Here is a 57,671-nt window from a genome sequence, read left to right on the forward strand (position 1 = left end):
CTCTTCACATAATTAAAGTTGTTCCAAGAAAATTAAGAAATCATCTGATCTTTTCACAAAACCACTATCCATGATATAAGTGGCTACCGATAAAACAATAATACCCAAAGCGACACCTTTGTAGTAAGGAGTTTGACTAAGTACTAAACCAATAATAGATAGAAGCATCAATCCTGGATACACATATATTATTAGCGTTTTCCCTGCTTTATTATCGTTGGTATGTTTGGTAATTTCTGCTTTAATACCTTCTTGATTAGATTCATTATACAATTGAACACTTTTCTCTACATGAGCAGGCCTACTATAAATAATATACCCACCATAACCTATTAAAATGGTGATCAATAACCCCAGTGGAATACTACTCCCTTTCAACAATTGATTGTCGCTTTTCAAGATCATCACGAGTGCGGCAAAAATGAGAAAGCCAATACCAATCATGACTTTCCCTTGTGTTACTTCAGCTTTTGCCCAATTATTTGCATATGTAATAAAATCCATAGATCATTTTATTTAAACTGACTCATTATCATTTTATCATAGATATTGTCTCCAAACCATTTTCTAATGGCAATAGCTGGTTTAGCCATATATCCTTTTACATATCTAGTTTTTGGTTTTTCAATCGTCGCAGCTTTTGCGATAACACCACCAAGTACATCTACATGCGTTAGACTATCGTTTGTGTAGGTTTCTTTCATTCCATCTGCTACTTTATTGGCAAATTGAGCATAAGCACCTTTTCCTGAAGTCTTTTTCAGGTTATCTGCAGCAATTGTACCCCATGATGTTTTGATTCCTCCTGGTTCGACTACCACTACATCAATTCCAAAAGGTTTTACCTCCAATCGTAAACAATCGCTCCATCCTTCAACCGCATGTTTAGTTGCATGATACCATGCTCCAAGTGGAGTATATATTTTACCTCCCATAGAAGATATATTTACAATCCTTCCATGATGATTTTCTCTCATATGCGGTAATACCAGTTGAGTAATACGAGCCAATCCAAACATATTCACTTCAAATTGTCTTTTTGCTTCTTCAATGGGTACATCTTCTACCGCACCATAAGATCCATAGCCTGCATTATTGATCAAGATATCAATCCTACCTTCTTTTTCGATGATTGCATTTACACAATCAACAATAGAAGCATCATTGGTTAAATCCAAAGAAATAATTGACATTCCTGCATCTTCTAGATCTTTCATCTGATCCAATCTTCTGGCTGCACCATAAACAATATACCCTTGTGATTTCAAGATGTTGGCGGTCGATTTACCCATACCTGATGATGCTCCCGTAATTAATGCTACTCTACTCATGATATTATAAAACTTTGATTGTCTTTTATTTATATCACAAATTTATTCACACTACCAAAAACAATTGTATTCAAATTTCGGATAATTGTATACTTTTTACTTGGGAGTGACGGAGAGTAGGATTATATAGTGAAAGTCTATAATTAAATAGGCACTTGATAAATTTCTAATTTTTATCCTTAATATACTGTTCAAAAAACTCTTTGATGGTCAAATTATGTGGAGTAAATTTATCTTGTAATGCAATTATTGATTGGATATAATCGATTCTGAAAACCCGAAAATCATTTCTTAATCGACAATACGCTACAAGTAAGAAGTTTCCGTTAGTACTATATATTGCAAATGGTTCAATCGTTCTTTTAGTTACTTGATTTTGAGATGAAAGGTAGCTAATCTCTAGCAATTGAAAATGGATAATTGCTGATTGTAATTCCATTAAATTATCACTCGTTTTTTCCTCTTTGTTATTGCCACCAAAATATACTCTTTCTGATAGTAAGTCGGCGTTACCCTTTTGAGAGTACTTGAGAATCGATTTAATCTTATCTATTGCACTAGATACATTCTTTACCAATGATTCATCTTTATTTTTAAGTACTAATTGCTCGATAGTAATCAATGCATTGGCTTCTTCTTCAGAGAATAAAACTGGAGGTAGATGATAGCCTTCCATAATAGAATATCCTTTACCTTCTTCAGTAATAATGGGAATACCTGATTGTTCCAACGTCCTTATATCTCTATAAATCGTTCGGGTACTAACACCATGTTTTTCTGCTAAATAATTGGCTGTTACAATCTTCTTTGATTGTAATTGTGTGATAATAGCCGTTAGTCTTGCAAGCCTTGGTTTTTCTTCCATCGATTAAAGATAAGTTCCTTGTATATCCTCTCCCCAATTGATGTAAAAAAACATTTTCTATTGTCCGAAGAGTTTCATTTTCACTCCTAAGTTAATACTCATTTGTGAATTGATATCTACAAAATACGTCATCTTACCTTTTTTATAACCAATATGAGACCCAGCAACCCATTTAGAGGAATATCCCATATATGGACTTAAGTAGATATCTTCAATAAAAAAATCATACCCTAAGGTCAGCAACATATAATCGTTAATGATAATGTCTCGACCTGAGATATCATGTTCTTTTTTAGCAAATGACTTACTAAAAGTAACGGTCAAACGGTTGATTGTCACTATAGCTCCAATATTGTAGGTGACATCTGAGCCAGTATAGGCAAAATCGCCATATTGATCATAATAATTAATACTATACGGTGACACTCCAGCAATCAAACCAAAATCTACAGTCAGCTTTTTTTCATTTTTCTGAAACTGTTTATAAGGGTTAGGACATTGCTGTGCAAAAAGGGTAAAACCGCTAAATAAGAATAGTAATAAAAGTAATCTGATCCTCATGAATGTATCCGATTAAAAAAATCTTTTCATGTTTTTATGAGTACTAAAAATTGGAATACTCGATACCATGAAAAGTGCTAACAACAAGGTTAACTAAAAAAATAGATCTACCTTATATTAACTTCCTTCCACAATTTTTAGTTTGCTCATTGATAGTAATATATGTGAATAATAATGAAGAAGATAATACCTTGAATTCTTCGCCTATTTATAGAAATAGGAAATCATGTTTTACTGTTTTCATTAATGTTAGGAAATATACTTTTCTATCAGTTGATAGAATTTAGAAATCTAATTGTATTATTGCATCGCGGTATTATGGTAGATAGCTTCACGCTTATCTGTCCATCGAAACCATTGAGTAAATAATCATAAAAATAAGGTAATACAGGCTTTCATTTATAGCTTGTTTACTTGATCAGATAAGGAAATGCAGCAACAGCAATATTTATATATTATCAATTTCAATTCTAATGAAAGTGAGTTAAGTAAATTGGAATCGAGACAACTTTTTAATGAAGATGTTGCAGGAAAAATGCATTTCTCAGATATCGAAATCGTCCCGTCTAGCAGTCCATTTATTAAAAAAAGAATGGATATTTTATATTCTTCCAATAACTACCAAGATCTTATTGATAAGGTTGAAAAGATGGAAATTAAGGTGGAAGGTTTCAAGGCAGAATATATTATGCTCGAAGGTGACACCATAGGTTATAAAGAACGTTTGGGACAATTAAGAGACATAGGATACCGCATCGAAGGAGAACCTGATTATTACAACCCCACCGTCACTTATGGATTGTGCTTCTTTGAAGACTATTGGTATTTTGGAACTGTAATCAGAGATGATGCTGAATGGCAGAAACACAATCAAAAACCTTGTTCGTTTAGTAATTCTCTAAGTATTAATACCGCTAAAGCACTTGTGAATATTGCTTCTAAGGGAGATAAATCAAAAGCAATTATCGATGCTTGTTGTGGTGTGGGCACTGTTTTGTTGGAAGGCTGTTTTTCAGGTTTTAATATAGAAGGTTGTGATATCAATTGGAAAGCGAGTAATCATACCCAGAAAAACCTTGAGCATTATCAGTACACTACAAATGTATACAACTGTGATATCAAAGATTTAGACAAGACATATGATGCCGCCATTATAGATCTTCCCTATAATCTTTATTCTGCATCTTCAGACGAAATTGCATTTAATATCATAGAAGCCACTGCATTAAAAGCACCTAGAGTAGTTATCATATCCATCACTAACATTGATGAATTCATTCAGAAAGCAGGGTTAAAAACAATTGATAAATGTACTATTGATAAAATAGGTAAGGTAAAATTTACTCGCTATCTACATGTATGTGAAAGAGCAGAATAACTCAGTTCATCACTAATTCTCTTGTGAAAAATTCATAGGCATAAACTGTTTTCAAAAGTGAAAAGGAAGTATTAACCTCAAGTTTATGCATAATGTTATTCTTGTGATTTTTGATAGTATGAGCACTCAAAAATAATAATTCTGCAATTTCCTTATTGGATAAACCTTGGCTTATATATGAAGCTATTTCTTTCTCTCTTCTACTCAATGTATTGTATTTTTGTTTTTGTGATACATAAATAGAATACATCTCATAGTACAATTTAAAGAGTTTCATCTCTTGATGATCATGAGCAGGGAAAGCTATAATATTTATCTCGTTTCTCACTCGATCCTTTACCCAAAAAGTATAGAATATGATATCGTCTTTGAACGTTTTAATTTTAAATGATATAGGTAATGATGTTTGTTGTTTGTTATTGTCATTAATAAACTCATTTACCCTAATGGTATTATACTTCAGGTCAATTTTAAGATGTTCAGTATCCATATCGATCAGGGATACATTTACTAATCTTTCAAAAAGAAAATGCTTGTAAGTTTCAATCGTGAAACTTTCTAGAGTAGCATTAAATTCCAAGATAGATGGAATAGGTCTCAACTTAATGTTAGACTTCATTACTTTTTATTCCTTTATATATGTTTGTCGATTAAGTCACCATAAACAGTACTTAATGACATAGATTACGACAGCAGAATGAAGAATGTTTTACCTATTTTGTAAAAAATCCTCAAAAATCACAATTCAAATGTAACATTGTTTCTAGTGAGTTTATTAATATATAGAACAAACAAATATTAAGTAACATGATAAGTAAACGTCACTTTTTTAAGTGAAAGAAAAAGGCTCAATAATAGGTAATTATTGAGCCCTTGATTTATGGTTAACGCTTTATTAAAGCGATCAATTATTTTACAATTTTATAAGTCCAGTTTCCTTTTTCAAGTCTGATAGTGAACTGCTCACCCTCATTGACGTGAAGCTTCTCGCCACCTTGTACTAGATAGTTCGTAGCAGATGAAACACCTAAGATAATATCATCTTCTTCACCTTCTAACTTAACTCTAAATTCAAGGTCTTTACCCATATCAGCAGCAGTAGTCGTATACTCAAGAATATTACCTTCACCTTCCATCAATACAGAAGTATTTTCATCTGTAAAGATTTTAACTTTTTTCAATGGAGCAAGTTCTACCGTATAAGACTTTGCCTTTTCGTTCATGATTAATCTAGCACCATAAGGCATGTAGAATTGACCTTCACCATTTTCTGATGCTCCAAAAGTACCATTTAAAGAGAAATCAGAAGATGGGTTGATTGGTGCTTGTAGGGTGTTATTACCGTTATCAAATACAACAACTTGTGCATTTGTTAACTCTGTACCATCCCAGTACCAGTCGTACTTATATTTCTTCATGTCTACTGCAGGAGCTGTAGTTCCAGCATACTTAACAGTAAGGTTCATAGGGATAATCACTTGATTATTTGTTTCGTTATCGAAACCTTGCTCTACGCTTGAAGATAAATTAAGATCTGTTCCTGTTGGGTTACCTTGTAACTCGAAAGAATACTTATTATTTAATTTTGCATTAAATACAATTGGAATATTGTTTTCAAAAGCTCTTACATTCATAGATACATCGATGTCAGCATCGTCCATATATACATATGAGTAGTAATAAGTATCTTCGTCTGTAGTACCTACTTTGTTTAAAGTGGATGTACCAAACTCAGTTTTGATAGCTACCTCTTTAATGTAAGCCACTTTACCCCATACTTCAACATATGCCCAGCTTAAGTTAGACATTGTGATATCCGCTGAAGTTTCGCCTGCAGGAATTACTTTTTTACCACCTAAAGTATAAGCAGTGTGATATCCTGTAAATTCTTCTCCGTCTTTAACAAATTTAGAATGTCTAACATCGATAGTTACTTCTCCGATCATTCCTTGGATTAGAATATTATCATCTAGGTTGATGCCATCTAAAAAGAACTCGTTTCCTTTTGAATCTACAGCAACTAACTCATAATTATCTTTCTCATAATTTACTCCTGGATCAGTCATTCTTTGTCCACTGAATGATGAAATCTCAGAGCTAATAATGTTGGATACAATAATGTCTCTTGGTGAATCTCCTTCTATTTGAACTTCCTCTTGTGAACAAGAAAAGATGAAGAATAAAATGGGTAAAAGGAATAATTTTCTCATAGTAATATCTTTATAAAAAATTAATTACATCAGGTGTAATTAGGTATTAAAAAAATTGAGCATTTAATTTCGAGCTCAAAGGGTTATACTTAGTGCTTGCTTAAAAAGATTTAAATATTATAGGTTATTAACTTTATTGACTTTCAATGTTGTAATGATTATGTTTCACTGTTTCATTAATGTATAATTAAAAACTGTCAATTTAAAATAGAGATTAAATTGACAGTTTTAAGGAGGCTCTTACTTAGAAAGAATAACCTATTCTGAGATGAACTCTAAACGCAAAATCGATAGGATTAGCATTACTTATAGAAGAATCATAAAAGGTATAAATATACCCTAAACCACCACCTAATTCGTAATTAAAATCTTTGACTAAATTTCTTCTAATACCCCAAGACAAAAACATAGAAACATCACTAATGTTTCGTAGCCCAGGTACATTAGAAATAACAAACCAATCAGGAGAATAGTTGCCTTCCAAAGCAACAAAACTAGCACTGTTATTCTCTACTCTTTTCAGTTTTTTGGCTCTTTTTTTTATGTTATAATACCATCTTGGAGACAAACTAAAAGTAGGTAACATATATATGACATCTTGCTGGTACTCAGATCCCGTTTGGAAACCTGCATTCATTCCAGCCTCAGTACGTAAAGCTATGGTATTGGATAATCGTGTTTCGTTATTATACCAAACCCCTAGAAATCCTGTTTGAATAGAGTTAATTGAATGTTCTACTGATACAGTTTGTGCTTGAGAGATATAACAAAATGCAGAGAGAAAAATGGTTATTATTAATTTTTTCATTTAAAGGAGAGTATGAAGTTTTATGATTTAGAATAGTTGCGGTTTAATGACAAATAGTGATAAAGGGTTGACAACATAAAAAGAAAAAACCCACATTAAAGTTGGTAGTTTAATGTGGGCCTTGATGTTATATTAGAATCGACTTTTAAAAATATGCAATACGTTATTCCTTTTGAAGTGCTAGCTATGACTTTTCCCTAACATCTTTTCAATAACTTTCACTACCAACAATGCGATCGCACCCACTACAATTCCCACTGCTAGCTCTCCAAGTACAGAAGGAAAACTATGTACTAGGTCATGTACTTGATGTATATTATGAACAAAAATTCCACCTGCCACTAATAACATCGCCACTGTTCCAATAAAAGCCAAGCTCTTAATGACCCATGGTAATGCGTTAACTAGTAACATTCCGATGCTTTTTAATATTCCTTTACCGTTTGAGGCTTCTACTAATTTTAAACCCAAATCATCCATTCTTACAATTAAAGCAACCAATCCGTATACGCCTATTGTTGCAATCAAAGCAGCTAATGAAACTGATAATATTTGTACTGTCATTTCTTCTTCAACCACAGAACTTAATGCAACGATGACGATCTCAACAGATAAGATAAAGTCGACAACAATGGCAGATTTCACCTTTTTCTTTTCTTCAATTTTGAGTTCCTCTTCAGACATTTCAGCTTTGGCTGTAGCTGTTTTCGTATGCCCTCCATCAAATAGATAATGGTAGACTTTCTCTGCTCCTTCAAAAGCTAGATAGATACCTCCTATTACTAAAATGGGTACAATAGACCATGGAACAAAAGCACTCAGTAAAAACGCCAATGGAAGAATAATCAATTTATTGATAAATGAGCCCTTACAGATAGCCCATAATACTGGAATTTCTCTTGAGGCTCTAAAACCCGATGCTTTTTCTGCCGTTACGGCAAGGTCGTCTCCTAAAATCCCTCCAGCTTTCTGTGTAGCTACTTTTGTAGTTACTGCAACATCATCCATGATGACGGCAATATCATCTAGCAATGCGAAAAATCCTGATGCCATTTATTAGTTTTTAAAGTAATAGTTTGTTTAAAAGTGGATGAATTTAACTTGTAAATCGTTAATAAGCAAAGTACCTCAAGAGAATCGTCTCATTGAGGTACTTTCGTATTTTTATAAAGTAATGACAAACTCTTTGATCGCTTTACCTATTTCTTCAGGATGATCTTCTTGTATAAAATGAATCCCATCTCCTACATTTACTGATTTTAGATTGGGAATATTTTCGATGATCCAATTCTTTACCGGCTCAGGCATAAATGCCCCAGGTTCTGCATAACAGAATAATTTAGGAATGGTCGATTTCGATAATTTAGTCCTATAATTCTCCACTACTGAGGCCATTAGTTCAGGTTTACCATTTAAAGGCACTTGTGATACCCATTTCCATATAGGCTTTCTACTTTCCACAATTTTAAAGGGTGAAGTATATCCTTCCACTTCTTCCTCAGTCAATCCTCTGGAAACCCAAGTAGGCAACACATTTTGTAAGAAGATATTGTCTTCGCAAATCATTTTCCAACCATTTTCTCCTCTTAATTGATGGAAGAAATCAATAGTTGCTGAGTCAAAGAAAGTTCCAATATCTTGGATTATTCCTTCCATAAATGCAATGGCTTTTACATTGCTTTCATGCATTGCAAAATAATGGAATCCAAGACCCGATCCCCAATCATGAAGAACAAGAATAACATCTCTAAGATTTAAAGTATCGATTAATTTTTCAACATACATATACTGTTCAGCGAAAGTATAATCTATAGCCGGTTTATCTGATTTACCCATTCCAATTAAGTCGGATACATAAATAGGATGATCTGTTGAAGCGACTATTGGAGCAATATTTCTCCAGATAAAAGCATTGGATGGATTGCCATGAAGGAATAAAATGGGTGATTTTGAACTCTCTTCGTTGGCCGTAAGTACATGCATATTGGAGCCATGTACGCTAATGTTTTTTGATTGCATTAAGTAGGTTATTATTTAATTTTCAATAGTTTCTTTAATGTAGTAAAGGTATTGTATTTCAAATCGAATACATACTTAAAAGGTTCAATAGAAAGAAAATACAATTTTTTGTAACTTTAATTAGCAATTAAAACAAACTATCCTATGAACTCTAGCTCTAAAATACAGATTGAAAAAAGTGACAGTCACTTAAAAATTACTTTTAAATGGTATCAACCTCATGCATTTTTTCTTGATTTCTTTTGTATAGCATGGAATAGCTTTTTGACCAATTGGTACTCTTCTGATGGAGATTTAAATTCCTATCTCCATCCATCAAAATAATATATATGTCAAAAGGACTTCATTGAATGAAGCAGTATTGAGTCCTTTTATTTTCTTAATTTTGAGGTAGTATATATTTTATTTTAGGTGTATGTATTACATTTGTTATAAATAAAACAGTAGTTTAAATTTTTTATCAATACAATTTTTCAATTTTTTAGAATAATTTTTTTACTCCTTTTTCAACTTGTTTTCATTAAATCGTAGTAAGGCAAAGAATAAATTCACTCCTTTTTTTCAGGTATATATTGATATATGTATGCATAAGTACACTTATTAGACATCTAGATACAAATGGTATTTATAGGGCCAAATAAGTATTAATGAACACATTAGACAAAATAAAACACTGAAAATCTGCCTTATATGTAAATTTTACATTTTATGGAATCAAGGATACATCGAATAAATCATTAGGCACAGTGAAGCATAGGGCCTCGACCTACCTTTAGAATGTGATTTTTTCAGGCCGAGTTTATCACACACACATTTTTACAAAAACTCCTATTGCTAATTGGCTTAGTGAAATGAATGATGAAACAAATGAAAAGAATTTTTACAGTTTTTAACCTGCCAAAACTAAACTATCGTCTTTTCTATCTAATGAGTATTCTTCTATTTATAAATGTAGATACGATTGCTCAATCTAGACAGATATCGGGTAGGATTACTAGTGCAGAAGACAAATTACCATTACCAGGTGTAAACGTTCGTATTAAAGGAACGACACAAGGAACAGTATCCAATTTTGATGGAGATTATTCTCTTCTTGTAGAAGAAGGGGAAACAGTCGAATTCAGTTTTATTGGTATGGTTCCACAAGAGATTGTAGTGACTACCCAGAGCAAGATTAATGTTTCTTTAGAAGTAGATGTTCAAGTACTTGATGAAGTAGTGAAAATCGGTTATGGCGAACAAAAGAAAAAAGAAGTATCAGGAGCTGTGGCTCATGTGAAAAGTGATGCTTTCGAAGCTTATGTTTCAGGAGATGCTTCTCAAGCATTACAAGGACAAATTGCTGGTGTAAATGTGACTACTTCGGGTTCTCCAGGTGCAGATGCCGTTGTACAAATTAGAGGAGTGAGTACTGTCTCTGATGTTGCTGGAGCAACAGAACCTTTATATGTTGTTGATGGAATTCCTCAAAATGAAAATCCTCGATTGGCACCTTCAGAGATTGAGTCGATGGATATCCTAAAAGACCTTGCATCTTGTGCTATCTATGGTACAAGGGGTGCAAATGGTGTAATATTGATTACAACTAAGAAAGGTAGTGCCGGAAAGTTGAATGTATCATTAGATGCATCTTATGGTGTAAAAAACATCACATCGGGTATTGAGTTGATGAATACGCCTGAGCAACTCTATTTTGATATGGTAAAAGAAAGAAATAGAGGATCTAATGATTTTGATAACTCTACGAACTTACCTATTCCAAGAAACCCTGCATTCTTCCAAAACAACACCAACCTTTCTGATGTAGTTATTGTAGATAACCAACCTACTCAAAATTACAATATTGGTGTAAATGGTGGATCTAAAGGTTTAACATATAACCTTACAGGTGGATTCTATGATGATAGAGGACCGTTGATCAACTCTGGCTTCTCAAGATATAATGGTAGAGCGGGTGTTAGATATGATAGAGGAAAGTGGGATATCAACTCGTCTGTAGCTATTGGATCTGAGAAAATTGAAAGAACCAGTTCAGGGTTACTGACTCAAACAATTAAGTATGCTCCATATAAGCCTGTTTTAGACCCGAACAGTGATGCTGCATTTGTTGATGTGGGTAATGCTTCTACAACCAATAGTGTACTAGAAACAATGAAAATGGAAGATGTTGCTTTTAGAGATCGAATGCAAGGTAATATTAGTGCAGCTTATGAAATCATCGATGGACTAAAATTAAATTCGAACTTAGGAGTAAGCAATGTCAATGAGTTCAGATATAAATTTAAGCCTTTTATCGAGAACTATGATGAGGACGGTATTCTTCAATCTGATCCAGCTAACTCATATGTGATCAATGAATCAGCAAGAAGAACTTCAATGTCTGCTGATGTTCGTTTGTCTTACTTAAAGAAATTTGGTAATCACAAGATTACTGGTGTAGTGGGTTCATCTTTTGAAACTCATACTCGAGACAGTTTTACAGCTCAGAAAAATGGAGTTGTAGATAATTCGATCCGTGTATTAGATGGTGCTGTTTTGGCTGCATCAGCAACAAACGGCTACAATTATAAATACAATATCATTGGTACATTAGGTCGTATTACTTACGATTATAAAAGTAAGTATATGGTCTCGTTTAGTGGCAACTATAATGGTAACTCAAAGTTTGCTTCTGATAAAAAATGGAAGTTCTTCCCTTCTGCTTCTGCAGCATGGAATGTATCTGAAGAAGGTTTCTGGGACAATATGAGACATGTGGCTAACAACCTAAAAATCCGTGGTTCTCATGGTCAAGTAGGTGGACAAAGTTTTTTACCGTACTCAGATCAGGCAACAATTCAAAATGGGTATGATTATCCATTTGGTTCAGGAGGGTTCCCTACTTTATACTATGGATCGGCTCAACAAAATTATGCTAATGGAAATGTTCAATGGGAAACATCAATCCAAAATAACGTAGGTATCGATCTAGGTTTCTTTGATAATAGATTGACGATTACTTCGGATGTGTATCATACACAAAAATCAGATATGTTATTCCCTGTTCAGTTACCTCCTTCTTCTGGTGTGACTGGTCCTGATTCGAAACTGACCATGAATATCGGTAATATGGTCAACAAAGGTTTTGAATTAGCTGCTACAGTAAAAGGCAGAAAGAAATCGCTCAACTGGAGTATCACAGGTACATTTACTAAAAATGAAAATGAAATTACCAGTTTAAATGCAGATAACTTTATATACACTACCGACCCTGGTTTAATCTCTGGAGCTGGAGCTTCTTCTAAAGTAACTGTTTTTGCAGAAGGTTATGAAGCAGGTGCATTCTTCTTATATCAAACGGATGGTGTTATCCAGACTGAAGAACAATTAAGAGCTTACCAAGAAATTAAACCCGATGCGAGAATGGGTGACTTAGTGTATGTGGATACTAATAATGACGGTAATATCACAGACGAAGATAGAGTGTATATGGGCTCAGGATTCTCTGATTGGGAAAGTGGTCTTATCTTCAATATTTCATGGAAGGGATTTGATTTTATGATGCATTGGTATGCAGCAATTGGTCATGAAGTAATGAACGGATCTAAAGCAATGGCTTACTCAGAAGGTAGACATAAAGATCAAGTAAATACATGGAATAGAGCAAATCCTACTGCCGATATTCCAGCTTGGAGAGGCACAACAAAAGAACATGATAACTTCAGAGCATATACTGATTTATGGTTAGAGGATGGTTCTTATATAAGACTTAAAAACATCCAAATCGGATATACTCTACCTAACAATATTATTAAGCGTTTAGGAATGACCAACTGTAGATTTTTTGTATCTGCACAGAACCCACTCACTTTTACAAAATATGAGGGGTATGACCCTGAAGCTGCAGGTAATGGAGTTTCTTCAAGAGGCCTAGATAAAGGAAATTATCCAATCTCGGCATTGTACCTAACAGGTTTTAAGTTGAACTTCTAAACCAATTAAAATGATGAAATTGAATATTAAAGAAATAGTAAAATTCGGTTGTTATGTAGTTCTAATGGCTGCATGCATTGGCTGTAATGATTTCTTGACAGAAGATAATCCAAATGCCAAACCAAAGAAAGACTACTTTACTTCTTTATCAGAATCTGATAAAGTATTAACGGCTACTTACTCTGCCCTTTTAAATCACTATAATCTAAATATCCTCGAAGAATCTTGGCGTTCTGATTTAGGTTATCCATCGGTTTCAAGTGGTAGACCTGCCTTAAGTAGTGCTGGAGAATCTTGGTATTTTAAAACATACACAAATTCCCAAAAGGAAATCAACAAAAAATGGGAAGCTTTATACATAGGTATCTTTAGAGCCAATCAATTAATTGAAGGCTTAGAAGGTCCATTGGGAGACCAAAGAGAAAATGAATTCTGGATACTACAAATGGCAGAAGCTAGATTATTAAGAGGTATCTTTCATTTCTGGGCCTACCAAACTTTTAATAACGGTAGAGTGATTATCAGAGATAATGTTCCTGTGGAATTAGAGGAATTCAATATCCCTGTTTCATCAAAAGAAGAAGTAAGGGCATTTATCCTTGAGGATTTTGAATATGCCTATGAAAACCTTCCTGCTACTTGGGGTTCTGATGCACAAGATGAACTTTCTGCAGGTAGAATGAATAAGGCTATTGCTACCATGTTTCTTGCCAATTTCTATTTCTTAGAAGCCCCTGCCACTGTTGATGGAGATGGTATTGAACCAGATTATGAAAAAGCTTTGATGTATTATCAAGAGATTGTAAACAACTATAACTTCCAACTAGTAGGCGACCCTGAATTGATGTTTACTAGAGCTGGCGAGTTTAACAATGAAGCTATCTTTGAAATTATCTATGACGATAACTTAAGACCTGAATTGGATCGTTTTGATGAGCAATCGCCAAGTAACCGTATGGCTAGATATTCTGCTCCGGGTACTATGGGTGGTCAGAGAGTGATGACTCCTACCGCTTGGTTAGCTTATAAATATAAAACAGAGAATATTGATCCTCTTGATAGTAGAAATACAGTAACGATTATTGATTTAGATTCAAAAGAAGAAATTGAAACACTGAGAACTATTTCTCTTCGATCTTCGGCAAGTGTGGCATTGGTCAACGACTTATATACCACTTACTATCGTTCTGGTATCACTCCAGCAGTTGTGCCATTTGGTAAGTATGAGTTTGCATATTTCAAGAAGTATACAAATCATGATATTGTAACAACTGAAAATAACCTTCCAAAAGGTTCTTGGTATTCGGGTAAAAATATCACTATCCATAGGTTATCAGAAGTATACTTAAATATCGCTGAATGTTACCTCCAAAAAGGGGATGTGACATCAGCATTGAAGTATATCAATGATGTAAGAGCAAAATGGGGTTTAGTACTCCTAGGTTCTTCTGTTCAGGGAGAGTATGCTGATAGAACTTACGATGAATTAGTGTATTCAGTTGATCAATTAATGGATCATTTAATGTTCACAGAAAAGCCTCTTGAACTTTCGGTTGAAGGACATTCAATTCGTTGGATAGATCTTAGAAGATGGGGGAAAATTAGTGAGGCATTTAAAAGAGCTTCGGAGCAGGTTTTCTATGGTGCTAGGTTCCAGTTTATTGATCCAGCAACAGGTAATAAAGTGAACCGTAATAAGTCGGAATTATTCGAAGGTTCAGACCCGAAAGGTACTAGTATTGACTTGATTGATTGTGTAGATGCTGCCAACAATTACATTCCAGAGGTACATGATTATTATCCACTTCCTCTTGAAGAAATTATTTCAAACCCTAACCTAGGTCAATAATTACAATGAGAAAATTAAATTATATATATATCAGTATTCTTGCTTTGTTGGCCTTAGGTTGTAACAAAGACAACGAAGAAGAAATCCCTGCCTTTTCAGATGTTTCTTGGTATACAGAAGCAGGAGGTTGGGCACATGTTAACCTTGCGAGAGAGGTTGGACAATCGCTTTCTTTTATGGACTTATCGCAAGGTGTTTATTCACATGAATGGGTACTTGATAGTGGAAACTATTATATCGAAGGTGACTTTGTAAAAGGTGATGACCTCACCAATTTTATCATTCCTGATATGGGACTTTCGTCTGATGCGTACAACATCAATGTGTTGTTTATGGAAGAAGGTTTACAGGGCGTTAGATTGCATAATAAATTTTATCATCCTGTTCAATATATTGGTTACAATGGTAGTCAGGAATATGCCGATACACTTACTTCATTTATGGATGAAGAAGGAATGTGGGTGATCGATACTACTTTTTATGTGGATGTTTATGGTGTGATTGAGCCTGAAATTTCTATTGAAATGGAAGGGGAAGTTTTAGCTTATATCTATGCAGACTCAATGGTTTACCTTGAAAATGGAGAGCAGAAAGTCGTAACAGATATGGAAAATAAGGAAGCATGGCCAACATTTAATATCGAAATGGGTAGTGAATTAACCTATAAGGATAACACTACTAAAGGCCGTACAGATACAAGAACTTGGACATTCCCTACTAATGCCACAGTAAACGGTTATGACAATGAAGGGAACAGTAATCTTGATCCTGAGAATGCCATCTCTGTCGAACTTGTTTTCAATGAGTTTAGTAATAGTGCAGGTGGTAGCGTTGAAGTAGAACGATCACTTGAGGTGGTAGCAAGTAAATCGAAAGTATCGCTTCCTTTTTATATTACTATCGTACCTCCAGAATTAAAAGCAACCTTTAAGGTATACCATAGAGGAGTCGAAATTTTGCATATCGATGAAGATGATATGCCGAATGAGGACAACACTACTTGGCCTACAATTGATATTGCTTTGGATGATGAATTAGTCTTCGAAGATTTAACTAATGACGCTGTAGAACTTACAAGAGCTTGGAACTTTGTTAGCGGAGCAAAAGCAGGTGAAACAGGTACAGAACAAACTGAAACGAACACTTATAATACATTAGTTTCAGGAGTTCAGATTGGTAGTTTTACTGTTTCAAGAACCATCAATAAAGAAGAACAAACTTCAACGAAAGTGATTCCATTAAATATTAATGTAGCTTTAATACAAGATGGTGATACCGAAGTATTGGGTGATGTGACAACATCAGATGAAATCAGCAATACAATTTCTTTCTTTAGTAATGAAGTTTTACAGGACATCCCTTCAGAATCGATCAATGATTTTGCCATCTCAGGAAATGATTATAATGAGGTAGCCTTAAGTTTATCGATCACTTCAGTCGCTTTAAATCCTGATAATAAAAAAGAAGTGATCGTTACATTAAACGATAATGTCTATAACTCAGATCAATTACAATTGAGTTATAATGGAACAAAAATTATGTCGAGAGCTGAGGTTCCTCTAAATAGTTTTGATAAGACAGTAGTTCCAGTAAATAATAGTGCTCAAATCATCAATGAGACTTTTAAAAGCTTTGAAGAATACAAAGGGAAAGATACTGGTGGTAATGCAAAAGGTTGGATTTCATCTCATGATGGTGCTCCAAAAGATAGTCGTTATTTCTATTTCCAACGTACAGATGAAAAAGCATCAGACGGAGAATATAGTATGAAGTTCTTCGCTGATTATGATTTAGCTGACATCAGTAAAGATAAAAAAGTGGAAACTTCAGTAAATGAAGGGCATGAATTATCTGTTCCTGAAGGGGTTTACGAAGTAACAGTAGATATCTTTGTTGTAGATGGTACGATCACCTCCCCAGCTGATGAAAATCTTGAAATCAAATTAGTTGGAGATGCCACTTTAGCCTATAAGGTAGATTACAACGCTTTACCAAGAGGCGAATGGACTACGATTACTCTTAAGAAACCATTTGGTCCTAGTAATAGCACTTCAAAATTAGTAATTCAGTTTGCTAGTGATGTATCTAGCTCTGGGAACGTAAATTTCTATATTGATAATGTTTCTATGAAAGCTCTTCAAGTAAGACCATAGTATAACGATTATAATAAAATATCCCCTCTCGTTATTTTAGTAGGTAATCTATTAAAATACGAGAGGGGATATTTATTTAAAACTCAATCTTGTAAGCTAATGACGGTATGATAATTTGTGCATCATCTTTCTCCAATCTTTGAGTTTGATAATTGTACAAATAGCCATAATCATCCTTACTACCGAGGGCATTTAGTAGTTGCAATTTCCATGTTCCCGTATGTCTTCTTTTATTAATTTTCCAATAAAATGAAATGTCTAAACGGTAAGATGGATCTTGTTTCACTGTATAAATTTTAGATTCATCATAAATGACCTCTTTATTATCCATACTCTCTTCAGTATCTAAAGGTGTGGTATATTTTCCTCCAAGAAAATTCAATCGGCCACTAAGTCCCAATACTTTGTTTTTTGATTTTCCTACTACCCATTCTTTACCATAGATCGCATTCACTACAAAACCTCTATTGTATCTTGTATTACGCTCAATTCCATCACCTCCTTTATATTTCGAATCAAAAACAGAACCGGTAAACATATAGTAAAATCCTTGGTCTAAACTTCTTGATAAAGTTATATCTACTCCCATGTTTTCACCTGTTCCTGTTCCTTCCAATTTATCTTCATATAACCATTGAGCATCAATATTGATTGCCGAGTAAGAACTATCAGGAATCACTGGAATATCATAAAGACGTTGGTAGTAGGGTTCAATGCTTAGACTAATTTTTTCATTAATATTCCAATCATATGAAAAAACATAATGATGTGATTTAGATAGCGGCAAAGAGGTATTGGGTTGAGTAACTACTCCATTTTCTTCAATTTCACTAAAATACAATGGCAATGGTTCTAGTTTAGAATGTTTACCATATGCAAATCCAATAGACCTGTTTGGAGAAAGTTGATAAGATAAACTTGCCCTAGGCTCAAACGTTAACTCATCGTTGAAGTTTACATATTGGCTATGGATACCTACATTTAATTTTAAACGAGAAGATAAATCAAATTGAGACTGTGTAAAAAACTGATAGGTATTAATCGTACTTTCTTCATCTAAGTAAGTATACAGCGGATCTTTAAATTCTGGAGAGAATGCTAAACTAGAATTGTAATGCAATTGATTTACAATTACTCCCGTTCGGTTAAAGTGAGAGGCATTAAATTTATGTTGTAATACCGTTGAGGCTGTCCATTTATTATTTTTAATACTTAAGTCAGCCGTTGGAAAAGCGTCTAACTGGAAATCATAACGCTCTTCTTCGTACCTCTTGTACTCTTGTGATGCTACAATAGATGTTTTTAAGAAGGTTTTATTGCTAAATGAATAATTATGAGTTACACCTAGAATTCCGGTTCTAAATGTACCTAAGTCTGAGTAACTGTCATATTCAGAAATCCATTCTGTAGTATCGGTATTCGCCCTAGAATCAATACCATCTATTAAACCTAAACCCCAAATAGAAAATACACCCGCTTTTTGGGTTGGAACATTAATTTTAAAACTAAGGTCTTGATAAGTTGGGATACCATTATCTTCGGGTAAGATAGGCTTTATTAGTGCTAAGGTAGAATATCTATAATTGAAGAGATATGACGCATTACTATTTTTCGAAAATGGACCTTCAGAAGATATATCCAAACCTAATGTTCCCAACTGAACGGCATGTTCGGCTGTTTCATTATTTCCGTTTCGGAATTGCATATCGAAAACACCAGACATCGCATTCCCATATTCGGCAGGGAAGGCTCCGGTTAAGAAATCAGAATCCCCTAGCATTAATCCACTTAAGGCAGAAATAGCACCCCCTCCAAAAGAACCAAGGCCTCCAAAATGGTTAGGATTAGGAATTTCTACTCCTTCTAATCTCCATAAAACACCTTTAGGAGCATTTCCTCTAATAACCACTCCATTATCGTCTAGATTTCCAGTAGTTACACCGGCAAAAGAGGCCACTACCCTAGCGGGATCATCAAAAACAGCTAGTCTTTCTGTTTGTTCTACTGTAAAAGATTGACCACTTACACTGACCATTTCATTTAAAGTTTTACCATTGCCTTCTGAAGCCCGAATCACCACTTCTTCCATCTGAGTGATACTCTCTTTTAACGGAATCGTAAGGACTAATTCCTTAGCAGAATTCAGCATCAAATTATTCACCATTACAGGCTCATACCCCATCAACGTTACTTTTACATTCTGTCGACCTACCGGAACACCTTCCAATCTGAAGTTACCTTGATCATCTGCCACAATACCTAAAGGTGCTTCCAAAGAAGTAACAATTATAGTAGCAAAAGGCAGAGGAGCTTTAGAGGTAGCGTCGACAATCTGACCTCTTATGACTTGAGTGAGTTCTTGCGAAAAGACAGTTGTTGCTAATAGTAAGCATAGCATAGAACAAATAGTTTTTTTCATCATTTGAGTAATTGTTTTGAGAGCTTTTTATTTTGTTTACATGTTGATGACACCAACAGAATGATTTACCCCTATCCGATGACGAAAAAAAAATTATTCTCCCTTTTGAAGTGCTATATCAGTTATTATTCAAATAGAAATACAAAAAACAATTGTGATGAAACGAAGTAACGTCTATCCACTTGGTTACTTAATAATTATTATATCCACATGTTTAATCCTTAAAATGATACATTGTTACTTTGTGTGATATTTACAAAAATCTGTTATCAACATTCCGCTTATAATGAAGACCATAAAAATGATAAGTAAGCTGATAAAGCTCTACTACAAAAGAAATGATCAATCTCTCATTTCTAAGAAACTATAAATTTGCAATACAAATATATATTTACATTTATTCACTTCTTAATTGTTAGGGAGTAGCTATTGACTATCAATGGATTAATAAAAGCAGTTTTTGAGGATGTAAATTATGTTATTCTGTGGTATAATTTTCGTTGTTGAGACCACGGATAAGCATTTTTACCTAACAACAAACAAGCTTGTCTAACTTTTTAAGCAGGTTAATATTCTTTACGAAAGTATCAAATGAACTTCAAGTGTAACTATTTAATACTATGCAGTATAGTATTTAGTTTCTTTGCCCCAGTTCATGCCCAATTTCCTTCTGACGGACATACTGAAAATGATCCGAGAAAGGTAGTAGATGTGAAAAATGCATCATATTATGGGTATGTGGGTGACGAAGAAATTCGCGACATTGCCATTGGATCAGATGGCTCAATTTATTTAATCGGTAAAACTTCTAGTGATACAAATATCGCTAGTAGTGGTGCACATCAAGAGTCTATTAATGGTGAGGCCAATACCGGATTATCAGATGCATTCCTTGTAAAAATGGATGAAAAAGGCACAACCCGCCTTTGGAGTACCTATTATGGTAATGCAGATGCAGATGAAGGTAACGCTATCGCGTTACATAACGATGATGTCTACATCGTGGGTACAAAGTCAGATCAAGCATTTTTGGCTAAGTTTTCTTCCGAAGGGGCACTCATTTGGGAAAAAACCTTTGGCACCGCCACCACAAGTAATGGTATTGATATTAGCATTACGAATACGCAAATATTTGTGATGGGGCATTATTTCGGAGGGAGCACAAATAATGCATTTGTCACATCCTTTGACTTCAATGGCCAACTTATTAAGGAACAAACCATCGAAGGTGATGTACAGTTCTTATCCAATATGACTACGGATAATACCAACGTATATATCACAGGATATTTATATGATGACACTAAATTCCCTTCTTCTTCTGGGCAGATAACATTGAGTAGTGATGGATTTGTAGCTAAAGTAAATAACAACAATACCTTTGAATGGGCCCGTAATTTTTCTACAAGTTTTAAAGACGAACCTATCCAGATTGAGTATAACAGTAACCAACTTTATGTAGCAGGGCAAACTAAAAAGAGTATCTCTATTGTTAAGATTGATCAGTTTTCTGGAAATGAAAATAAAACACTAGTTGATAATTATGGAGGATCAAAAGTAGAGACGGTTCAAGGACTTACTATAGATTCAAAAGGTAATATTTTCATTACCGGAATTACAGAAAGTGACAACTTGATTTCTTCATCATCAAATGTGATTTATCAAGATAAATTTGGTGGTGAAAAAGATGTATATGTAACAAAATTCAACTCCAATGGATCAGTAAATTGGGCCACATACTTCGGACATACAGCTACCGATGAAGGTCTCTGCATCGCATTAAACTCAAAAGATGCTATTTACACTGCAGGTATGGCAAGTAGCCATGAAAATATAGCTACTGATGATGCTTACGATAGAGATTATAATGGTGCAAGAGATGGTTTTTTCTCCGAATTTCATGATTTATACATCACAAAAGACCCTAAAAAACAGAAAGTAGGCTACGGAGAGAGTGCACAATTTACTGCAAAGGCAGAAGGCTCAATCATTAATAATGACATCGAATACCAATGGTACTATAAACCCAAAGGAGGTAATAGTTGGTCAAAAGTAACTACATCAGCTAATGCGAACAGTACAACATTAGAGATCCTCAACTGTGATGAATCCCATGCAGGATTTTATAAATGTGTGGCGTATAGTGAAACTGTGGGGCAAGTGGTACATACTTATCAAGCAGAACTAGAGGTGATTACTATTACTGTATCAGACGGAAATTTCTGTCTTGATGGAACCTCAACCCTCACTACAGTAGATTTCTCTGGTAACCCTGACGTTACTGATGTCACCTACACATGGACCGCTTCGCCTAGTGCTACCGCAGGATTGCCTTCGAATACGAATTCATCGAGTATTGAAGTACACCCAACGTATGCCGGTGAGTATACTTATTCTGTAGTCGTAGATTATACCGAAAATGGAGAGGTAAGTCAATTGGCGGTATCTGCAGACTTAACGGTATTGCCTATTCCGCATGTTGATGCTACCAACTTAAAAACGGCCTTCTGTTCCAATGAAGAAACTAACATTGTATTGGAAACGATCTTTCAATACGATATCAATGATGACGACCCAAACAACCGTCAAGACAATAATAATTGGAAAAATGATCCGACAAGAGTAATCAACTATACATGGACCGTTAATGATAATTCTAATGTCATTGGTTATGAAAATGGCAATATCAATAGTACTACAAACAGTACCGTTAATGCTATCAAACATGTTTTAATTAATACATCGAAAACAGACCAAAAAGTAACTTACAATATTGGGGTTTCCTTAACGGATGGTTGCCCAACAGATCCACCGGTGGATATTATAGTCTACGCTTCTCCAGAAGTAGACGCCGGAGAAGATCTTACGCTTTGTGAAGGAGATGAAAAAGTACTTCTAACAGGGTTTACACCATCAGATGGCGTTTGGAGTGGAGACGGAATTGTACAGAATGGGAATGATTATTATTTCGATCCTCAAATGACAGGTACCGGAGAATATACATTAACACTAACTGCAACAGATGCTAATGCTTGTAACAATTCAGATACAAGAAAAGTGACAGTCAATCCTCTGCCCACTTTTACTGCTCAGGCCGTAGCTCCACAAATTTGTTCTGAAGACAACAGTGAAATAACATTAGAAGCCATCAATTCACCTAACATTACGTATCGTTGGATTGTAAAAGACATTACTAATGTTGCTGGTGCTACAGATGGAGAAGCCACAGTCACAGATGGATTATATACGATTCAACAAAAGCTAACCAACAGTAGTTATGTAATAGGTAGTGTTACTTATGATATTACACCCGTATCAGATGGTTGTGAAGGTCTACCTAAAGAGGTGACAATTGAGGTAAACCCCACTCCTACATTAGCACCAATTGATGCTATTGAATTGTGTTCTGATATTGAAGAAAGTATTTCATTAACTGGTGATGTAGCGAACACTACTTTCTATTGGGAAGTGATTGAAAACAATGGAAACTTAGTGGTTTCTGATGGTTCATCTACCACCTTATGGAAATTAAAAATTGAGAATAAGACCTACCAAACACAGGTAGTGAAATATAGAATATATACTGAATATAATGGCTGTTTGGGTGATGAACAAGAAGTTATCGTTACTGTACAACCACATGTTGACTTCACTATTGATAATCAATTACCCGAATTTTGTTCAGGTGAAAATGCTTCAGTAGATGTAAGTTCTGATATCATCAACGCTCCAATCTATTATTCATGGAAAGTGACGAACCAAAGTCCAAGTTTTACCATGTCCCAATACGATGGTTCTATAATAGCGAATGATGGTAATAGTACTGCCCTATTTCAAGAATTAATTATCAATAACACCAATCAAGATCAAACAGTGATTGTAGAAGTCACTTCTTCAGCAAACAACTGTGATGGTGAAAAACATAATTTCTCTGTGGTAGTCCACCCTACCCCAGTGGCTGAAATTATTACAACCGGAACCCCGATAGAAATTTGTGGTGATGCCAACTTACTTTTAGAAGCGAATACTGATCACTCCTTATCAGGAACGACTTATCAATGGTTATTAGATGATGTGGAGATAACTGGAGCGATAAATCCAACCTATACAGCTACAACGGCAGGTCGATATACCATTCAAGTTTCCTACAAAGGTTGTACATCTACTTCTGATTATTTTGAAATTATTCAAGCCTCAGATGTTCAAGCGGTCATTACACCATTAGCTAAAAGTGAATTTTGCTATGATGAAGATATTAATGTCATCATCAGTTCTCAGAATACTGCCGATGATTACATTTGGTACAAGGACAATGTAGAAATCACAAGAGGTAGTAATGAAATTACAGCTACTGAAGCTGGAGTATATAAGCTCATTACTATTGATGGTGGAGGGTGTACTTCTATACCTGACGAAGTAAGCCTAACAGTCTTACCAAAACCAACAGTAATCATTTCAGCAGACGAAAGTGTTTTTTGTATTGGAGACGTGATTTCTACCAATTTCACTGCAAGTACATCAGGAGAATCTGGATCTTTCCAATGGCTAAAAGAAGATGATATCAGCAAGAAGTTTGTTGACATACCTGGTGAAACAAATGCTAACTATAACGGCACAGAAATAGGCAATTATCAGCTTAGATTTACGACAACTGAAGGATGTATTGTCTATTCTAATATTTTATCGATTTCACACCATCCTATAGTTATTTCGGATGCTGGTGATGATCAAACTGTTTGTCAGGAAAGTACTATTAGTATTGGATCTACAGCAATTGCAAATTACACTTACACATGGAAAGCGTTAACGGAAAATGCTCCAAACTTATCTGATATAAGTAGTGCCAATCCAACGGTATTACCCACATTAACGACTATGGCTGATACTTTTGAATATGAAGTAACGGTCACCGATGTGAATACAGGTTGTCAAAATACAGATCGTGTTGAAGTAGTTGTTGCTCCATTACCAATCGTTTCTATAGATTTTTCAAATAAGGTAGTTTGGTGTGGAAATGAAGATATCAATACTGAATTAACAGCAAATATTAGTAATCTTAGCGATCTAGTTGATGTCGAATATTTATGGACCGACGAAAAAGGAACCTTATTAGGTACAGATGAAACAATAACGGTGACGAGCGTTGGCGAATATCAGTTAGAAGTGAAAACCAATAATGATTGTATCGCTTCTACTAAAATTACTGTCACCCAATATGATGAGCAAGCACCAGTAGTCTTGATCGATGATGTACAAGTAGAAGATAAAGAGATCTGTGATGGTGAAAGTGTTGTTCTAAAAGTGACTCCTTATGACAATAACTTAACCTATACTTGGGTCAACGAAAATGATGATCCTGTTGGTAACGGAGAAACAATCAATGTAAGCAAAGCAGGTAGTTATAAAGTAAATGTCACAATTGGTGAAGGCTGTAATGAGACCTCTGATGCTGTCGATATCATTATCAAAGAACTTCCGGTGGCTACTATTTCAACTACAAATGCGACCGATTACTGTTTGGGAGAACCTATTAATGTTTCAATCAATACCAATGAAACAGACATGGATACTTACCAATGGTATAAAGATGGTGTTATTATCAATGGTGCGAATGATAAAGTATTAATCGCAACAACTGCTGGAAGTTATACTTTAATCGTAACAAAAAATGGTTGTACATCGATTATGACTGATCCTATAGTAATTAAGGAACACAACTACCCAACGGCAACAATTGCTGCAGATCAATTATCATTCTGTGATGGGCAAGAGATCTCTGCTTTACTTACTGCAGAATCTGATATTACTGTAGCATACCAATGGCAAAAGGAAGATAACTCTGGGAATTTTCAAGATATCACAGGGGCAACTTCTAAAACATATACAGCAAAAACAGTTGGGCAATATAAGGTCGTGGTTACCTCAATAAATGGGTGTCAGACAGGATCCGAAGCTAAAGAAGTAAAACAAATTGATCTTCCATCGGTAGCTATAACTATTACCCATGGTGCTCCTGTTATCTGTGAAAATGATTTTGCAGAACTTTCTCTTCCACAAGATCCAAGCTTTATCTACACTTGGTTTAAAGATGGTATAGAAATCCAAGGTGAAAACGAATACAGACTAGTGGTAACAACATCCGGAAATTATCATGCGAAAGTAGAACAATCTACAGGCAACGGTAATGTGAGCTGTGAAGCAGAGACAGACGTTGTGGAAATTACTGTACAGCCTTTACCAACTTTGGTCATTACAGACCCTGGAAACATTTGTCAGTTTTCATCAAAGACCATGGTCGTTACAAGAAACCCTGATGATATTAGTGAAGGAGATATTGTATTAGAAGAATGGTCTGGAACAGACATCACCACTGAAGGTATCTTTACCCCTTCTCAAGGAAATACAACCTATACGCTTACTTATAAATATCAATTCAAATACAATGGGGCAATATCTTCTTGCGAACAAACAGCAAGTATTGATGTATTTGTAGATGAACTACCTCAATTAGATCTATCTACTGTACCTACCAACTTTTGTAATACAGATTCAGATATCAATCTAGATCAATATGGTCCATTTACATCATCAGATGGACTTGGCCAATGGTCAGGAAAAGGAGTTTCGGGAAATATTTTCAACCCTTCTAAAGCTGTTCTTGAGAATGGCGGTGCAGTGGGTATTATTGAATTAACTTATACTTTTATTAGTGATACAGGTTGTGAAAGTAAAACTTCGATTCAAGTCAATATCAACAATCCAGAAGATGTAACTGCAGGTCTTGAGCAAGAAATGTGTATCGGTGATGAAACCCTAGTAATGCAAGGTGCTGCTCCTTCTGGAGGTGTATGGAGTGTAGAAACTGCAGGTGCTACCATAGAAGCTGATGGTACTTTTAAACCTGAAACTTCAGGTGAATTCACTGTAGTTTATACCGTAGGAAGCGGTAGTTGTAGAGTAGAAGACAAAAAAGTAATTACTGTACATGAGATGCCTGTGATTGATGCAGGTAACAATATTGAAGTCTGCCTCAACGACCCTGCCTTTGATCTTAGAGCAAAAACATCAGCAATCTATATTGATAGTAATGAAGAAGAATGGAGTGGACAAGGAATCGTTGATGATGAGAATATCATTTTTGACCCTGAAAGTGTTGGCATTGGAAATTATGAAATAACTTTTACGTCAAAGAACCCTACTACAGGTTGTACAACAATAGACCAAGTGTGGGTAAGAGTAACTCCATTGGCTACACCTGATTTCACTTTGGCTACTGACGCGGCCTATTGTGTCAATACGGAAGCAGTCTTTATCAATAATACGTCTGATGTTCCAGGACATACAGTTTCTTACCGTTGGGATTTTGGAGATGGCAGCGGATCTACTGAAAAAGATGGTTACCATACGTTTACCTCTGTTACAGAGACTATTGATGTAACGTTGTATGCTATTACGGATAAGGGGTGTGAAACATCCATCACGAAAACGATCCAAATAGTAGAATCTCCTGCTGCTTTATTCACTATGACTTATGATCCTAGTGGATGTACTCCATTGAATGTAGTATTTGATAATCAATCTGAAGGATATGCCATGAACTACCGTTGGGATTTTGGGAATGGTATTATCTCATCCGATGAGCATCCTTCACCTATTACCTACATCAATGAAGGTCTGAACGATACGACTTATTATGTAACACTGACAGTCAATAATATTTGCGGTACTTCAGTGTTTACGGATTCTATTAAGGTGAAAGCTTTACCTATCGTTGATTTTATCGTCTCGAAGGATACAATTTGTGCTGATGAGGTAGCAGAAATGTACAACTTCACTCAAGGTATTGCTACTAAATATGAATGGAACTTTGGTGATGGAACCCCTATTTTCACTACCACAGAAAAAGGGCTAATAGAGCATGCCTACACCAATGAATCTTCAGAATTTATCACTAGAACTATTTCATTAACGGCCTTTAGTGATTGTGGATCAACTGTAATGAGTAAAAACGTTGTGGTGAAGCCAAAAGAACTTCATGCATTATTTAATGTTACCCCTCAAAGTGGTTGCGAAGGCACTGCTGTTAACATCACAAGTAATCAACTATTAGGACAGAATAAGATCGTTTGGGATATGGGAGATGGTACTATTATAGAAGATAGTATCGCTTTACAGTATGTATATGAAGAGGCAGGCAATTATACCATCACCATGTCTATTAATAACGGTTGTCATTCTGATAGCTATACACAAAATGTAGACATTAAAACTTCTCCTGAAGTAGATTTTGAAATGGTAGATGCCATTTGTATTACAGAAGGATTACAAGTTACCAATACTTCAAATAGTAGTTATACATACTATTGGGATTTTGGAGATGGAGAAACATACAATGGATATACACCTCCAGTAAAATTCTACAGTACAACCGGACCATTTACAGTTAGACTTACAGCTACAGATCCGGTAATAGGTTGTTCAAGAACAATAAGTAAAGAAGTAGAAATTTATGCGATCCCAACAGCATCTTTTAATGTCCCTGATCAGATATGTGGCGGAGAAGAAACTACACTAACTTCTACCTCTGAAAATGTCATTTCTTATCTATGGGAATTTGAAGACGGTCAGATATTTACTTCAGCTGCTGTCACTACAGAGATTACTTATTCTCAAAATGTTACACTTACAGTCACTAACGAGAACAATTGTCAGGATCAAAACACTCAATTTGTGATTGTTACAGGCACACCAATTCCTGAAGATGCCCTCCCTGATTCATTGAATATTTGTATTTCAGGGTCGGAGCAAGTGTGTGTGGATCCAATTATTGGGGCTACTGTTTATTGGACTAAAGATGGAAACCGCCTTACTGAAGACAATGAACTTTGTGTCACTGCAGATGAAGCAGGTGATTATGTTTTAGTGGCCATTGATGAAAACACTGGGTGTACTTTTACAGATACTCTAAAAGTCAACAAATACCAACTTCATTTACCACAAGATGGTGTCTTCTGTGATACTGATGATAGTAATGTCATCTGTCCTGAATTTGATATTGAATTACCGAATAAATCAGATTTCAGTTATCAGTGGACCAATAGAAATACAGGTGAACAAGTCACTTCAGAATGTCTTCCAACTGTTGGAATGTCTGTTGGTCTTCAAAGTTGGGACCTAACAGTTGTAGATGATAAAGGGTGTACATTATCGGGGAATACAGAATTCTACATTGTAAAAGAACTTGTAGCCAATGTAGAAGATAAAGAACTTTGTGATGATGGAGAGCCGGTATATCTGATCGCTCAGGATCTTAGTCATTACGATTGGGCTACTTACAGATGGTGGTCTATTTCAGATCCTTCTACAATTATTGGTACTGATGGTACTTTACTGATTGAAAAAAATGGTCGTTATGTTGCTGAAATTACCGATACAAGATCTGGTTGTGTTGTTTTAGATACAGCTAGAGTGACGGTATATCCAACTCCTGAATTTTCAATTATTGGATACGATGGCCCACTTTGTAATTCTATGGATACTCTAATGGTCGATAACACCAACATTAGTGGACTAAAAGTAGAATGGTCTGGTGATTCGTTTATTGGAGATCCTAATGGTTTATCCATTGTTGTTAACCAAGCTGGCGTTTATTACGCCACAGTCACAGACTTAAATAATCCTCTTTTATGTTCTAGAACAGAGATGATCAACGTTGAGGCATATCCTGTTCCACAATTGAACCTAAAAGATACCACTGTTTGTTCTGTAGATCTTCCTGCTGAACTTATCGCAGAGGATCCTGAACATGAACCTGGAGTGCAATATAGATGGTACAATATTGATGATCCATCAACAGTATTAAGTACTGATGGAATATACTATGCTGAAAGAGCGGGTGTATATGCTGTAGAAGCCTTTAATGAAAATTCAGGTTGTAGTAATTTGGATACCGCCAGAGTTCAAGTAGACCATACGCCTACATTCAAAATTTTAGGCTACGATGCACCAACTTGTGATGAAACAGTTAGGCTTTACCTCGATAAAACACCTTCAGATTCTGTACAAGTAATTTGGTACAAAGACAATATCGAATGGGTTGTAGATCAATATGAAGTAACAGTCTTTGAAAGTGGAGCATATAGAGTGACGATGACCAATATTACGAAGCCAACACAATGTGCTTCTGAACAGATCATCAACATTTGGTTAAATGAGAAACCAACGGTTACCGTTAATGATATCGAGACTTGTCAGGATGCAGAAGATGCACTTCTTCGCGCTTCTATTAATATTGTAGACGAGCAAAATAGATACGAATACCAATGGTATAATATCTATCAACCCGATGATGTATTATTTAACGGTATTACATTCCCTGTAAGTGAAACAGGAGATTATTTTGTTCATGTTATCGATACTAAATCTGGCTGTCTTGTGGCGTCAGATACTGCTACTGCCATCTTAAATGCATTACCTACATTTAGTATTGGAGGTTACGATGGTCCAATCTGTGCCAAAAGTACTATTTTAAGTATTGAGGACAGAAGTTTAGTGGGCATACGTTCAGAGTGGTTCTTAGAAGACGAACTTATTGCAACGAATATCCAAAGTTATCAAATAGATCGAAGTGGACGTTATCAGATTATTCTAACAGATACAACGAAAGAGACGAATTGTACATACCAACAAGAAGTTCAAGTAGTATTGAATGATTTCCCTGAGTTAAGTATTAATGACAATGAGGATACTCTTCAAGTCTGTAAAGGAGAAACCTTTGAGTTATTCTATCAGTCTGATAGAACCGTGGATGTTGAATGGAGTACCGGAGAAACAACTGCGTTAATTCAACCAGAAGCTACGGTTAGTCAATGGTATTCTATTGTAGCGACTGACAAGAATGGGTGTCAAAGTGAAGCCAGTATTTATGTCAATGTTCAAGAAGTGGTTATTGAACTTCCAGAGACAGCATTAATCTGTGCAAATGGAGATGATACTGAAATTGCTGTTGACCCTGGCTACAAAACCTACCGTTGGGAAAATGAACTTGGTACAGTGGTTTCACAATCCAATATCCTTTCTACAAATATCACTGGGACTTATACTTTATATGTAAGTAATGAATTAGGTTGTTCTATTGAAAAGTCAATCACACTTAACGGTGTGGATGACCTTACTTTAGAAGCAACTAATTACCCAACTATTTGTGATGATGATGAGTCCGCTACCATTCAAGTAACCGAAGGGTTTAAGTATTATTTCTGGGAAGGTTCTAGTGTTTCAACAGGACCGACTTATGAAGCTTATGAGCTAGGTACTTATGAGGTTGTAGCAGTGACAGAAGCAGGTTGTGAGTATGTATTACAAATAGATGTCACTAACTGCTGTGGGCCTGAAATTGATATGTTGGAGTCTGATAAAGGCAAAACTATTGTCTTCACCCCTCACTCTACCCCTGGAGAAAACGACTTGTTCAAATTAGAATATAAATATGTAGATAGTTTCGAGATGAGAATTTATTCTCGTTGGGGTAATGAAGTATTCTACACAACCAATCCAGAAGATGCTTGGGATGGTAAATTCTCTGGAAAACCTGCTCCATCTGATATCTATCAAGTAATTATCAATTACACTGGATGTTTTGAGGGTGGCGTCAAACAAGAACAAGAAGTCATTCAACTTTACCTAGCAGATTAACATGAAAAAGTTATTTATATATTTAATGTTTATGGGGATGTTTGTTTATCAGACATCCCATGCTCAGTCTCCTCTTTTTTCTCAATACAATACCTCTAATTTGTATACCAACCCAGCTACGGTAGGTATGACGGGAAGTCCCTTTGTAGGGAAAATGGGAGTTAGAGACCAATGGAGTAACCTTGATGGTGGATACCAAACGCAATATGCAAGCTTTGAAATGAATACCTTACAAAAATTGAATGTAGGTTTTCTCGCTTCCAATGATATTGCAGGACACAATGGATTAAATACCATCAACTTATCTGGAGTGATCGGTTATGTTATACCGTTGAATAAGCCAAAACGTATGTACCATGGTAACTTATCTAAAACCTGGTATTTACAACCGGCCTTACAGCTTGGTATTATTAATAAAGCGATCCGTTCACAATACAAAAATATTGATGATATCAATGATGGAACACCTACTCAGAATCTCAACGGGCTTTCAGATTGGTTTCCTGAATTAGGGTTTGGCTTATTAGTGACCAATAAAGAAACATGGTTTGGAGTGGCTGCCCATCACCTTTTCCAAACAGGAGAAGAAGTCGATGATATCAATAATGTTCTTTTACCGCCAGATGTTAGATATACGGTTCATGGTGGAATCTTAAAAGAGTTAAGCAGCAATGATGTTAGTGTAGGTGGTAGTTTTATTTTGAGGGTCCAAGCAGGAATCTATCAAAGTGATTTTACTGTAAATGCCTCTAAAACGATGTTGTATAAAAACAACCAAATTACCATTGGTGGCTCTTTGGGCTATAGAACATTTATCGATTCACAACAAGAATCAAATAGAGATGCTATTATTATCGGTACCTCTGTACGTTTCAATAATTTTGAGTTCGGTTATTCTTATGATTATACCATTTCCAATCTTACTCAAAATACAATGGGCACGAATGAGTATTCGATTGTTATTTACCCATCTTGGGATAAAAAGAAAAAATGGGAGGATAAATACAAGAAACGAAACCATGTCTCTTGTCCTAGTGTAGCTGATCCAAGAAACTACCGTTAATATTGATATCCCTTTTTAAGCTCTTCCATATTTTGGAAGAGCTTTTTTATAAAACATATCTACAATACGTTCTTCTCTATTATTTTTATAGTGAAAGATAAAACATAAACCCAATCACATGGATAATAAAAAAATTCTATATATCGATTTAGACGGTGTAACTGTGGATTACCAACCCTCAGAAAATAAAACAAAAGAGGGCTTCTTTTTGGAAATGTCTCCTATCGAAAATGCCCTTACTAGTATTAGAAAGCTAGCCTCACATTACAATGTTTACTTTCTATCTACTGCCCCTTGGTCAAATCCCAATGCATGGAAAGAAAAACGATTATGGATAGAAAAGCACTTTGGAGATGATTTCAAGAAAAGGTTAATTCTGAGTCATAACAAGCACCTTAACAAAGGAGATTATTTAATTGATGACCGCCCTCATGCCAATGGTGCTGATCAGTTTGAAGGTGAATTGATACATTTTGGAAGCGAACAATTTAAAGATTGGCAGGCTGTTCTTAATTACCTGCTTTGATAAACTCACGCATTGCTATCATTTAGCATAAACTCTTCTAATACTTTACCCATCAACTCCTTCATTTTTATTGAATTGAACTAGATATTAAATAGACAATCACAAAATGTACCCTCAATCCTATCTATGAGCATATTAATTTCAAAAAATTATGTCATTGAATATGAATTGAACTAATGAAACATTTACTACTTGTCTTTATTTTTTTCCAAGTTTTCTCGCTCTTTGGTCAAAATAAATCTGTTGATTTTTCTTTTTATAATACTAATCTTCCCTTAGAGGAAAGAGTCGATATCTTAGTATCGCAAATGAGTAATAAAGAAAAAATCGAGCAGATGATGAATGATGCTCCGGCAATTTCTCGACTCCAAGTTCCTGCATATAATTGGTGGAATGAAGCCTTACATGGTGTAGCGAGAAACGGCAAAGCCACAATTTTCCCTCAAAATATTGCTCTCGCAGCTACTTTTGATACTACACTTGCAAGAAAAGTAGCGGAAGCTATATCAGATGAAGCTATCGCTAAGTATATGGTCGCACAACAAAAGGGCAATCAAGGGAAATATGCGGGCATTACCTTCTGGTCTCCTAATGTCAATATTTTTAGAGACCCCCGATGGGGACGAGGACAAGAAACTTTTGGAGAGGACCCTTTACTCACTAGCGAAATGGGGGTAGCATTTGTCCAAGGTTTACAGGGAAATCATCCCACCTATTTAAAGACAGCAGCATGTGCCAAACATTTTGCTGTTCATTCAGGGCCTGAAGCATTACGACATACATTTGATGTTACTCCATCACCGAAAGATTTAAATGAAACTTATCTACCTGCATTTAAACAATTAGTTATTGAAGGAAAAGTCGAAGGGGTAATGGGAGCATACAATGCTGTCAATGGAGTTCCAGCTACCGCAAGTATCTATCTTCTGGATGATATTCTAAAAAAACAATGGAATTTTGATGGCTACATCACTTCTGATTGTGGAGCTTTGTATAACATCTCTCAAAGGATACATTATAAAGAAACATACGAAGAAGGTGCAGCTGCCGCATTACTTGCTGGAACTAATTTAAATTGTGGTACAAATTATCATTACCTAGAAAAGGCATTAGAAGAAGGATACATCACTGAAGAATTATTACACCAAAGAGTGACTCAACTTTTCAAAACCAGATTTAGACTTGGTCTTTTTGACGGTCAAGCACTGAATCCTTATTGGAATATTAGTCCTTCAACTATTCACTCAGAAACACATGTTCAACTTTCAAAGAAAGTTGCGGAAAGCTCCATTGTTCTTCTAAAAAATAAAGACCACATCTTGCCTTTATCTAAAGACTTGCAAACCCCATATGTTACAGGCCCATTTGCTAATTCTTCGGATATGCTGATGGGAAGTTATTATGGTATTAGTCCGAATATGGTGACAATATTAGAAGGAATAGCCAATGCACTACCTTTAGGAACTTCTCTTAACTATAGAAGTGGTGTTCTGCCCTTTCATGACAATATTAATTCAAAAAATTGGGCTCCATTTGTTGCAGGAGAATCTGATGTTACAATTTGTGTAGTAGGGACTTCTGCAGATATGGAAGGCGAGGAAGTCGATGCTATCGCGTCTCAGAACACAGGCGATAGAGTTTCATTATCTCTACCCAAAAATCAAGTACAATATATCTCTGAACTAAAAAAGCACAGTAAAGGCCCTATTGTATTGATTGTTGCCAGCGGCAGTCCTGTTACTCTAGAAAATGTTGAAGAGCATTGCGATGCAATCTTACAAATCTGGTATCCTGGTGAACAAGGAGGAAATGCAGTCGCTGATATTCTATTTGGAGATGTCGTTCCTTCAGGTCATTTGCCGATTACATTCCCGAAAAATATTGATCAGTTGCCCGCTTTTGATGACTACAGTATGGAAGGTAGAACATACAAGTTTATGGAACATGAACCTCAATATCCTTTTGGGTTTGGGTTAAGCTATACTTCTTTTCAATACCAGCGTATCACACAATCAACAAAGAAGTTGAAAAGAGGAGAAACACTACGCCTTTCTATTGATATAAAAAACACAGGTGAATTAGATGCTGAAGACGTAATTCAAGTCTATCTGATTCCTCCTAAAGTTACACCCCAAACTCCAAAATATATTTTAAAGGCTTTTACTAAAAAACATATACCAAGCGGTGAAATTAAAAGTATACAGTTCGACCTTCACTCTGATGATTTTCTTCTATATAATAATGATGGAAAGCAAGAATGGTATAAGGGAAGCTATCGTATTGCTATTGGTAATGCTTTGCCAAGTCAGAGAAGTTTAGAATTGGGTGCTGCAACTCCAGTTGTAACTGAAATAATATTGCAGTAGTTTTTGTGAATGATGAACTCTTAAATAAGATGTTGAAGTGGCTATTTTTTGTTTTGGTTTAAATAAAATAAGGCTTAGGTGTTTATCCTAAGCCTTATTTTAATTTCTCCTATTTAAAGTCAAGTATATTGTAAGAGTTATTCAAGTCAAATATATTGAACTTACTAAGTGTAGCATCTATTTCTAGTAATTTTTCTGCTTTTAGATCTTGCCAAACTTCGAAGTGAAATTCAGATAATAGTTTCTTCACTTCTTTTTCATATTCAATATTTTCTTTCTTTTTTATTTGATCAAACCTTGCTCCATTTGTTTCATTTAGAGTGATATTCGTGATATGATTTCTCATTCTCTCTTTCTCCAATAAGATCCACATTTCTTTCTTTTTCTGTTCCAGTAAGAATCTCTTATCGAAATAATTCACTTCTTGTACAGCTAAAATATCAATAATCCCTTCTAGGTAATTATTATCCTCACTAGATAAATAAATAGTGGATGATTGATTTCTTACTTTTAAGCTTCTCACCTCTCTTAATGAGTTGAAAGAAGCTATTTCTTTCGAACCCTTCTTTAAAGAAACATCAATATTTCCTTCTTGCCATGGAATAGTTTTCACATTCAAACCTTCTACAAGATCTCTAACAGGTGTACCGTTAATGACTAGTTTTGCAGGTACATTAGAATAGGTTACAATCTCAATAGAATCCTTAGAATATTGAGGACTACCCACTTTAAGTCTTACTTTATATTCTAATAAAGACTTATCTTCTGTCATCCTATTCTTAAAGGCTACAAAAATAACAGGATCTATTTCTTCATTTTTCCAAAGTTTAATTAAAGTATTAGTCATCGGACTTAGACCAAAACCATGATTAAAATCTTGTCTAAATTGCGATCCTTCAATAAACATATTCCATGAGTTTAAAAATACAAGAGAGGAATTATATTTTTTGGCTTGTTCAAATCCTAATCTTATTCCTTTTGTTAAACCCAAGTCATCATGCTCTCTGTAAAATTCGTCTGGACCCATTTGCTTTTTCTCTGCAAAAGATCTAGGTATCCTCTTTTTAGTTGCTCGATCTACATAATAACTAGAAACATGATCATGGAAAATGGTATGAACAAAAGGAGCATTCACTGATTTTAATCTATTACTGTATTGCTTCACAAGTTTATCATTTCTCATGTAAAATGCCTCCATTCTAGCTGAATAGAACTTATTACTTGCTTGTAAGATTTCTTCTTTTCTTCCTGGCCAAATACTAGTATAGATAAAGTTATAATCTCCTTGAGTTACTGCACTGATTTGATCAATTCTATCAAATAAGATACTCATATCAAGGTCCTTATCTGCAACATTAATTAGCTGTTTCTTCTCTTCCTTTGTGATCAAGCTCTTTACTTTTGTAAGAACTATCATCTTCTTCCCATCTTCAACATGCCAATGTTTAGAATTCGCAAATTTTACGTTAGAATATTTCTTTAGAATATTGGAAGCGTCAGCAATGGCTTCGTCAATAGGTATATTAGGTTCGAACTTTATACACAGATTAAAATAGAAAGGATAATTTTTTTCCTTTGCTACATTGAAATATGCTTCAATAATTTGATCAAAGCGGTTATATAGTCTTTTCTCTTTTGTAGTTGTATAAATAAATGAAAAGCCATCTATGCCCATTGCCATAGCACTTTGCATTTCAAAATCAACAGCATCATTTAATGACATTTGTGTTGCCAAATCTGCAACAACAGGATAGAACAATTGATCGTTGTCCATCCAATTTCTATTCTTATCATATAAATAATTTTTTGCATTTAACCTTGGTAAAACGCCCTTATCAGGAGTATTGACAAATAGGATATTATTAAATGCGAAAACTTTTTTATTACCTTCTGCAAAAACATTGAAAGTAACTAGCAATAACTGGATAATCAATAATACAGATTTCATGAGCTTCATTTATGTGGTTGACGTTAGTTCTGAATTTTGAAGAAATATATAGTAGTGCTCACTTCTTAGGGATAGCCCCAAAAAGTGAGCATTATTTTATTTAGTTAAAGACAACTCTTTTTGTCAAAGTATATTCTTTAGACAGAATTCTTAATACATATACACCAGTTTTTAATTGTAGTGTACATTCTTGATCTACATTATCAATTGTATAAACTTTTCTACCTGATAAGTCATACACCTCAACATTGTAGTTAGATAACCCTACCTTCACCGTCATAAGATCTGTTGATGGGTTAGGGAAAGCATTGAATTGAATCTGGCTTGGATCTAATGAAGAAATTACATTTTCAGCTAACGTAGTGAAGAATACAGCTTCTGATTCTTCAGATGTTTCTCCATCTTCATTTCTAGAAAATACAGTTACACTATATTCTCTATCGTTATCTAGGCCTGTTAATTCTATTGATGATTCTTCTGTCTCGAACCATTCACCTTGTAAGCTAACTACAAAAGTTAGTCCTTTAGTATCTGCTACAGTCCAACTTACTTTTGCCGTTGAAGCTGTAATTTCAGTTACTTCAATGTCAGTAGGTAAAAGTGGCTCTTTTAAACCATCAGTTTGTTGTGTGATAGTGATCACTTCTGACTTGTTATCTACATAATCTACTGCTTGAACTGTCATTGTATATGTAGTCAATTCTGAAAGTCCTGTAAATGTATACTCATTTTCTAATACACTAATAGGCTCTTCGTCATTAATACTTACAAGGTAGTGTGACACAGCAACATCATCTGTAGAAATGTCCCACTCAAGTGTAATTGATTTTGTAGATACTGAAGTTACAGTAACGTTAGCAGGATCAGTAGGAGCTTGTGAATCATTTTCTAAATCACTTACATTGATTGATCCATCTAATTGATAAGCTCCACAATCAATTCTTCCTTCTTGACTTAAACGAAGGTTGTCTAATTGATCGGCCATATACTGACTATTTTCATCTTTTGTGTAGAATTCTACTTTTGCAAAACCTACAGGCAAAGCGTCTTCATCAAAACCAACTACACCTCTATCATCAATATCATATAACGTTAATGATGGAACATTTGATAAAGTTGATCCTACAATAGTACCATACTGCGTTCTACCGTCACCAGTAAACATTGCATTGTTGTTAGACTCTACAACTGAACCTAAAATTGAAGAATTTATTTCAGCAACTACTCCAACTTTAAATGAAATATCTGACATCAACTCATTTCCAGAATTGTAGAAACTCATATTGTTATAAATAATTGAGTTGTTCACTAATACCTCATACTCCAGGTTAACACTTCTAATACCCGCGGCATTACCTGTATTATTTAATGTATAGTTTTTAGTCAGAGTACTGTTTTCTACAGTCAACTTACCTACATCTTTACCAGCAATGAAAATTGCACCACCTGCATTTGTCGTAACATTGTTGTAAAGGGTAGAGTTCTGAATAAATACCTTATTATTATTAGTAACACCTTCAATAATGATACCTCCACCATGGCTAACAGATACATTGTCTTTAATCAAAGTCTGATAGATATTCACATTACAATCACCAGCTCCTGAATTAATTAGGATTGCACCACCATTAGGTGAGAAATCTCCATCAACTACCGTTTCATTACCTACGAAAGTAGATCCTATAATATTAACAGTACCTGATTGAATTGCTAATGCACCACCACCTTTGGTTGTTGTATTATTACTGAATGTACAATTATTAATTTCAACCTCTCCAGAAGAATTGATTAAAATTGCACCACCTAATTGACCAACAGCACCACCGTCTCCAGGTATCATACTGTTACCATTCACAAATGTGATGTTTTCTAACTTAAGAGAAGCACCATCATTTTTATCTGTATAACCAAAGAACTTCGTTGAGTTAGAAGCATCTAGCGTCGCATTATTCTGACCAATAACTTCCAATCGTTTTACGAAAGCAAAATAAGAATTATGATTCACCGTACCATCAATAATAATTCTGTCTCCATCAACAGCTAAATTATAGGCAGTTACTAAATCGGCTACAGCATTTTCTAATGTTAAACCATCGTTATCATTATTACCAGTACTACTTACATAGATATCTTTTTGATCGCCTTCCTCTCCTGTTTGCTCTTCTAATGTTGTGAACATCACTTCATCACTGCTTTCTGAAAGTTCGTTGGCAGCATTTAAAGAAACCACAGTAAGTGTATATTCTGTATTTGGTGATAAGCCATCGATTGTCACTGAATTATTGTCAGCATCATATGTATCATCTCCAATCAAAACTCTGAAAGATAAACCTTCGACAGCTGGATCATCCCAAGTAACTACTGCTGAATTTTGTGTGATAGTACTTACTACTACATTCGTAGGAACAACCGGTATTGGTAAATCATCAGGTACTTCCTCTGTTTCTCCAGAAACTTCTTCTGCAGAAGATGTATTACCCGCATAATCATGAGCAATCACTTTCACTGTATAACCTGTTTCTGCAGTCAGATCTTCAAAAGTATATGAAGTAGATGAACCATCTGCAAATGTTGGTGTGCCATCATTCAACATCAATTCATAGAATGCAATATCAAGGTTATCCGTTGCTGCTTCCCATGAAGCCGTTAAAGATGTTACATTACTTTCTGAGATCGAAAGATTAGCAACTGCTGAAGGAGCCTCACTGTCATTTAATACAGTAGCTAAATCATATTTACCATCTAACTGATAAGCACCACAGTCGATACGACCATTTTTTACTGCTCTTACGAAACCTAATTGATCCACTAAAAGATTATGATCATCTGCTTTTGTAGCCAAATCACTCTTAGCAAAACCTACAGGTAATGCATCCGCAGCAAATGTGACAACACCATCATCGTTAATATCATTAATAACCAATGTTGGTTCGTCTGTAAGTGTAGAACCTGATAGTTTACCAAATAATACATTGTCATCAGCAGTAAACGTACCATAAGCATCACCTTCAAGAACAGATGAAATAATTGATGAGTTTACACTTATATTTGGATTAGGCTTCAAAGATATATCTGAATAGATTTCTTCTGCTTTTCCAACACTACTCAAATTGTGAGCTAAGATTGAGTTATTGATCTGAAGTGTAACCACTCCACTTACTACTCTAATACCAGCGCCGTTACCAGAATTATTTGTTGTTTCATTTTTTGTCAATGTAACATTTTCTAAAACTAGAGATCCTGGAACATTATTACCAATAAATATCGCACCACCAGCGTTAACTGTTGAGTTTTCTGATATTGTTGAGTTCTTTATATAAACATTGTTATTATTTGCTGTTCCTTCCATAGTAATAGCACCACCATGGTTTGTAGAACTATTCCCTTTGAAGTACGATTCATAAACATTTAAGAAAACTTCATTTGCACCTGAATTAACCAAAATTGCTCCTGCATTTGAACCAACAAGTTCACCCTCAGAGTTCTCTTGTAAATCCGCTTTGTTATTTATAAATGATGTTCCGTAAATATTTACCACACCATTTTGGATAATAAGCGTTCCGGCTGGTTTTGCTGATGTGTTATTTTCAAATGAGCAATTCACCAATTTCAATTCACCCACACTACTCATCTGAATGGCACCACCTACTTCAGCTACACCATTATTATCACCATTTGCATTGATGAAACGAACATTTTCTATTACTAATGAAGTTCCTTCAGTAACATCTGAATACGTTAAGATCTTTGTCGTATTACCTGCATCAATTGTTGCATTGTTTTGACCAACAATTTCTAATTCATGAACGATTGCAGCTACTTGCGTTTGACTCACTGTACCGTCAATGATAATTTTATCCTTAGGATTTGATAGTTCAACTGCTTTATTTAAAGTTGCTAATGCTGTTTCTAATGAAAGACCATCTTGTCCATCATCACCACTAGTACTTACATAAAGTGTTTTTTCTTCTTGAGCTACCTCCTCTAATGTTTTAAATGATACAAGTTCTGTTTCAGATGATTTCTCATCATTTTCGTTTTTAGAAAGAACAGACACTTCATAATCCGTATTGGCAGTAAGACCTTCCAGAGTGTATGTAAGCTCTGTAGTCTCAAATATGTCATCACCAACTTTTACTTCAAATGATAAACCTTCAACTGCAGGGTCATCCCAAGTCACTGTTGCCTCCGTTTGAGAAATGTCTGATACCATTACATTTGTTGGAAGAACTGGAGTAGGGAAAGAAACTGGAGCTTCTGCTGTAGTCGTTGTATTACTCACTACATTTGACATATTTCCAGCGATATCAACTGCAATTACTTTCACCTCATAGGCAGTTTCCGCTTCTAATTCTTCGAACTTATATGTTAAACCAAATACTGAGATCTGATCTTCTTCACCTAACTGAACTTTGTAATAATCAACATCTGTGTTATCTGTTGATGCATCCCATGTTACTACAAATGAACTATATTCAACTTCGCTGAATACAATATTCGTGACATCTGAAGGAACTACATTATCATTTAATGCATCCTCAACATTTACTTTTGCATCTACTTGGTAAGCACCAACATCGATTTTACCTTCTTTTACTTTTCTTACATTATCTAACTGATCTACTAAGAAAGTACCATTTGCTGGAGCAGCTGATAAGTAAGATGCAGAACCAAAGTTTGCAGCAATTGCATCACTTGCAAAAGCAACAACATTGTCATCATTGATTGCCTCTAATGTTAACTCAGGAACATCACTTGCAGTTGATCCGCTTACTGTTCCGTTTACATATTCCACACCACTAAGTGTGTTCGAAGATACCAATGCTCCAATGATACTGTGATTGACTGTGAAGTTTGTATAATCGTTTGTAGAAACATCTGACATTACTTGTGTACTCTGACCAAAGTTAGACCAGTTACCATAAATAATAGAGTTATTGATTGTTACTACTGCATCCTCATTAATTGAGCGGATACCACCACAGTTTCCTCCGTTAGCTAGAGTGCTATTATTCGTTATGGTCACGTTTGTAAGATCTAATGTACCTACACCTGTATTTCCTAAGAAAATAACACCGCCTGCAGTAGCCGTTTGGTTACCGTATATTGTTGAGTTCTGAATAGAGATATCAAATCTGTTACCACTTGCATTCGTTTCAACATTGATCACACCACCATGCTTTAAAGAAGTATTTTCTCTAAATACACTTTGGTCGATATTTAATTTTACTGATTTTGCTGTTGAAGAAACATGAAGCACACTACCACTTGCAGTTGATCCTTCTGCAGAAGAAATAGTATTGTTTTTGAATACTGATTTGATGATATCAAGTTCACCATTTTGGAAAGCAATTACACCGCCATTTAATGAAGTTGTATTTCCTTCAAAAGTACATCCAGAAATCTTTACTTTACCTGGTGAGTTTAACAACATAGCACCACCCACTTGAGCATTACCACCATTGTATTTACCGTTACTACCTTTGAAAGTAATGTTTTCCAAATTTAAATAACTATCCTCTTCCGATTTATCGAAGTTGAAGAACTTCAATGCATCTTGAGCATCTAAAGTTGCGTTATTAACGCCTCTAATAGTAATGTTCTTTTTAATTCCGATTGATGTATCATAAACGATTGTACCATCAACTTCAATTACATCCCCATCTTCAGCTTTATTGTAAGCACTTATTATAGTAGCTACTGGCGCCTCTGGTGAAAGACCATCATTGCCTGCATCATCTCCTGCTTTTACATAAATCGTTTTTGGAACATACGATGATGTTGTAAACGTTAACGTAGTACTTGCTTCTGAGATCTCATCATTTTCATTTTTTGACTTTACTGTAATTGAGTATTCAGTAGCAGGTATTAGACCTTCTAATGTATAAGTAAGTTCAGAAGTTTCGTATTCGTTAGTACCTTCGATAACTACATAAGTTAATCCTGAAGGCTCTGTAGATTGCCATGAAACTACTGCAGAAACAGAAGTAACATTTGCTACTGCAAGGTCTGTTGGAATAACAGGAGTAATCATTCCTGCAGTTGTTTGTTTTGCTTCAACTACATTTGATTTATTACCATTAAAGTCCACAGCAGTTACCTTTACAGTATATTCAGTACTCAATGTTAGGTCACTGAAAGATGTCGATAACTCTGTTGTTGAGATTGGTGTTTCATCGTTCAATTGCACTTCATAATGACCGAACAATACCGCATCTGTAGCTGCCGTCCAAGAAACATCAAAACTAGTTTCTGTAACTGTTGAGAAAGCAATATTACTTGGATCTGTTGGTGGAGTATTATCCGTTAACACTTCATCTACAGTAATAGAACCATCTAACTGATAGGCACCCGCATCAATTTTATTATTTTCAACTTTTCTGACTTTGCCTAATTGATCCTCTAACAATGAGTGTTCATCACTTCCAGATAATAACGTTGCATCTGCAAAGTCTACAGGTAATGCATCATCAGCAAAAGTAAATACACCATTTACAGCATCATATGTTAAAGTAAGAACAGGAATATTATCATTTGTAGCCGATTCTACTGTACCATAAATAGATGAATCATCTATTGAAGTATTCACATTGTCAGTATCCTCGATAATGGCCAAATCATTTTTAATGATAGCTCCAAATATAGAAGACTTAATAGTGATTTTAGCAGCATCGTTCATTGATAAATCAGAGATTACTTCTCCATTAGCAAATGACTTGTTACCATAAATAATACTGTTCTCTATAAGGTATGTTGATGTTGTACTATTCAACATTAATCCACCTGAGTTCCCAGAATTTCCATCTGTTTTATTATCAGAAATTGTTATATTCTCAAGCTCGATGGTTGCTGCACCTGTACTAATATCGTTTAATACACCTCCAGACTTTGTACAAGAGTTATTATAAAAAGTACTATTAATTACTTTAAAGCTTTTTGCATTAGTGTCTGTAGCATGGTCTTTAAAAAGTAGATTAAATACTCCACCATGATTTCCTACAACATTATTTGTAAATAAGCATTCAGATAAAGTAATATCAACAGGTAGATCTGATTCTGCATAAATAACACCACCATTAGAGCTTGCTAAAGTATTGTTATTAAATACACAAGACTCAAAAACAACAGTACCTTGTTGAATTGAAAATACACCACCATGTTTTGTAGATGTATGTCCTTCAAATACACAATCTTTAAAAGTTAAGATACCTGTAGTTTTTACCAAGAATCCACCACCTTGTTGATAACCAGTACCAAAATATCCGTTACCATTTTTGAATGTGATGTTCTCCACTGTTAAGTAAGTACCATCACCTGTATGGGTATAATTAAAGATCTTATTGTTAATAGTACCGTCTGCTAATTTTGCATCAATAATAGCATTGTTTTGCCCTTTGATGTTTAATCTCTTAGAGACCCCAAAAGCACTTGGATGATAAATAACACCAGCAGTACCATCAACGATAATTACATCATCATGAGATGTTAATAAAAATGCGGCATTTAAATCTGCGACTGCATTTTCTAGCGAAGTTCCATCATTACCATTATCTCCCCCTGCAGAAACATAAATGTCTTTAGCAAAGGTGAGATGAGCAAAAAGTATGAAGAAATAAAAGAGTTGTATTTTTTTGTTCATTGTTGTTTACTAATAAAGTAAAGTTATGTAATCATTTCATTTTGTAATAAATACTCTACAAGTAAAAAATTAGAGTATTAATAATAATCTGTTGATACTAGATCAACCGCTAGAGAATAGATGTTTTTTCATTTCAACTTAATCAATAAGTAAGAATTCAAAATTGATATCATGAAGTACGTAGATATCGATAACAGTATTCTAATGGTGAATTAATTAAGTATTAATTAGTGTGTATGTGGTTGATTATCATTAATTTAAATGAATATTATTAATCAATTATTTGACTTTAATCTATTTCCTATTATTTGATAATTTCATGTTTTTTTGTGTTGTTTATACTAATAGAGTCAGAATTACTTCGACTCCATAATTAATGGTTTCTTAATCTATTATTATCATCCGTTAGAATCTTAAAAGAGATCTGATTTTCAGTTGTTTCAAGGATCTAATATGATGCATTGCTCTTCTATATGTTAGACCTTTACAAGGTCATATTCTAAACATAAGACCTTAAAGTACTTTCTTAGTTTAGGTTGGTATCTATATGTGTTTCTGTAACATCTTTTACTGGTTCTTCTTACTCGTATAGTTTCCTAATTAGATCTCACACTGTAAGATTACAAGAGATATAAAGCTATATGAAAATAATAGAACTCAATGATAACAGTATAGCAATTCAGTTAAGGGTATTTAAAGCCTTTCCCAACTACTCATCCAGTTATTCTACCTATTTAAAAAGAAGCAGTATCTGAATTTTAGTTATTTATTTTTTCTTGAATTAGTAGAATTTGGAATGGTGAGTTTTAGCTATTTCTAATGAAAGAGTATGTTCCAAAAATGAAGATTACTGTGCTGTAAGAACAGCAGAAGTGGGCTTCTTAAGCTCCCACTTCTGCTAACTTATAGAAGATGCTCCTCTTCAAATAAATCAACATTTAATGATCTACTATTTCATTAATTTATATGTTATATCTGATTTGAAGTAAGGTCAGATTTAAGAAATTCATTGTAGTCTAAATCAAACTTCTCATTGTATAAAAGAGAATATTCTTGTTCAAACTTTTCGAATGTATCTTTTGCCATACTATGCATACCTTGAGAGGTATATATCTGACATTTAATATGAATTGCTTCTTCATTTAATGCATCATACTTCAAGATTAAGTCACTAATTTTTAGCTTATCTTTTACCGTTAATGATAACGTCTCACTTGTTAAATAGTTATATAATTTTTCAATGATCCCATTAGTTATTTGGGCCATCATCTCTTCAATCCATGAATAGTCTGTTCCGTAAAGTAACTTACCATTTTTAAGGATTTTTGTTATTTCTTTAAGGTTTTCAATCGATTGATCTTTTTCCAACAATACCTTTAGTTCAAAGAGTGGAAACGTTACAGTTTGGTCAAATTCTAAGTTCCAGAAATCTCCAGTTTTTACCAACTTGATATTACCAATCAGTTTAAATAACTGTTTTAACTTAGCAATATTTACACTTCTATTATTTCTTGCTTTTTTCAAAGGCATGTCATTCCAGAATACATCCGTCATTTGTTCGACAGTTACTCCCCTTCCATTATGGAATTGTGACAAACTTATCAATAAGAAAATTTGCTTTATTAATGGTGTAAACTTATTTGAAATATCTTTACCGTTCTGATCTATAATTCGGAAACCACCAAAGAAGTTTATTACAGATGTCATCTTATTATCCTCCATAAAGTCTTCTGCCTCAACTTCTTCTAATTCTTCAGTAACTGCTGGAATACTTTCTTGAATTACTTTTTCTTCTGGTTTCTTAACTTCTTGTGGTTTGTCTTGAACAGGAACTTCATTTGTTTTTGTATTTCTACTAACGAAAAGCTTAATTAGAATAAACGAAATCACTAGTACAAAAGCTCCTATTAAGTAATATATCCAATCTATTTGATCATTTTCTGCTGTTACAACCTCTTTCTCAATAATGTTTGAATACGTGTTTCCTGTAACATCTAAAGCAAATAAATTAAGCTCTGTTTTCTTTCCTTTACGGTTTAGAATAATAGCATAAAGTCTTTGGTACTCCTTGTCATATTTTAATTGAACCGTTGTTTGAGTATCATTGAATTCGAATGGAATTGTATTCGCAATTGTTTTTACACTCAAAGATTCAATATCAAAGAGTTTTAACTTTAAAATATTTTTATGCACATGATTATCGTAAGTCAGTGCTAAAAATTGATGCTTAAGCGTATCAACAATAATATTTCTTGAAACTATATACGATTCATCTGTTGTTTCCCAAGTCGCAATCTTTTTTGTGGTTCTAGTGTTTTCATCGAAATCGAAAAGATCATAATTGTTTTGTGGATGAGCAATTTGCTTTCCTGAAATACTACCATAACCACCAAAAATATATTGGTGCCCTGAAGTGGCTTGACCAATACCAGAAAAATATCTAGGTGAGATGATATCTCCTTTAAAATTTATCTCTTTATAAGAAGACTCATTTAAGTCCACTTTAGAAAGTATTCCAGAATATTCATAGTTCCCATAACCTCCGAATATATATAATTCTGAATTCTTTTTATTCACCCAACTCATATGCTGGATGGTACTCTTTTTATGTGGAAAATGAATATTAGCCTTAACCAATTGTTTACTCTTAAGATTGAATTTGAAAAATTCATCTTTAAAAAGATTATAAAGAATTACTTCATCTTTTTGGCTTTCGACTACTCTTATGTTAGGATCGTTAAAAAATGGATAGTTCCCCGTTAAAATATATTCTGCCTTTTCTTGATACATACCCTTTCTGTAGAGTGTATCGTTATTCATAAAATAGTAATCTGAATTCTCTTCATCAAAGTAAAATAAAGACCCATCAATTCTTCTTGATCCTATTTTCTCCCATTTTGATTGTACCTCATGTAACCAAATACCATTGTTGACAATCCCATTATACGCTTCTCCTTGATTACAATTTACTACAGTCCCTGCTTTTTCATTTAACGGCCACTGTAATTGTAAGTCATCCAGTTGAATTTCGATGTTTCTCAATGTAACGGGTGCTACATCATGTACCTTAAAATATGGGTTATTATTTGCCCCAAAGTAATATTTTAAGTTTGTAAATTTTTGTATTTCAGGTAAGGTCAAAGTCTTACTCTGATCACCGATTGATAAGGTTAATTGATTGTTAGTAATGTCTACCTCCAAAACCAATGTAGTCCATTCATTTAAAGCACTTTCTTGGTCTTCAAAGTTAAATTGAATGGGAGTAATATCATGATCATATATTAAACTAAAGTTATAGTTATCAGGATTATTATAGTTATAAACTATATCAATATTTCTATGGCTACTATCTATCATTCTCAAGATATAGCCAAAATAATGTTTTCTTGTTTTATTAAACAGAATATCAGTAGTTAACACCATTCTTTCTTCAGCATTAACTTTTGCTCCTTCAAGAAGAATTAACGATGTACGACTTTCCAAGTCATGATCATGACTTTTAAATTTTATCCCACCTTTGTATTGTGCAAATAAATTAAAAGTAACAAGTAATATTGAAATTGTAGTTATTAAAAAGTACTTCATCACTGGCAAAAAGTATAAAGCGAAGGTTTATTAATCGATGTCTAGCTCAAAAATATATACAATCTTCAAATAAAAGAGAGTACAAAAAATCATTTATCAAAGTAACAGTAAAGCAATCTATTCTGTGTTTTTGATTATTTTAACTTACTAAAATCAAACATCTTACACAAAATTATTACCTAATATGATAACAATAAAGGTAAATGTGTGTTCATATTTGGTAAATATGAAACCTTTTTATAAGATTTTGTGCTTACACTAATCAATTTAGAACGGAATTTTTATAATTCTAATAACTCTATGTGCTGTGTTTATATGTAAATAATGCCGCAAAACCTACCATTATTATGACTACTTTTTATAGGTTTTGCGACATCAGAAATTTATTATTTTTTAGAAAGGTTCAAATTCTCTTTAAAAGCATTTACATTCGGTTCACTTGTCATAAAGAATTCTAATTTCTTACCGCTTAAAATATCTTTATGATCAATAAATGGCTCATTCAATTGAACACCGTCTAAAAGTACTTTGTCAATATACTTGTTACTATAGCTATTATTATGAGCTACAATTTCAAAAGTGTTACCATTTTCTAATTTTACTTCAACTTCATCGAACAATGGTCGACCTACAGTATATGTTGTCTCACCAGGGCTCATTGGGTAGAATCCCATACTACTCATAATAAACCAAGCAGACATCTGACCACAATCTTCATTACCTATAATTCCTTCAGGAGTTGCAGAATAGTGGTTTTGTAATAAGTAGTCTGCCATGTACTGAGTTTTGTGTTCAGCACCAACATAATTATACATATACGCAATATGATGACTAGGTTCGTTACCATGAGCATATTGTCCAATCATACCCGAGATATCATTACTTACATCTTCACCTACTAAATTAGAACTTGTCATAAACAATGTGTCTAATTTTTCCTCCATCAATTCTTTACTACCAATAAGATTTGCTAACCCATCGATATCATGTGGTACATACCAACTCCATTGGTAAGCATTACCTTCGGTATAGTCATCCTTACGGTGTCTACTAAATCTTGGGTTAAATGGTTCTCTCCATCCACCAGTACTTAGCTTTCCTCTCATGAAACCTTCTTCAGAATCGTAGTATTGTTTGTATCTCTTAGATCTTTCAAGATACTCCTTGTATACTTTCTCATCTCCTAGTTCTTTTGCAAGTAGTGCGATACAATAATCATTATATGCATACTCTAATGCTTTTGACACTGATTCATTTTCAAGATCTGCTGGGATATACCCTAAAGAATCGTTGTATAATTTAGCATTAGGCATTAGCTTCTCTCTAACTGATTCAGTATGAGCCACAAATTTTAAGTCTCTTGAGAACGTACTTGTTTCCAACATCGCTTTGTAAGCTTTATTGATATCAAAATTACGATCTCCTTTTCTGTATGCATCAACAATTACGGGTACTGCATGATAACCTGTCATTGTTCCTGTGTAGTTACCCGCTAACTCCCATTTTGGTAAGATACCACCTTCATCATACTTACGTAATAATGTTTGGATATACTTTTCATTCTGAGAAGGCTCAATAATTGTCATTAATGGGTGTAATGTTCTGTAAGTGTCCCATAACGAGAATACTGTATATGAATCGTAATTATCATCTCTTTTTATTTTCCCATCAATAGTTCTATATCTATGATCTGCATCAGAATAGTTCATAGGAGAAATAAAAGAGTGGTATAGTGATGTATAGAAAATTTCCTTTTGTTCTTCACTCTTACCTTTAATGTCTATTGTTGATAACTTATCCGACCATAAAGCTTCAGCTTTTTCTTTCTGAGCATAAAAATCCCAATCTTCAATACCTGAGAAAAGGTTATTTTTAGCACCTTCAATATCAACATTACTGATACCTACCTTCACTTTTACCTTTTCCCCCTTGTCTGTACTGAAACTTAATAATGCTTTCGCATTTTTCCCTTCATATACATTTCCTTCAATAAGCTTGTCGTTACCGAAAACCGAAGCTTTAAAAGGTTTGTCAAACTTTGCATAGAAATAGATATAATGCTCATTCGCCCAACCTTTTGTGTATTTCATACCTGCAATTTCCGTATCACTGATAACTCTAATCTCATGTTTAGGGCTTCTGTGCATATGGATGGTTGGAGAAAGGTCTACAATAACACCTGCTTCTTCAGCCTCTGGGAAAGTATACTGATGAAAACCTACTCTTGGTGATGCCGTTAACTCTACATCGATATCATAATCTTGTAATTTGACATTGTAATACCCTGGTGATGCACTTTCTTGTTCATGAGAAAAACGTGATCGATATCCAGAATCTGGAGCTTCAGGAAGCCCTTGAGATAATTTTGCTTTTCCCGTAAAAGGCATCATCAATACGTCTCCCATATCTCCGATACCAGTACCTGATAAGTGAGTATGTGAAAAACCAACGATAGAAGAGTCTTCATAATAATAACCTCCACAAGCATCCCATCCTTCGAATCTAGTATCAGGACTTAATTGTACCATACCATTGGGTGTTGTTGCACCTGGGAAAGTATGTCCATGAAAGCCAGTTCCAATAAATGGGTCCACATAATCCATTGCAGCGGATATGTTTTTGTCTTTAGTTTCTTCTGTTAACTTTTGGCAACCTAAAGCACCAATAAGTAACACACCTAATAGTTTCTTTTTCATTTATCTTTTTGTCTGTTGTTTTAATAATTGAAGAGATGTACTTCCATAGCTATCTGCAGGTTCTAATTGGGTATTAAAGTTCCAATCATTAAAAGAGTTAACTATGATGGTTCTAGATGGGCCCACATTTTTCTTTGCTACATTTAATAGTGACCAGAAGAAATCTGAGTCCCTATCTATGGTAAATGTGGTCGCATTAGGATTATTGATCGTTGGGTCAATAGAAGGAGCCACCGTAGGTACCATTTCAATATTACCTTTTGTCATATAATAATCTTTGCTGTATTGCCAATGTTGATCTAGTGACTGAGGTAAGAAAACATGTCTATCATACCATGCATTATTAAACATATTCGTAAATGCTACGGCATCTAATGCATTAAAATAGTAGTGTTCAAATCTTGCAGGAGGTGTCCAACCTGTTTGCTCACCAGTGATATATAAATCGTAACCTAAAGCACTCATTTCTGCTCTTAATTCCTCATAAACAAGCTCAATGCTATCGCAATAGAATCTGTTTGCAGCGATCATATTCACTACATATTTATCATCTATTTTCTGATAATTTGGTTGATCGAAATAAGGAATCATATCCTTAAATGATTGGATAAAAGCTTCTTTCTTCCCTTGTTGTTCTAACGTATTTTCCTTCGTCAAATTCATTTGTACTGGATTGTAACGCAGTGCAAAGTTTAATAAACTGTCAGAGTTTTGACGTAAGAATGCATCTATGATTTGGTTATCTACATTAACTGTAGGGTATGAATATCTCAAAAGGAAATAGTCTACACCTCCAGAGTCGGCCCATAAAATGTGCTGTCTCATGGCTTCCTCATCAGCATTAACATACTGTCCTGCTAGGGGTACTTCTTCAATGTTAGGGTTCCAGTTATTTACTACATATAACGCCCCTACAGTGTAATCTTCAGTAACAGGAACTTCCTCAATATCATAATTTATTAAGTGATCCTCAGATGTGATTTCTTCTTCTTGTTGGCAGGCAAATAGACCTAAAGCAAGAACAAGAATGCTATACATTTTTTTCATTTCTTATCTTATTAAAGTTCTTCAACAATAGTATATTCTACTCCTTGAGCATCTAATTCTTCAATAGTGCTACCGTACCAGTGTCTCAACAGGTCATTGTTCAAATCAGGTTGCATTGCCCCCCAATCTTTCCATTCTCTTCTTTTTGAGAAACTTAAAGGAACATCTAAATAATCTACACCACCTAGTAAGCTCACTCCTTCTTGGTAACCTACTCCATTTAAACTCATTTCTGAAGAAGGATAAACCATTCTTTCCGGTACATTTGTTCCTAATCCACCTCTATCTAAAGCATTAAAGTGTGGAGGAATATCAAAATAATCCGTTCTTCTAATTAGACACCATCCATCGAATGGTTGGAAATATCCATCAATCCATCTTTGTGTAATCACTTGTTGAATTGGCCCTCTACTAATTTTAGAAGATACAATACCTCTAAAGTCTCTTACTCCTTCTGAAGATGATCCCCAACGTACACCATCATTAGATAAATACTCATCAACTTGATCAGACATTTCTTTTTTAGCAAATGAAGCAATGATACCTTCTTCATAGAGTGCCTGAGGTGTTTTTCCTCCTCCCCAATTCAATAAACCTGCTTCTGCTCTGATAAAACATGTTTCAGCATATCCAATGAATGTCACTTCTAAATCAGGCTGTAAATATTCTTCTCCAACATTAGAGAAACTTTCACGACCTAAACCAGAGTAAGGATTGTCTTGATCATCCATTAACCAATTATCATGAAACTGAAGTGTTTTTGGTGCTCCTAAATAAGGAGCGACATATTGTACTGCTACTCTCGAACCATCAGCTCTCGATAAAGTATCTAATACATAATAATCTAGTTCTGGCTTCTGAGCATATTTTGAAACTCTAGGATCTTTTAGATCTTTCATGAACGTAAGAAAATAGTGTCCTACTTTAAAGCTTACAATATTTCTTACAAAGACATACCTTTTGTAGAACCAGCTCCAGTTTTCTTCTGCTGTACCCCAAGAAGCCGTTACTGCTTCTTCTTCACTACTGATGAAGTCTTCTTCTCTTTCTAGTGATAGTTTACCAAACTCTCTACATTCTGATGAAGTCGTTTGATACCTAATCGCTAGTTTTAGGATCAATGTATTCGCAAACTTCTTCCATTTTGCAACGTCTCCGTTAAATACAGGTTCATTCATTGTATCTAACGTAGGGTCTAGCACTTCATAAACTTCATTCAGCTGAGTAAGAAGATCAATAATAATCTCTTCCTCACTATCGTAACCAATAGATAACGCACCTGTTAAACTTTCCTTGTAAGGAACAGGTCCCCAAGTACCTACGACAACTGACATGACATATGCTTTCCAAATTTTAAACATACCTACTCTATTCGTATAAGCTTCATTGCCTTCGAATTGGAGAATCACATCATCAACATTTTGTAAAATGTCTACATAATTGTATTTCCACCAGTTGGTAATTGTTGGATGAGAGAAGAAGTATGAGGCAAATGTACCACCACCCACCGATTGCTGGTGAGAATACTGAACATACATCTGATTCGCCATATCTCCTTTGATATAATCAAGGCTCCTCTTTATTACACCTGGAAAAATTATTTCCGGCTCAATTTCCTGATATTCATGTCTGTTAGAATTAATCTCTTCAAATTGGTTGGTACATGAATTTGAAAAAATCAATAAGATAAATACAGATATGTTATATATAATTTTCTTCATTGTTTGCTCTGATTAAAAGTTAATTCTAAAATCAATACCAAGTGTACTTGTTGGAGGTAAAGATCCCACCTCAATACCTTGACCATTACCAGAATAAGAAGCAGCTTCAGGATCGATACCTTTTGGAGTATTTTGATAAATAATCCATAAGTTTCTACCTACTGCAGCAATACGCATTCTCTTGATTTTAAACTTTCTCAATAATTTCTGAGGTATATTATAACCAATAGAAACTTCTCTTAATTTTACATATGAAGCATCATAAATATTATATTCACTCGCATTTGAAGTACCTAATTGCCAGAATGTTTGAGGACTGATATAAGCATCATTTTTCTTCACCGCTTTCCATTCTCCAGTTTCTGGGTTTCTTTCAGCAATCCAAGCGTCTAGCATAATTCCCTTGTCTCTATCATAGTCGCCATACACTCTTCCATCTTCACCGATACCTGCTCTTTCTTGGTTGTTTTCTCCTAAGATGGTATTACTAAACCAATATTCATCTCTACCTCCTAATGAAGACTTTGTATTACCCCAAGTTTCAGCTCTTGAATACGTTTCACTGAATATTTGACCTCCAATTTTTGCGTCAATCAAGAAACTAAAGTCTAGGTTCTTATACTTGAAAGTATTAGTCACAGCACCTAACCAATCCGGTTGTGCATTACCTAAAACCTGCTCTTGATTTTGGATAGGCACACCCTCTGCAGATACCAATTTACGTCCTTCATCATCTGTTAACCATGTTGATCCTCTGATAACACCAAATGGTTGACCCACTTCTGCATTTACTGAAATATCTCTTAATCCTCTATATCTGATCTGAGTGATATCAACACCTGTTTTTTCGTCTTTATATAAAGAATTAACCATTGATGTATTCTTCGACCAGTTAATATTAATATCCCAGTTGAACGCTTTTTTGTCTATTATTTTAGTGCCTAAAACCAATTCTACACCTGTATTTTGTACTTCTCCGGCATTAATCATTTTATAATCATAACCAGAACCTTTTGGCATATTGATTCTAATAATTTGGTTGGAAGTAACATTATCATAATATGTTGCATCTAATGAGATTCTGCCACCAAAAAACTTCAATTCAGTACCCAATTCCCAAGAAGTTGTACTTTCAGGCTTTAAATCTGTATTTCGCATAACGGTTTGATTAGATACCCATGCATAACCGTTATAATTACCACCATAACTGTAAGTATTATTGATTTGGTTAAAATCTGTATCATTACCTACTTGTGCGATTGAACCTCTTAATTTACCAAATGATAATACATCACTCGACATATTTAATGCATTTGTGAAGATGAATGAAGTACCTACACTTGGATAGAAGTACGAATTGTTAGATTCAGGTAAAGTAGAACTCCAATCATTACGGGCTGTTAAATCAAAATAGATAAAATCATTATACCCTATTGAAGTTGTAGCAAACACTGAATTAATACGTTTCTTTTCTTCTGTCTGGAAAACCTCAGGGTAAGTAGCCGCATTCGCACTACTACCAAAATCAGCAGCAACTAATGAATTAAAATCTGTTCTAGTATAATTCATTCTTCGGTCGAATCTACTTACACCTACATTGACAAGGATATCAAATTTTCTAACACGCTTACTGTAGTTTAAGAATGCTTCGTAGTTCCAAACGGCAATATCTCTATTAAACGTACTAAAGAAACCATCTGGGTCATTCACAGAACCCTTATTATTGAATACCTCACCACTTCTAAATTGTAAATCACCTCCTACTCTAGTTTTAAAAGATAGGCCATTGGCAATCTTTGCATTTAGTGTAATTGTAGGTAAAATTCTACTCAATTTGTCATTGTTAGAGTTTTCATAGATCGCCCAGTAAGGGTTTGAAAATGTATTTCTTTGTCCAAATTCATTACCATTTTCATCTTTCCAAGGTTTTAAGTCTTCTAGGTTTGCATTTCTATGCATGAAAGTGAAAATATAATATGGGTTATGAACACTACCATTTTTATGCATTCTATTATCAGTGTTCTCCCCTACATAAGTCATTTTTGTATCGACATCAAGAAAGTCAGTTACTTTAGTTGTCGCTCTTACATTGAATGTATTTCTAACTTGTTCATTCTGAGTATCAACAATATCGTCAGCATTAAGACGAGTATATGATATATATACTGAACCATTGTTACCACTTTTCTGAATTGAAAACGAGTTAGTCATAGTACTTCCTCTTTGGAAGAAATCTTTAACATTGTTCGGGTTAACATCATAAGTTGTTGGCTGACCATTATAACCGATCACTTCTTGACCTAACATTGGCGAACCCCAGCTTCTATTGTATTGATTTAGCAAAGGTAAACCTGTCACTGGATCAATATATTGCTCATTAGCTCCCAATCGGAATGCATTACCAGCACCATAGACATTTTGGTAATCTGGGTACTGAGAAACTTCTCTTACCTGATAATTCAACCCATAAGATACTCCCCAACCTTTATTTTTCTTATTACTTTTCTTAGTAGTAATCATAATCACACCATTGGTAGCTCTAGAGCCGTACAGGGCAGCAGCATTCGCTCCTTTTAGCACTTGTATATCTGCAATATCTTCTGGATTCACAAAACTTGCTCCTCCTCCGTAATCAATGTTATTGCCACCTCCGACAGTAACACCAGAATCACCAGAGCCACTTTCGATAGGAACACCATCAATTACATATAACGGTTGATTGTCTTTAGCTAAAGAAGATACACCTCTAATTACCACTCTACTCGATCCTGTTGGAGAATCTGAAGCTGTAATCTGCACACCAGCAACTTTACCTGATAAATTGGTAATGAAGTCTGATTGCTTTCCTTGAAGTAATTCTTCTGTTTCAACTTGTTGTGTTGCATAACTTAAACTCTCCTTATCTCTATCAATACCAAGAGCCGTTACAACAACTTCCTTTAATTGTTTCGTATCTTCTTTTAGAGATACCTGTAATGATGTTTGATACCCTACTTTTATCTCTTTAGGTTCTAAACCTATAAATGAGAATACAAGAATATCATCAATACCTGCTTCTAAACTAAATTTACCTTCTAAGTTTGTCACAGCACCTTTGGCAGTTCCTTTCACAAGAACATTTACACCGGGTAAAGGAATATCTGAAGCTTCTTCTAACACTACGCCTTCGACAATGTGTGTCTCTGTTTGAGCATAAGTTAGAGAATAGATAGAAAGTAAAAACAGTATAGTTGTAATTATTCGTTTCATACTAAATAGATTGTCATTAAATAATTATCATTTCATAATTTCAAAAAATCTCAGTTAGACCAGATTGAATAGTTCGAAGATAGTTTTACTTGTTAATTGAATCATAGTCACAAATTAATACATTCTTAATACTATAATTGAGGCTAAAAAATAACACTGCCTTAACATCAACTCTTACTAAAAATGACTGATTATTGTAGTCTTATCAAATATTACTGTGACTTTATTGATTAATAATCATATTATGTGCCATATTAATCAACTGTTAAGACTTCTTTAGACTGAAGATATAATTTTAGAAAGAATCCTAATACATCACTCTAATTATTATATGAAATGAATTTATTTTTTCAGGAATTAAAAAACTACTTACTAAGTGTTTTTGTAGTATTCATTATCTGCTATCCTATAGAAGGCTACTCTCAAGGAAGTAATTTGGTCATTGAAGCTACATTACACAATAATTTAGACAATAAAAGTCTTCAACCTGTAAAAGGACCTCATGAGGTTGCTTCCATAAAAGGCAAAGGTGCATGGAAGATTAACAAGGAAGAAAATAAATCTTTAGCTCA

At 34.5% G+C, this 57,671-nt stretch carries 26 protein-coding genes (1 of these 26 running past the window's edge); 9 read left to right on the forward strand and 17 right to left on the reverse strand.

Translation table 11 applies throughout. From position 1 onward, the window contains the following. Window positions 1-12: 12 nt before the first annotated feature. The 4 genes from HGP29_RS19950 to HGP29_RS19965 form a co-directional block, all read right to left on the reverse strand. Window positions 13-504: a hypothetical protein gene (locus tag HGP29_RS19950; RefSeq protein WP_168884193.1), complete on the reverse strand. Its 492-nt coding sequence runs from the start codon at window positions 502-504 to the stop codon at window positions 13-15. A gap of 8 nt (window positions 505-512) precedes the next feature. Continuing rightward, a complete protein-coding gene (locus HGP29_RS19955; protein ID WP_211093348.1) occupies window positions 513-1,331 on the reverse strand; it encodes an oxidoreductase in 819 nt (272 codons plus the stop codon). A gap of 166 nt (window positions 1,332-1,497) precedes the next feature. Further along, a complete protein-coding gene (locus HGP29_RS19960; RefSeq protein WP_168884194.1) occupies window positions 1,498-2,196 on the reverse strand; it encodes a helix-turn-helix transcriptional regulator in 699 nt (232 codons plus the stop codon). A gap of 57 nt (window positions 2,197-2,253) precedes the next feature. Continuing rightward, window positions 2,254-2,757, reverse strand: a complete 504-nt coding sequence (locus HGP29_RS19965; protein ID WP_168884195.1) for a hypothetical protein — start codon at window positions 2,755-2,757, stop codon at window positions 2,254-2,256. Between the two features lie 430 nt (window positions 2,758-3,187). On the opposite strand from HGP29_RS19965, the gene HGP29_RS19970 reads away from it, so the two are divergent. Further along, the gene (locus HGP29_RS19970) at window positions 3,188-4,135 is read left to right on the forward strand and encodes a TRM11 family SAM-dependent methyltransferase (protein WP_168884196.1); all 948 of its coding nucleotides are present in this window, start codon (window positions 3,188-3,190) and stop codon (window positions 4,133-4,135) included. A gap of 1 nt (window position 4,136) precedes the next feature. Here HGP29_RS19970 and HGP29_RS19975 read toward each other — a convergent pair whose 3' ends face one another. The 5 genes from HGP29_RS19975 to HGP29_RS19995 all read right to left on the reverse strand — a co-directional run bounded on the left by HGP29_RS19975 (window position 4,137) and on the right by HGP29_RS19995 (window position 9,172). Next, entirely contained in the window at window positions 4,137-4,754 is a 618-nt protein-coding gene (locus tag HGP29_RS19975) for a response regulator transcription factor (RefSeq protein WP_168884197.1), read from the reverse strand. A gap of 289 nt (window positions 4,755-5,043) precedes the next feature. After that, window positions 5,044-6,345: a hypothetical protein gene (locus tag HGP29_RS19980; RefSeq protein WP_168884198.1), complete on the reverse strand. Its 1,302-nt coding sequence runs from the start codon at window positions 6,343-6,345 to the stop codon at window positions 5,044-5,046. Between the two features lie 244 nt (window positions 6,346-6,589). Further along, a complete protein-coding gene (locus tag HGP29_RS19985) occupies window positions 6,590-7,153 on the reverse strand; it encodes a hypothetical protein (protein WP_168884199.1) in 564 nt (187 codons plus the stop codon). Between the two features lie 180 nt (window positions 7,154-7,333). Beyond that, entirely contained in the window at window positions 7,334-8,206 is an 873-nt protein-coding gene (locus HGP29_RS19990) for a DUF808 domain-containing protein (RefSeq protein WP_168884200.1), read from the reverse strand. 111 nt (window positions 8,207-8,317) lie between these two features. Beyond that, window positions 8,318-9,172: a haloalkane dehalogenase gene (locus tag HGP29_RS19995; protein WP_168884201.1), complete on the reverse strand. Its 855-nt coding sequence runs from the start codon at window positions 9,170-9,172 to the stop codon at window positions 8,318-8,320. An 867-nt stretch (window positions 9,173-10,039) separates the two neighbouring features. Between HGP29_RS19995 and HGP29_RS20005 the strand changes: the two genes are divergently transcribed. From HGP29_RS20005 to HGP29_RS20015, 3 genes are read left to right on the forward strand one after another with little or no spacing between them, the layout of a single operon-like run. Beyond that, window positions 10,040-13,144 carry a SusC/RagA family TonB-linked outer membrane protein gene (locus HGP29_RS20005; protein WP_168884203.1) on the forward strand — a complete coding sequence of 1,035 codons (3,105 nt, stop codon included), beginning with the start codon at window positions 10,040-10,042 and terminating at the stop codon, window positions 13,142-13,144. A 10-nt stretch (window positions 13,145-13,154) separates the two neighbouring features. Further along, a complete protein-coding gene (locus tag HGP29_RS20010; RefSeq protein WP_168884204.1) occupies window positions 13,155-14,993 on the forward strand; it encodes a RagB/SusD family nutrient uptake outer membrane protein in 1,839 nt (612 codons plus the stop codon). Between the two features lie 5 nt (window positions 14,994-14,998). Next, window positions 14,999-17,146 (forward strand): hypothetical protein, encoded by a 2,148-nt coding sequence (locus HGP29_RS20015; RefSeq protein ID WP_168884205.1) that lies wholly within the window; start codon window positions 14,999-15,001, stop codon window positions 17,144-17,146. 76 nt (window positions 17,147-17,222) lie between these two features. Here the strand turns inward: HGP29_RS20015 and HGP29_RS20020 are convergent, their stop codons facing one another. After that, a complete protein-coding gene (locus tag HGP29_RS20020) occupies window positions 17,223-19,568 on the reverse strand; it encodes a TonB-dependent receptor (RefSeq protein ID WP_168884206.1) in 2,346 nt (781 codons plus the stop codon). Between the two features lie 588 nt (window positions 19,569-20,156). Here HGP29_RS20020 and HGP29_RS20025 point away from each other — a divergent pair. From HGP29_RS20025 to HGP29_RS20040, 4 genes are all read left to right on the forward strand, one after another. Further along, window positions 20,157-31,259 carry a PKD domain-containing protein gene (locus HGP29_RS20025; RefSeq protein ID WP_168884207.1) on the forward strand — a complete coding sequence of 3,701 codons (11,103 nt, stop codon included), beginning with the start codon at window positions 20,157-20,159 and terminating at the stop codon, window positions 31,257-31,259. A 1-nt stretch (window position 31,260) separates the two neighbouring features. Next, entirely contained in the window at window positions 31,261-32,322 is a 1,062-nt protein-coding gene (locus HGP29_RS20030) for a PorP/SprF family type IX secretion system membrane protein (RefSeq protein WP_168884208.1), read from the forward strand. Window positions 32,323-32,440: 118 nt separating this feature from the next. Then, window positions 32,441-32,848: a 5' nucleotidase, NT5C type gene (locus tag HGP29_RS20035; RefSeq protein WP_168884209.1), complete on the forward strand. Its 408-nt coding sequence runs from the start codon at window positions 32,441-32,443 to the stop codon at window positions 32,846-32,848. A 176-nt stretch (window positions 32,849-33,024) separates the two neighbouring features. Beyond that, window positions 33,025-35,214: a glycoside hydrolase family 3 C-terminal domain-containing protein gene (locus HGP29_RS20040; RefSeq protein ID WP_168884210.1), complete on the forward strand. Its 2,190-nt coding sequence runs from the start codon at window positions 33,025-33,027 to the stop codon at window positions 35,212-35,214. A 109-nt stretch (window positions 35,215-35,323) separates the two neighbouring features. Here HGP29_RS20040 and HGP29_RS20045 read toward each other — a convergent pair whose 3' ends face one another. The 7 genes from HGP29_RS20045 to HGP29_RS20075 form a co-directional block, all read right to left on the reverse strand. Beyond that, entirely contained in the window at window positions 35,324-37,162 is a 1,839-nt protein-coding gene (locus HGP29_RS20045; protein ID WP_168884211.1) for a hypothetical protein, read from the reverse strand. A 100-nt stretch (window positions 37,163-37,262) separates the two neighbouring features. After that, a complete protein-coding gene (locus HGP29_RS20050; RefSeq protein ID WP_168884212.1) occupies window positions 37,263-44,801 on the reverse strand; it encodes a fibronectin type III domain-containing protein in 7,539 nt (2,512 codons plus the stop codon). Window positions 44,802-45,770: 969 nt separating this feature from the next. Next, window positions 45,771-48,386, reverse strand: a complete 2,616-nt coding sequence (locus HGP29_RS20055; RefSeq protein ID WP_168884213.1) for a hypothetical protein — start codon at window positions 48,384-48,386, stop codon at window positions 45,771-45,773. 386 nt (window positions 48,387-48,772) lie between these two features. Beyond that, entirely contained in the window at window positions 48,773-51,082 is a 2,310-nt protein-coding gene (locus HGP29_RS20060) for a GH92 family glycosyl hydrolase (protein ID WP_168884214.1), read from the reverse strand. Next, window positions 51,083-52,129 (reverse strand): glycoside hydrolase family 99-like domain-containing protein, encoded by a 1,047-nt coding sequence (locus HGP29_RS20065; protein ID WP_168884215.1) that lies wholly within the window; start codon window positions 52,127-52,129, stop codon window positions 51,083-51,085. Window positions 52,130-52,140: 11 nt separating this feature from the next. After that, on the reverse strand, window positions 52,141-53,850 hold the full coding sequence (locus tag HGP29_RS20070; RefSeq protein WP_168884216.1) for a SusD/RagB family nutrient-binding outer membrane lipoprotein: 1,710 nt from the start codon (window positions 53,848-53,850) through the stop codon (window positions 52,141-52,143). Window positions 53,851-53,862: 12 nt separating this feature from the next. Next, complete coding sequence (locus HGP29_RS20075; RefSeq protein WP_168884217.1) at window positions 53,863-57,099, reverse strand: SusC/RagA family TonB-linked outer membrane protein; 3,237 nt, start codon at window positions 57,097-57,099, stop codon at window positions 53,863-53,865. Between the two features lie 336 nt (window positions 57,100-57,435). On the opposite strand from HGP29_RS20075, the gene HGP29_RS20080 reads away from it, so the two are divergent. Next, window positions 57,436-57,671, forward strand: the 5' end (the start) of a protein-coding gene (locus HGP29_RS20080; RefSeq protein ID WP_168884218.1) for a glycoside hydrolase family 71/99-like protein. The gene runs 3,673 nt beyond the window's last position; 236 of the gene's 3,909 nt are visible here — the first part of the coding sequence; the start codon lies at window positions 57,436-57,438; its stop codon lies off the right edge, out of view.

It is taken from the genome of Flammeovirga agarivorans (assembly GCF_012641475.1).
GTDB classification, from domain to species: Bacteria; Bacteroidota; Bacteroidia; order Cytophagales; family Flammeovirgaceae; genus Flammeovirga; species Flammeovirga agarivorans.

Excerpts from the sequence above, each read along its gene's own strand:
- HGP29_RS19950 (WP_168884193.1), bottom strand. The coding sequence starts at position 504 with ATGGATTTTATTACATATGCAAATAATTGGGCAAAAGCTGAAGTAACA.
- HGP29_RS19955 (WP_211093348.1), bottom strand. The coding sequence starts at position 1,331 with ATGAGTAGAGTAGCATTAATTACGGGAGCATCATCAGGTATGGGTAAA.
- HGP29_RS19960 (WP_168884194.1), bottom strand. The coding sequence starts at position 2,196 with ATGGAAGAAAAACCAAGGCTTGCAAGACTAACGGCTATTATCACACAA.
- HGP29_RS19965 (WP_168884195.1), bottom strand. The coding sequence starts at position 2,757 with ATGAGGATCAGATTACTTTTATTACTATTCTTATTTAGCGGTTTTACC.
- HGP29_RS19970 (WP_168884196.1), top strand. The coding sequence starts at position 3,188 with ATGCAGCAACAGCAATATTTATATATTATCAATTTCAATTCTAATGAA.
- HGP29_RS19975 (WP_168884197.1), bottom strand. The coding sequence starts at position 4,754 with ATGAAGTCTAACATTAAGTTGAGACCTATTCCATCTATCTTGGAATTT.
- HGP29_RS19980 (WP_168884198.1), bottom strand. The coding sequence starts at position 6,345 with ATGAGAAAATTATTCCTTTTACCCATTTTATTCTTCATCTTTTCTTGT.
- HGP29_RS19985 (WP_168884199.1), bottom strand. The coding sequence starts at position 7,153 with ATGAAAAAATTAATAATAACCATTTTTCTCTCTGCATTTTGTTATATC.
- HGP29_RS19990 (WP_168884200.1), bottom strand. The coding sequence starts at position 8,206 with ATGGCATCAGGATTTTTCGCATTGCTAGATGATATTGCCGTCATCATG.
- HGP29_RS19995 (WP_168884201.1), bottom strand. The coding sequence starts at position 9,172 with ATGCAATCAAAAAACATTAGCGTACATGGCTCCAATATGCATGTACTT.
- HGP29_RS20005 (WP_168884203.1), top strand. The coding sequence starts at position 10,040 with ATGAAAAGAATTTTTACAGTTTTTAACCTGCCAAAACTAAACTATCGT.
- HGP29_RS20010 (WP_168884204.1), top strand. The coding sequence starts at position 13,155 with ATGATGAAATTGAATATTAAAGAAATAGTAAAATTCGGTTGTTATGTA.
- HGP29_RS20015 (WP_168884205.1), top strand. The coding sequence starts at position 14,999 with ATGAGAAAATTAAATTATATATATATCAGTATTCTTGCTTTGTTGGCC.
- HGP29_RS20020 (WP_168884206.1), bottom strand. The coding sequence starts at position 19,568 with ATGATGAAAAAAACTATTTGTTCTATGCTATGCTTACTATTAGCAACA.
- HGP29_RS20025 (WP_168884207.1), top strand. The coding sequence starts at position 20,157 with ATGAACTTCAAGTGTAACTATTTAATACTATGCAGTATAGTATTTAGT.
- HGP29_RS20030 (WP_168884208.1), top strand. The coding sequence starts at position 31,261 with ATGAAAAAGTTATTTATATATTTAATGTTTATGGGGATGTTTGTTTAT.
- HGP29_RS20035 (WP_168884209.1), top strand. The coding sequence starts at position 32,441 with ATGGATAATAAAAAAATTCTATATATCGATTTAGACGGTGTAACTGTG.
- HGP29_RS20040 (WP_168884210.1), top strand. The coding sequence starts at position 33,025 with ATGAAACATTTACTACTTGTCTTTATTTTTTTCCAAGTTTTCTCGCTC.
- HGP29_RS20045 (WP_168884211.1), bottom strand. The coding sequence starts at position 37,162 with ATGAAATCTGTATTATTGATTATCCAGTTATTGCTAGTTACTTTCAAT.
- HGP29_RS20050 (WP_168884212.1), bottom strand. The coding sequence starts at position 44,801 with ATGAACAAAAAAATACAACTCTTTTATTTCTTCATACTTTTTGCTCAT.
- HGP29_RS20055 (WP_168884213.1), bottom strand. The coding sequence starts at position 48,386 with ATGAAGTACTTTTTAATAACTACAATTTCAATATTACTTGTTACTTTT.
- HGP29_RS20060 (WP_168884214.1), bottom strand. The coding sequence starts at position 51,082 with ATGAAAAAGAAACTATTAGGTGTGTTACTTATTGGTGCTTTAGGTTGC.
- HGP29_RS20065 (WP_168884215.1), bottom strand. The coding sequence starts at position 52,129 with ATGAAAAAAATGTATAGCATTCTTGTTCTTGCTTTAGGTCTATTTGCC.
- HGP29_RS20070 (WP_168884216.1), bottom strand. The coding sequence starts at position 53,850 with ATGAAGAAAATTATATATAACATATCTGTATTTATCTTATTGATTTTT.
- HGP29_RS20075 (WP_168884217.1), bottom strand. The coding sequence starts at position 57,099 with ATGAAACGAATAATTACAACTATACTGTTTTTACTTTCTATCTATTCT.